General features: G+C 64.3%; 61 protein-coding genes, 2 tRNA genes, 1 other RNA gene and 1 pseudogene. 32 read left to right on the top strand and 33 right to left on the bottom strand.

The genetic code is table 11. The features are described 5' to 3' along the window. Positions 1 to 159: 159 nt before the first annotated feature. Together AX702_RS22640 and AX702_RS15375 are read right to left on the bottom strand one after the other, a co-directional pair. Entirely contained in the window at positions 160 to 441 is a 282-nt protein-coding gene (locus AX702_RS22640) for an IS3 family transposase (RefSeq protein WP_231731882.1), read from the bottom strand. Between the two features lie 283 nt (positions 442 to 724). Further along, positions 725 to 1,315, bottom strand: a pseudogene (locus AX702_RS15375) (integrase core domain-containing protein); the annotation flags it as partial. A gap of 139 nt (positions 1,316 to 1,454) precedes the next feature. On the opposite strand from AX702_RS15375, the gene AX702_RS15370 reads away from it, so the two are divergent. From AX702_RS15370 to AX702_RS22145, 4 genes are read left to right on the top strand one after another with little or no spacing between them, the layout of a single operon-like run. Next, positions 1,455 to 2,456, top strand: a complete 1,002-nt coding sequence (locus AX702_RS15370; protein ID WP_066781019.1) for an NAD-dependent epimerase/dehydratase family protein — start codon at positions 1,455 to 1,457, stop codon at positions 2,454 to 2,456. Between the two features lie 11 nt (positions 2,457 to 2,467). Further along, entirely contained in the window at positions 2,468 to 3,940 is a 1,473-nt protein-coding gene (locus AX702_RS15365; RefSeq protein WP_066781017.1) for a lipopolysaccharide biosynthesis protein, read from the top strand. Beyond that, on the top strand, positions 3,937 to 5,019 hold the full coding sequence (locus AX702_RS21720; protein ID WP_082746303.1) for a glycosyltransferase family 4 protein: 1,083 nt from the start codon (positions 3,937 to 3,939) through the stop codon (positions 5,017 to 5,019). Before AX702_RS15365 ends, AX702_RS21720 begins: the two co-directional genes overlap by 4 nt. Further along, the gene (locus AX702_RS22145) at positions 4,994 to 5,788 is read left to right on the top strand and encodes a hypothetical protein (RefSeq protein WP_156455523.1); all 795 of its coding nucleotides are present in this window, start codon (positions 4,994 to 4,996) and stop codon (positions 5,786 to 5,788) included. Before AX702_RS21720 ends, AX702_RS22145 begins: the two co-directional genes overlap by 26 nt. Here the strand turns inward: AX702_RS22145 and AX702_RS15350 are convergent. The 4 genes from AX702_RS15350 to AX702_RS15335 are packed head-to-tail and all read right to left on the bottom strand — an operon-like array spanning position 5,785 to position 9,933. Continuing rightward, a complete protein-coding gene (locus AX702_RS15350) occupies positions 5,785 to 6,876 on the bottom strand; it encodes a glycosyltransferase (RefSeq protein ID WP_066781013.1) in 1,092 nt (363 codons plus the stop codon). The genes AX702_RS22145 and AX702_RS15350 overlap by 4 nt on opposite strands. Then, entirely contained in the window at positions 6,873 to 8,003 is a 1,131-nt protein-coding gene (locus AX702_RS15345; protein ID WP_066781012.1) for a glycosyltransferase family 4 protein, read from the bottom strand. The genes AX702_RS15350 and AX702_RS15345 overlap by 4 nt, the downstream gene beginning before the upstream one ends. Positions 8,004 to 8,038: 35 nt before the next feature. Next, on the bottom strand, positions 8,039 to 8,554 hold the full coding sequence (locus AX702_RS23480) for an acyltransferase (RefSeq protein WP_156455522.1): 516 nt from the start codon (positions 8,552 to 8,554) through the stop codon (positions 8,039 to 8,041). After that, complete coding sequence (locus AX702_RS15335; protein WP_156455521.1) at positions 8,551 to 9,933, bottom strand: O-antigen ligase family protein; 1,383 nt, start codon at positions 9,931 to 9,933, stop codon at positions 8,551 to 8,553. Before AX702_RS15335 ends, AX702_RS23480 begins: the two co-directional genes overlap by 4 nt. Before the next feature lie 162 nt (positions 9,934 to 10,095). On the opposite strand from AX702_RS15335, the gene AX702_RS15330 reads away from it, so the two are divergent. Both AX702_RS15330 and AX702_RS15325 read left to right on the top strand, forming a co-directional pair. Then, entirely contained in the window at positions 10,096 to 11,220 is a 1,125-nt protein-coding gene (locus AX702_RS15330; RefSeq protein ID WP_066781010.1) for a glycosyltransferase family 4 protein, read from the top strand. A gap of 4 nt (positions 11,221 to 11,224) precedes the next feature. Then, positions 11,225 to 12,445, top strand: a complete 1,221-nt coding sequence (locus AX702_RS15325) for a glycosyltransferase family 4 protein (protein WP_082746302.1) — start codon at positions 11,225 to 11,227, stop codon at positions 12,443 to 12,445. Positions 12,446 to 12,770: 325 nt separating this feature from the next. Here the strand turns inward: AX702_RS15325 and AX702_RS15320 are convergent. The 3 genes from AX702_RS15320 to AX702_RS15310 all read right to left on the bottom strand — a co-directional run bounded on the left by AX702_RS15320 (position 12,771) and on the right by AX702_RS15310 (position 15,987). Further along, positions 12,771 to 12,845, bottom strand: a tRNA-Gln gene (locus AX702_RS15320). A gap of 452 nt (positions 12,846 to 13,297) precedes the next feature. After that, positions 13,298 to 14,308, bottom strand: coding sequence for a polysaccharide deacetylase family protein (locus AX702_RS15315; protein ID WP_066781002.1), 1,011 nt, complete (start codon positions 14,306 to 14,308; stop codon positions 13,298 to 13,300). A 2-nt stretch (positions 14,309 to 14,310) separates the two neighbouring features. Continuing rightward, the gene (locus tag AX702_RS15310) at positions 14,311 to 15,987 is read right to left on the bottom strand and encodes a sensor histidine kinase (protein ID WP_066781000.1); all 1,677 of its coding nucleotides are present in this window, start codon (positions 15,985 to 15,987) and stop codon (positions 14,311 to 14,313) included. A gap of 153 nt (positions 15,988 to 16,140) precedes the next feature. Between AX702_RS15310 and AX702_RS15305 the strand changes: the two genes are divergently transcribed. Then, on the top strand, positions 16,141 to 16,641 hold the full coding sequence (locus tag AX702_RS15305) for an Lrp/AsnC family transcriptional regulator (RefSeq protein WP_066780998.1): 501 nt from the start codon (positions 16,141 to 16,143) through the stop codon (positions 16,639 to 16,641). 218 nt (positions 16,642 to 16,859) lie between these two features. On the opposite strand, the gene AX702_RS15300 is transcribed toward AX702_RS15305, so the two are convergent. Then, complete coding sequence (locus AX702_RS15300; RefSeq protein ID WP_066780996.1) at positions 16,860 to 18,152, bottom strand: hypothetical protein; 1,293 nt, start codon at positions 18,150 to 18,152, stop codon at positions 16,860 to 16,862. Between the two features lie 124 nt (positions 18,153 to 18,276). On the opposite strand from AX702_RS15300, the gene AX702_RS15295 reads away from it, so the two are divergent. From AX702_RS15295 to AX702_RS15285, 3 genes are all read left to right on the top strand, one after another. Beyond that, entirely contained in the window at positions 18,277 to 18,933 is a 657-nt protein-coding gene (locus tag AX702_RS15295) for an SDR family NAD(P)-dependent oxidoreductase (RefSeq protein ID WP_066780994.1), read from the top strand. A gap of 113 nt (positions 18,934 to 19,046) precedes the next feature. After that, positions 19,047 to 21,833, top strand: coding sequence for a DNA gyrase subunit A (gene gyrA, locus AX702_RS15290; protein ID WP_066780992.1), 2,787 nt, complete (start codon positions 19,047 to 19,049; stop codon positions 21,831 to 21,833). Beyond that, on the top strand, positions 21,830 to 22,180 hold the full coding sequence (locus AX702_RS15285; protein ID WP_066780989.1) for a DUF952 domain-containing protein: 351 nt from the start codon (positions 21,830 to 21,832) through the stop codon (positions 22,178 to 22,180). Before gyrA ends, AX702_RS15285 begins: the two co-directional genes overlap by 4 nt. A gap of 51 nt (positions 22,181 to 22,231) precedes the next feature. On the opposite strand, the gene AX702_RS15280 is transcribed toward AX702_RS15285, so the two are convergent. The 5 genes from AX702_RS15280 to AX702_RS15260 form a co-directional block, all read right to left on the bottom strand. Then, on the bottom strand, positions 22,232 to 23,677 hold the full coding sequence (locus tag AX702_RS15280; RefSeq protein ID WP_066780987.1) for a DUF885 domain-containing protein: 1,446 nt from the start codon (positions 23,675 to 23,677) through the stop codon (positions 22,232 to 22,234). Between the two features lie 18 nt (positions 23,678 to 23,695). Further along, positions 23,696 to 24,040 (bottom strand): hypothetical protein, encoded by a 345-nt coding sequence (locus AX702_RS15275; protein WP_156455520.1) that lies wholly within the window; start codon positions 24,038 to 24,040, stop codon positions 23,696 to 23,698. Positions 24,041 to 24,133: 93 nt separating this feature from the next. Continuing rightward, the gene (locus tag AX702_RS15270) at positions 24,134 to 24,565 is read right to left on the bottom strand and encodes a DUF488 domain-containing protein (RefSeq protein WP_066780983.1); all 432 of its coding nucleotides are present in this window, start codon (positions 24,563 to 24,565) and stop codon (positions 24,134 to 24,136) included. A gap of 20 nt (positions 24,566 to 24,585) precedes the next feature. Beyond that, positions 24,586 to 25,005, bottom strand: coding sequence for a YybH family protein (locus AX702_RS15265; RefSeq protein ID WP_066780981.1), 420 nt, complete (start codon positions 25,003 to 25,005; stop codon positions 24,586 to 24,588). Further along, complete coding sequence (locus AX702_RS15260; protein ID WP_197420635.1) at positions 25,002 to 26,576, bottom strand: EAL domain-containing protein; 1,575 nt, start codon at positions 26,574 to 26,576, stop codon at positions 25,002 to 25,004. Before AX702_RS15260 ends, AX702_RS15265 begins: the two co-directional genes overlap by 4 nt. 95 nt (positions 26,577 to 26,671) lie before the next feature. Between AX702_RS15260 and moaA the strand changes: the two genes are divergently transcribed. Both moaA and AX702_RS15250 read left to right on the top strand, forming a co-directional pair. Further along, positions 26,672 to 27,679: a GTP 3',8-cyclase MoaA gene (moaA, locus tag AX702_RS15255; RefSeq protein WP_066780977.1), complete on the top strand. Its 1,008-nt coding sequence runs from the start codon at positions 26,672 to 26,674 to the stop codon at positions 27,677 to 27,679. Further along, positions 27,676 to 28,455, top strand: coding sequence for an NAD kinase (locus AX702_RS15250; RefSeq protein WP_066780975.1), 780 nt, complete (start codon positions 27,676 to 27,678; stop codon positions 28,453 to 28,455). The genes moaA and AX702_RS15250 overlap by 4 nt, the downstream gene beginning before the upstream one ends. A 154-nt stretch (positions 28,456 to 28,609) precedes the next feature. Here the strand turns inward: AX702_RS15250 and AX702_RS15245 are convergent. The 3 genes from AX702_RS15245 to pspF all read right to left on the bottom strand — a co-directional run bounded on the left by AX702_RS15245 (position 28,610) and on the right by pspF (position 30,619). Continuing rightward, positions 28,610 to 28,684, bottom strand: a tRNA-Asn gene (locus tag AX702_RS15245). Between the two features lie 111 nt (positions 28,685 to 28,795). After that, a complete protein-coding gene (locus AX702_RS15240) occupies positions 28,796 to 29,404 on the bottom strand; it encodes a superoxide dismutase (protein ID WP_066781089.1) in 609 nt (202 codons plus the stop codon). A gap of 144 nt (positions 29,405 to 29,548) precedes the next feature. Further along, on the bottom strand, positions 29,549 to 30,619 hold the full coding sequence (pspF, locus tag AX702_RS15235; protein ID WP_066780973.1) for a phage shock protein operon transcriptional activator: 1,071 nt from the start codon (positions 30,617 to 30,619) through the stop codon (positions 29,549 to 29,551). A 266-nt stretch (positions 30,620 to 30,885) separates the two neighbouring features. On the opposite strand from pspF, the gene AX702_RS23475 reads away from it, so the two are divergent. The 10 genes from AX702_RS23475 to AX702_RS15190 all read left to right on the top strand — a co-directional run bounded on the left by AX702_RS23475 (position 30,886) and on the right by AX702_RS15190 (position 34,424). Next, a complete protein-coding gene (locus AX702_RS23475) occupies positions 30,886 to 31,017 on the top strand; it encodes a hypothetical protein (protein WP_269450404.1) in 132 nt (43 codons plus the stop codon). Between the two features lie 79 nt (positions 31,018 to 31,096). Further along, a complete protein-coding gene (gene pspA / locus AX702_RS15230) occupies positions 31,097 to 31,765 on the top strand; it encodes a phage shock protein PspA (protein WP_066780971.1) in 669 nt (222 codons plus the stop codon). A gap of 1 nt (position 31,766) precedes the next feature. Beyond that, on the top strand, positions 31,767 to 32,054 hold the full coding sequence (gene pspB, locus AX702_RS15225; RefSeq protein WP_066780969.1) for an envelope stress response membrane protein PspB: 288 nt from the start codon (positions 31,767 to 31,769) through the stop codon (positions 32,052 to 32,054). Next, entirely contained in the window at positions 32,054 to 32,437 is a 384-nt protein-coding gene (pspC, locus tag AX702_RS15220) for an envelope stress response membrane protein PspC (protein WP_066780967.1), read from the top strand. The genes pspB and pspC overlap by 1 nt, the downstream gene beginning before the upstream one ends. A gap of 27 nt (positions 32,438 to 32,464) precedes the next feature. Continuing rightward, on the top strand, positions 32,465 to 32,761 hold the full coding sequence (locus AX702_RS15215; RefSeq protein WP_066780965.1) for a hypothetical protein: 297 nt from the start codon (positions 32,465 to 32,467) through the stop codon (positions 32,759 to 32,761). Positions 32,762 to 32,776: 15 nt separating this feature from the next. Then, entirely contained in the window at positions 32,777 to 33,103 is a 327-nt protein-coding gene (locus AX702_RS15210; protein WP_066780963.1) for a hypothetical protein, read from the top strand. A gap of 11 nt (positions 33,104 to 33,114) precedes the next feature. Next, entirely contained in the window at positions 33,115 to 33,402 is a 288-nt protein-coding gene (locus AX702_RS15205; protein WP_066780961.1) for a hypothetical protein, read from the top strand. Positions 33,403 to 33,433: 31 nt separating this feature from the next. Then, positions 33,434 to 33,682, top strand: coding sequence for a hypothetical protein (locus AX702_RS15200; protein ID WP_231731881.1), 249 nt, complete (start codon positions 33,434 to 33,436; stop codon positions 33,680 to 33,682). A gap of 24 nt (positions 33,683 to 33,706) precedes the next feature. Continuing rightward, positions 33,707 to 33,946 carry a hypothetical protein gene (locus tag AX702_RS15195; protein ID WP_066780959.1) on the top strand — a complete coding sequence of 80 codons (240 nt, stop codon included), beginning with the start codon at positions 33,707 to 33,709 and terminating at the stop codon, positions 33,944 to 33,946. A gap of 61 nt (positions 33,947 to 34,007) precedes the next feature. Further along, positions 34,008 to 34,424 carry a SufE family protein gene (locus AX702_RS15190; protein ID WP_066780957.1) on the top strand — a complete coding sequence of 139 codons (417 nt, stop codon included), beginning with the start codon at positions 34,008 to 34,010 and terminating at the stop codon, positions 34,422 to 34,424. Between the two features lie 166 nt (positions 34,425 to 34,590). Here AX702_RS15190 and bla read toward each other — a convergent pair whose 3' ends face one another. Continuing rightward, positions 34,591 to 35,469, bottom strand: coding sequence for a subclass B3 metallo-beta-lactamase (bla, locus tag AX702_RS15185; RefSeq protein WP_066781085.1), 879 nt, complete (start codon positions 35,467 to 35,469; stop codon positions 34,591 to 34,593). Between the two features lie 95 nt (positions 35,470 to 35,564). Between bla and AX702_RS15180 the strand changes: the two genes are divergently transcribed. Then, positions 35,565 to 36,434, top strand: coding sequence for a LysR family transcriptional regulator (locus AX702_RS15180; protein WP_066780955.1), 870 nt, complete (start codon positions 35,565 to 35,567; stop codon positions 36,432 to 36,434). Between the two features lie 24 nt (positions 36,435 to 36,458). Here AX702_RS15180 and AX702_RS15175 read toward each other — a convergent pair whose 3' ends face one another. The 3 genes from AX702_RS15175 to rnpB form a co-directional block, all read right to left on the bottom strand. Next, the gene (locus AX702_RS15175; protein ID WP_066780953.1) at positions 36,459 to 36,749 is read right to left on the bottom strand and encodes a hypothetical protein; all 291 of its coding nucleotides are present in this window, start codon (positions 36,747 to 36,749) and stop codon (positions 36,459 to 36,461) included. Continuing rightward, complete coding sequence (locus AX702_RS15170) at positions 36,746 to 37,282, bottom strand: J domain-containing protein (RefSeq protein WP_066780951.1); 537 nt, start codon at positions 37,280 to 37,282, stop codon at positions 36,746 to 36,748. The genes AX702_RS15175 and AX702_RS15170 overlap by 4 nt, the downstream gene beginning before the upstream one ends. A gap of 39 nt (positions 37,283 to 37,321) precedes the next feature. Then, an RNA gene (rnpB, locus tag AX702_RS15165) (RNase P RNA component class A) lies at positions 37,322 to 37,710 on the bottom strand. Between the two features lie 245 nt (positions 37,711 to 37,955). Between rnpB and AX702_RS15160 the strand changes: the two genes are divergently transcribed. Beyond that, positions 37,956 to 38,858, top strand: a complete 903-nt coding sequence (locus AX702_RS15160; RefSeq protein WP_066780950.1) for a hypothetical protein — start codon at positions 37,956 to 37,958, stop codon at positions 38,856 to 38,858. A 171-nt stretch (positions 38,859 to 39,029) separates the two neighbouring features. On the opposite strand, the gene AX702_RS22140 is transcribed toward AX702_RS15160, so the two are convergent. The 9 genes from AX702_RS22140 to AX702_RS15120 form a co-directional block, all read right to left on the bottom strand. Beyond that, positions 39,030 to 39,332 carry a hypothetical protein gene (locus AX702_RS22140; protein ID WP_156455518.1) on the bottom strand — a complete coding sequence of 101 codons (303 nt, stop codon included), beginning with the start codon at positions 39,330 to 39,332 and terminating at the stop codon, positions 39,030 to 39,032. Between the two features lie 213 nt (positions 39,333 to 39,545). Further along, positions 39,546 to 40,235, bottom strand: coding sequence for an N-acetylmuramoyl-L-alanine amidase (locus tag AX702_RS15155; RefSeq protein WP_066780949.1), 690 nt, complete (start codon positions 40,233 to 40,235; stop codon positions 39,546 to 39,548). Positions 40,236 to 40,301: 66 nt separating this feature from the next. Beyond that, entirely contained in the window at positions 40,302 to 41,087 is a 786-nt protein-coding gene (locus AX702_RS15150) for a CheR family methyltransferase (protein ID WP_066781084.1), read from the bottom strand. A gap of 68 nt (positions 41,088 to 41,155) precedes the next feature. Next, positions 41,156 to 42,217 carry a chemotaxis protein CheB gene (locus AX702_RS15145; RefSeq protein WP_066780948.1) on the bottom strand — a complete coding sequence of 354 codons (1,062 nt, stop codon included), beginning with the start codon at positions 42,215 to 42,217 and terminating at the stop codon, positions 41,156 to 41,158. Between the two features lie 5 nt (positions 42,218 to 42,222). Then, positions 42,223 to 42,588 (bottom strand): response regulator, encoded by a 366-nt coding sequence (locus AX702_RS15140; RefSeq protein WP_066780947.1) that lies wholly within the window; start codon positions 42,586 to 42,588, stop codon positions 42,223 to 42,225. 59 nt (positions 42,589 to 42,647) lie between these two features. Next, positions 42,648 to 43,079 carry a chemotaxis protein CheW gene (locus tag AX702_RS15135; protein WP_066781080.1) on the bottom strand — a complete coding sequence of 144 codons (432 nt, stop codon included), beginning with the start codon at positions 43,077 to 43,079 and terminating at the stop codon, positions 42,648 to 42,650. Further along, the gene (locus AX702_RS15130) at positions 43,076 to 45,355 is read right to left on the bottom strand and encodes a chemotaxis protein CheA (RefSeq protein ID WP_066780945.1); all 2,280 of its coding nucleotides are present in this window, start codon (positions 45,353 to 45,355) and stop codon (positions 43,076 to 43,078) included. The genes AX702_RS15135 and AX702_RS15130 overlap by 4 nt, the downstream gene beginning before the upstream one ends. A 39-nt stretch (positions 45,356 to 45,394) precedes the next feature. Beyond that, on the bottom strand, positions 45,395 to 46,039 hold the full coding sequence (locus AX702_RS15125) for a histidine phosphotransferase family protein (protein ID WP_066780943.1): 645 nt from the start codon (positions 46,037 to 46,039) through the stop codon (positions 45,395 to 45,397). 24 nt (positions 46,040 to 46,063) lie between these two features. Continuing rightward, positions 46,064 to 46,474 carry a M67 family metallopeptidase gene (locus AX702_RS15120; protein WP_331710414.1) on the bottom strand — a complete coding sequence of 137 codons (411 nt, stop codon included), beginning with the start codon at positions 46,472 to 46,474 and terminating at the stop codon, positions 46,064 to 46,066. Between the two features lie 12 nt (positions 46,475 to 46,486). Between AX702_RS15120 and AX702_RS15115 the strand changes: the two genes are divergently transcribed. The 8 genes from AX702_RS15115 (at position 46,487) to bfr (ending at position 52,605) form a co-directional block, all read left to right on the top strand. Continuing rightward, complete coding sequence (locus AX702_RS15115; RefSeq protein WP_066780941.1) at positions 46,487 to 47,434, top strand: RluA family pseudouridine synthase; 948 nt, start codon at positions 46,487 to 46,489, stop codon at positions 47,432 to 47,434. 60 nt (positions 47,435 to 47,494) lie between these two features. After that, positions 47,495 to 48,394 carry an RNA polymerase sigma factor RpoH gene (rpoH, locus tag AX702_RS15110; protein ID WP_066780939.1) on the top strand — a complete coding sequence of 300 codons (900 nt, stop codon included), beginning with the start codon at positions 47,495 to 47,497 and terminating at the stop codon, positions 48,392 to 48,394. 118 nt (positions 48,395 to 48,512) lie between these two features. Next, positions 48,513 to 49,283: a hypothetical protein gene (locus AX702_RS15105; RefSeq protein ID WP_066780937.1), complete on the top strand. Its 771-nt coding sequence runs from the start codon at positions 48,513 to 48,515 to the stop codon at positions 49,281 to 49,283. Positions 49,284 to 49,430: 147 nt separating this feature from the next. Next, complete coding sequence (locus tag AX702_RS15100; protein ID WP_197420634.1) at positions 49,431 to 50,231, top strand: sulfotransferase family 2 domain-containing protein; 801 nt, start codon at positions 49,431 to 49,433, stop codon at positions 50,229 to 50,231. Between the two features lie 74 nt (positions 50,232 to 50,305). Then, positions 50,306 to 50,479, top strand: a complete 174-nt coding sequence (locus tag AX702_RS22135) for a hypothetical protein (protein ID WP_156455517.1) — start codon at positions 50,306 to 50,308, stop codon at positions 50,477 to 50,479. A gap of 86 nt (positions 50,480 to 50,565) precedes the next feature. After that, a complete protein-coding gene (locus AX702_RS15095) occupies positions 50,566 to 51,762 on the top strand; it encodes a DUF418 domain-containing protein (RefSeq protein WP_156455516.1) in 1,197 nt (398 codons plus the stop codon). A gap of 88 nt (positions 51,763 to 51,850) precedes the next feature. After that, complete coding sequence (locus AX702_RS21715; RefSeq protein ID WP_082746307.1) at positions 51,851 to 52,021, top strand: (2Fe-2S)-binding protein; 171 nt, start codon at positions 51,851 to 51,853, stop codon at positions 52,019 to 52,021. A gap of 98 nt (positions 52,022 to 52,119) precedes the next feature. Next, entirely contained in the window at positions 52,120 to 52,605 is a 486-nt protein-coding gene (gene bfr, locus AX702_RS15090) for a bacterioferritin (protein ID WP_066780928.1), read from the top strand. Positions 52,606 to 52,678: 73 nt separating this feature from the next. Here the strand turns inward: bfr and AX702_RS15085 are convergent, their stop codons facing one another. Next, the gene (locus AX702_RS15085) at positions 52,679 to 53,113 is read right to left on the bottom strand and encodes an Hpt domain-containing protein (protein ID WP_066780927.1); all 435 of its coding nucleotides are present in this window, start codon (positions 53,111 to 53,113) and stop codon (positions 52,679 to 52,681) included. Between the two features lie 83 nt (positions 53,114 to 53,196). Continuing rightward, positions 53,197 to 54,217 (bottom strand): ribosome biogenesis GTPase Der (gene der, locus AX702_RS15080; RefSeq protein WP_066780925.1); only part of this gene is annotated, 1,021 nt, incomplete at its 5' end.

Here is a 54,217-nt window from a genome sequence, read left to right as displayed (position 1 = left end):
GTGGCGACGTACCCCATCGCGTCCCGGTCGCAGCAGTCGAGCGCAAAGGCGTCGCGCACCTTCTCGCCATTGTCGCAGCCGACTTTGAGCGCGTCGAAGAACCAGCGGGGTCTTGCGCCGGTCGACCGAAACGCGGCCATCATGGCGCCGCTCCTCACCCTAACCGCTGTGAGATTGGAGCAGCAGGCCATGAGCCTTCATTACGCGGTAGACGCGCTTGGGTTTGGTTGCTGCGCGCCCAGTCTGCTGAGCTTGGCGGCGCAGCAGGGCATGGATGCGCCGATAGCCATAGGTCGGCAGAGCGGCGCCGAGCACGTGGACGTCGGCGACCAGCTCGGCGTCGGGCAGTGGCGGTCGCCCCCGCTGCCTGGGCGGCGGTCGGTTGTGCATAGTCGACAGGTGCTGGCGACTGATGCCGAGGGCGTCGGCAATCGCGGTCACTGGCCGTCTCCTGACAACGAGGTCGAGCGCAACAGCAGCTTTTTGCGCCGCTTGGTACGTGATCCCGGTGCCGTCCCGGTCATCCCTGGCCGACGTAACCGCAAACGGATTATCAGATACGACAAGCAGCGGTACGCCGGCCGGCACCTCATCGAGAACGCCTTCTCCCGCCTCAAGAAATTCCGGCGCGTCGCCACCCGCTACAACAAGCGCCCCGCGAACTTCCTCTCAGGCGTTGCCCTCGCCACAGCCCTGGCGTTCTGGCTCTTGATGAGTCTGGGCCCTAGGTGTTCAGTCCCGGCATCTGGTGGATCGGGTCGACGATGAACCGGTCTGGCTCTGAAGTCCAGATCTTGGCCATGTATTCGTAGGGTGTGAGGCCGCTGAGCGTCTTGAGCCGGCGGGCAAAGTTGTAGGCGGCCATGAAGTCGGCGAGGTGCGTCCGGAGCTGGTCGTGGCTCTCGTAGTGGAAGCGTTTGACCGTCGCCTCCTTGATGGTGCGGTTCATCCGTTCGACCTGACCGTTCGTCCACGGGTGGTTCGGCTTGGTGAGCCGGTGTTCGATGTCGTTTGCCTCGCAGATCATGTCGAAGCGCATCTGGCGCGACCAGGCGGTGTTCCGGTTGCGCGGCTGCTCGGCGAACTGAATGCCATTATCGGTCAGGATCGTGTGTATCCGGTAGGGCACGGCTTTCAGCAGGTGTTCGAGGAACTCCCACGCTGTTCGCCGGTCCGCCTTGTCGACCAGCTGGGTGACCGCGAACTTGCTGGTGCGGTCTATGCCAACGAACAGATAGAGCTTGCCTTCGGCAGTCTGCACCTCGGCGATATCGATGTGGAAGAAACCAATCGGATAACGCTTGAAGCGCTGACGCTTGAAGATACCACATCGAACATGACTCCGCTGCTGCGCAGAAGATCGGTTGCCATTGCCTTGAAATCTTCTTACGCGGCTTCACCAATCGGGCAAGCGGCATGGAGGCGTAGCCGATAATGCTAAGTGGATTAATGACATGATTTTACTTGTGACCGGCGCTGCAGGCTTTATCGGGGCGCATGTCTGCCGCCGTCTGCTCGATCACGATCATACCGTCATTGGTCTAGATAATTATGAGCCCTATTATGACATCATGCTGAAACACGCACGCACTGCGTGGATCGGCGAGCACCCGAACGCTGCTGCTTTCTCAATGCTGAACCTCGACTTGTCTGACAATACGGCATTGGATGCGGCTCTTAAGACAATCGAGATCGACGGCATCGTCCATCTCGCTGCGCAGGCCGGCGTGCGCTACTCGCTGGAGAACCCACGGGCTTACATCCGCGCCAATGTGGCAGGCCACCTAAACATGCTTGAACTGGCACGCCATCGCTCTGTACGACATATGGTCTACGCCTCGTCTTCATCTGTTTACGGAGGCAACAGGACGGTGCCGTTCAAACTTGAGGATCGCACTGATCACCCTGTCTCGCTTTATGCCGCGACTAAGCGGTCTGACGAACTGATGAGCGAGACCTATTCCCACCTCTACCGCATTCCACAAACGGGACTGCGCTTCTTCACTGTCTACGGTCCATGGGGACGACCGGATATGGCGGTGTGGCTGTTCACGCAGGCCATCTTAAGTGGCAAGCCGATCCGCATCTTCAACCAGGGCGAGATGATGCGCGATTTCACCTATATCGATGATATCGTGACTGGCATCGTTGGTACGCTAGTCAATCCGCCGAAAGACGACGGGTTGATCAAACCTGGTGGCAGCATTTCCCCGCACAACCTCTACAACATCGGCAATAGCCGCGCGGAGAAACTAGAAACACTGATTCAGACGATCGAGCGGACCTGCGGGCGCGAGGCGGTGCGCGACTATCAGCCGATGCAGCCGGGCGACGTGGTGCGCACGTTCGCCGACGTGACTGACCTGCAACGCGACGTAGGGTTTGAGCCTTCTACTGCAATCGAAGCGGGCATCCCCGCCTTCGTGGAGTGGTATCGCGGCTACACCGGGCAGTAAGGCCGGAGGCAATGAGCAGCGCACGCATTAACAGCTATATCACTGCGGGTGGTCTGCTGCTGCAGCAGGTGCTAGGCTTTCTTAGCGGCATCTACGTCGCTAAGCTGTTAGGCCCGGAAGACTATGGGCAAGTCTCTGTCCTGCGCAACTTGCTGCAGCTCATTATGATTGTTACCCCGCTAGGGCTCGATCTTGCGATATTTAAAATTTTACCTGCATTTGATCACGATCCTTCGGTTAAGAAGATACATTTCCAGCGCTTCCGGCTAATAGCGCTTTTGACGGGGGTAGGAAGCACGTTGATCGGTAGCGGCATCATCGGCCCTCTACTTCACTCGAACGTTTATAGTTACCAAGGATTCGAGGCAGCCTTTGCGCTGACACTGGTGGCGGTGCCCTTTGCGACCGATCTAGTGCTATTGACTGCCTGGTATCGGGTGGAAGGGCGGATCGTGCCTATCATGCTCATCACCTATTATGTCCAACCCATCGTACGTACCGGGCTCAACATTCTGGCGGTCTGGCTGGGGTATGGCGTCATAGGCGTAGTGGTGGGCACGACGATTGCTTATGCGTTCGCTGCCCTCGTGGCGCTCAGCTATCGGGCGATTAGGGCGCGGCTAGCGACGACCCATGCGCCTGCGAGTACATCTGTGCCGAACTGGCGCGAAAGCTGGGGGCTGTTCCTAGGCGCGCCGGGGATGGCGCTCAACCTATTCGTCTACAACGTTATGCGATCGGCGGATTTGATCATCGTGGCGGCAATTGTACCCACGTGGGCAGTAGGCGAATATGCGGTTGTCTCTAACATTTCCCAGTTAGTGCCGGTGGCGGCGCTCTCCCTTAGCCAAACGCTGGGGCCCGCGATCGCTCGATACCATCAGGCGGGTGACACCATCGGTATCCAGCGCGACATGAATCATTATATCCGCTGGGCGAGCATTGTCAGCAGCTTTGTGTTTGGCGGAATTGCCGCGTTTGGGGCCCATTTGGACGTGCTGTTCGGCGAGGAGTACCAGCCGCGCGGTGCGATCCTAATCCTGCTCCCGCTTGGCTACCTGCTCAGCGCAACGCTAGCACCGACTGGCTATGCTCTTACCATGTGTGGCAAAGCACTGACGGAGTTGCGGATCCTGGCGATCTCCGCCGCAGTGTTGATTTTCATGTGTATCGGCCTAGCGCAAACATATAGCGTAGTGGGGGCGGGAGTGGCGGTGCTGCTGGTGTTCGCGGGTGGAAATGTCGCGCGGTTGATCGCAGTTAACCGATCGCTGGGTATCACACTGGGCCGATCGTTCGACCTAGTCCCCCCGGTGCTTGCACTCGCGCTGGGCAATGTCGCGAATTTAGCCGTCGTGCCTATAAAACCAAATTTTGGCCAGTTGCTGATCGGCTGCGTTGTTTATGCTGCTGCCTATAGCGGAATTATGACGACGCTGGTGAAAGGGCAGCGCTTCATCGCCCGACCGAGTACGTCGACGTGACGACCCAGCGCGTCGCAATCGTCGCTCCCCATTTCGCCGAATATAGCGAGCGACTGGCCGCCGGACTGGCGGCACACGTAGAAGTACTGCTGCTACTCAACAGTCATGATCGCGCGAAGCATATCGATCGTCTGATCGCAAGTGAAGCGCGCGTTAGAGCGCTGCCAATGGACCGGCGACACGAGCATTGGTTTGCAACGCCGCTGATCGCATACCAACTATTGGCGTTCCGCCCAGATGTGATTATTTTTCAGGAAGGGGTTCGCCCATTTTTGAAGCCGCTAATGTGGTTGGCGGGGCGGATCGCCCGCACCGTGCTAATCGTCCACGATCCTGAACCGCACAGTGGTGCAGACAGTGAGGCGTACCGACTGCACGGCCCCTTCCGTCGTTGGCTTCGGGAGCATGCCTCAGCGCTTGTAGTGCATGGCAATTCTTGCGTCGCCCGCATGGTGGCTCTTGGCTTTGATCGCGCACGTATTATTGCCATGCATCACGGCGTGCTGATGCTGCCTACAGCCGAACGGCGCCCGTCGCCCGAGCCTGGCCGCATTCTGATGTTCGGCCGAATGGAAGCATACAAAGGCGTCGAGGTGCTACTGGACGCGGCGGAGCAAATGGCGGCGCAAGGCGCGGGCTTTCGCCTGATCGTTGCCGGACGCGGGCCGGAGCAGGCAAGGCTGGCAGATCGCATCGCGGCGTTGCCAATGGTGGAGGCTATCGATCGTTATCTCGCGCCAGAAGAGTTGGAAGACCAGCTGGCTCGCGCTAGCTTCGTCGTCGCACCCTATGTAGACGCCACGCAGAGCGGGGTGCTAGCGTCCACCTTCGGTAATGGCCGTCCGGCGGTAGCGAGCGATGTAGGCGGGCTGGGCGACGTTGTGCGTCCGGAGCATAACGGCTTGCTGGTGCCGCCCGGCGACGCCACGGCACTGGCAGAGGCAATGCTGTCTCTGCTGCGCGATCCGGCACTGGTGGCGCGGCTAGCGACGGGCGCAAAAGCCGATGCCGCAACCGCGCTGGACTGGACGCATATCGCGAAAGGGCTGCTGGATGATCTGGACCGCTCCCAAGCTTAGCGCTGCTGCCGTCGCACTTGCGCTCCCGGCGCCCGCGCTATCAAACGATCCACCCGCTTTTCGCGCATCAATCTGCGGCGCAGTGGGCAAGAGCGGCACCAAGCCGCCATCCAGTCGCGACATGGCTGGCACGTCGGAGTTGATTCCTAACGGCGCTCTTCAGCGCAACGGCAAGCCCATGCGCTGGGCTTTGCACCCCCGCTTAGGTCGGGGAAACCATCCGCGTGCCGGCTGGACGGCCGTGATACCCTGGGGGCAGATATACGTGGGTCAAGGAGCGCCCCTCGTACGCAACATCCGCATCGCCATCCGCAACCTACGTCTATACGTTCGCCCTAAAGTGAACGGCAAATGGTGCCGAGTAAAGGCGACGGACGCGATCAAAGGTGCCTTCTTCTGGGAGGATTTTCGCGACGACACAAGCGTAAGGGGCGACCAGCGCGCCGAGCCGGGCGGCGGTCTATCGTTTGTGCCAATCTATGGTCGCAACTTTCATTTTTTCTGGGCTCAGCGCCAGCCGTTGCCGACCGGTGGCGTGGCGGGCGTTTACAGCGAGTTCGAGGCCCGAGTAGAGCGCGATAATCCCGCGGGTCAGGATAACCGAACAAAGGCGCTTTTTACCGGCAGCGCTGGCGTAGACTACTGGGCCAACATATCTGCGACGACGGGCCACGTCGGTACTAATAATGAGGATGCGGGCATCGGTCGCTTTAAGCAGCTTACCCCGCATTGGCGCCGTTTTACCATGTCTACAGCAGCGGCGCCTTAACCTCGGGGCGCGATTAAGCAATACAGATCCCGGTACCGGCCGACCATCGCCTCACGGCTGAATGACACGCGAATTGCCGTTTGACCTGCACGGCCCAGTGTGTCGCGTAAGCCGACGTCGTCAAGAAGGCGGGTTATCGCAACGGCTATTGCTTGCGGATCGGCGGGGGGCACGAGCACGCCGCAGCGATGATCGCCTACGAGCTCGCGATTGCCGCCATCGTCAGTGGCGATGACGGGTTTGCCGTAGGATAGAAATTCAGTAAGCGCGTTGGAAATTCCCTCGCCGTGGTCGCCCACCGCGGTCGCTAGCACGCCGAGGGTCAGGACGGAGATAATCGTTTCTACGTCGCTGCGCCGGCCCAGTACGCGGATGCGGGGATTGTGGGCGAAGCGCGCTTGCCAATCCAAAAGCGTCGGCCCATCGCCGACTGCAACGAACGTCACGTCGTCGCGCACCGCCAGCACGCGCTCCGCGGCAGCAAAGAAGGTAGGATGATCCTTGTGGCTGCCGAATCGCGCCACCATGCCCACAGCATGCAACGTCTCAATACCCAGCGATTTTCTGAAAGCGGCATCGCCCTGCCGCGCATTGCGAGAGGCATCAAAGCCGTTGTAGATCACATGCGCATTCGGACCCGTTGCACGATAGGCGATCAGCCCAGCTTTGGAGTTGGCGACGGTAGCGGCGGCGAAACGCTCAGCTATCTTTCCGTGCCAAAAGCGTTTGTCAAACGACGAGAGGCGCGAGGGCGCATCGCGGATATGGCCACATACCAATGGTAGCCGGCCAAAGTCCGAGGCGGGCACAGCATAAAGCGAGCACATAGTGCCCCAGCTGTGCAGCACATCCGGTCGCATCATTTTCACGAAATTGCGCGTGCGCAGGATCAAACCTACATCCCATCGTGAGCGACGGGGCAAGCGGTGCACGCGATCTGCGATGTCGGTCACATCATATTGGACGTCATTCGACAAGACAAGGACGTGCGCGTCCACCCCGGTCCGTAGACTTCCTCGCACTAGCTCTAGCAGCTGCCGCTCCTTACCGCCCGACTTCAGAGTCTCGACGATATGAAGAACATTCATGCGCGAACCAAACCTTCAGATGCAAGAAATTGAATGAAGAGTTCAGATAATATTCGGGGGTCGTGCGCGGTCAACACATGTCGATGACACGTTTCAGACAACGCGGCGTAGCGTTCCGCCGGCAAATCAACAATCCGGCGGATGGCAGAGACTAGCAGGGCGTTGTCGTCCGCCGCTTCGCCCAAACCGTGTGCCGCGATAAGCCCGTCGGGATCAACGCGCGCCGGAACAACTGTCGGCGTGCCGGCGCCCCATGCCTCTAGGAAGGTGTTTGAGAACCCCTCGTAATGAGATGTGCTGAGCAGCAGCAGCGCCTGCCCCAAAAAGTCCGGCACTTCTGTGCGGCGCAGGTATCCACGTAATGTGACATTGGGCAGCGTCTTCAGCCGATCTAGCGCTGACAGTGTCTCGGCGTCCCGCATCCTCTCCTCCGGCTTCCCGCCAATATGGAACGACACATCAGGCAGGGCTGCCGCGATCTCCGCCAACAGCGGCAGGTTCTTCTGCGGCTGAAATACGCCGAGCCATGCCACATAGCCCCGCGACGCCCGGGACGCGATCAAGTTGGTGCGCGGTTGAAAGGGGTTGTGCAGTACAAGCGCCGGCTTGTTTGGAAAACGCCTTTGTACGCCCGCCAGCTGTGTACCGTTTTGCGCCACGATAGCGTCGGCGCGTGACAGGCCAAGCCCGAAGAAAAAAGCTTGGCCCCGACCAAGACGGGTGCGCACCCGATCATCCAAATCGATATCGTTGGCGCAGCGATAAACAAAGGGGCGGCGTAGCAGGCGTGAGAGCAACCACATAAGCCCCGTGTTCACGCCAGCCACCGCCTGCACCAGCACGTCCGGGCGGAAGCGTGCTCCGGCGAGGAACATGCGCGGAAGAAACTTGAACAGATAAGTGCCACCCGGCAACGCCCCGCGCGGCGCGTAGACGCGTAGCAGCGTCGCCTCACCGCTCCTCTCGCTCGCAGCGGAAGCGGTCTCCGTCGTCAAGATTGCGGTCTGCACGCCGATCGCGCGAAAGCCAGCTAACCAAGCGCGCAACTCCACTGCCCAGCCACCAACCGGAAAATCAGCGTCGTCGAACAGGTGCTGGATGGTGAAATCGATAAACAGCAGCTTCAATGGGCGACTCCGTCGGCGAGGCAATTGGGTAGTGACTAGATCAAGGGCGAGTGCATATCCGGCTGAAGTGCCGCCATTACTTTCTGCCGGAACTTGGCGATCCCGGTCAATTCCGCTTCGGCCGGATAGCCGGTAAGCACTTTTTCGCGATAGTCGTTAAACCGACCAATTATGCGCGCGGGGTTACCCGCCACAATTGCTCCGTCTGGCACCGATCTAGTTACAACCGCTCCGGCGCCTACCACGCAGTTCCGGCCAATTGAAACGCCCGGCATAAGGATTGCGCGGGCACCAATAAAGGAGTCATCGCCCACCGTGACGCGACGATAGATGTAGCGGCGTCCTCGGTTATCGCGCACCAGCCAGGCAGCGCCGTCATGCGTCAGGAAGAGGACGTCGAGCGAAATCGTTACACGATCGCCTATTTCGACCAGAAAAGGTTCGCTGCCGAAGTTGGAGGAAAGGATGCGACAGCCGTCGCCGATCCTTACGCCGAGCCGCCGACCATAGCGCTCGTGGCCAAGCACGATGCGGATCAGGCGACCGATCATGCGTCGTGTATCCGCAGCGCTAGCTGTTCTCCCGGAGAACTAGTATCCGCCATCTCGTTCGGCTGAGGTGTCCAGCGGCGCGCCCTCTGGCGCAGAAAGATGGATGCGCTGGGCAAGCAGACAGTGCAGATAAGCGCCGCCCATGTGATGGCGCCCCAACCGCCAACAAGGCGGGTAGCGCTCACGTCGCCACCGGCCATCACCACTGATCCAAGCAGGATCATGAAGAGGCTGGCGGTCGCCCGTCGGTCGCGCGGAGTACTCGTCCAAGGTTGGATCGATGCGCGCCATAAGCACGCAACAAGCAAAAGCGCGAACAGCAGCAAGCCAATTATGCCCGTTTCCACCAATGCCTCAATATAGCCGCTGTGCGCATGGCGGGCAGCCACACCGTGCGTTCTAATTAGAAGCGGTTGAAGAATCTGGCTAGTACCTGCCACATAGCCGTGCCCCGTCAGCCACGCGCCTTGCCACAAATCAAGTGCGGTTCCCCAGATCGGGGTGCGGCCGTTTAACTTAGTATCCCGCCCCAAAAAGTCGAGCGCCGTTAGCACGACCGAGCTCGTCGCCATTACGGTGACGATCGCCGCCAGCGTTATCCAGGTTAGGGCTGCGCGAATGCGCGAAGGCGTACCCGCGAACAATATCGCTGCCACCCCCATCGCCATCAATCCAACCCAGGCGTTGGCGGATCGCGCTAGGACGAGGCAGGAGAGCGCAGCTGCAATTCCACCTGCCTTAATGATTGAGGGCATTGTCCACAGCGGCCAGGATCGAACCATCACCATAAGACCGATCGCGGCGGTGCCACCAAGGCCGTTCTTCTCCACGAACAGTCCCCGCCACGCGCCCGCCTGATCCTGCGACCAGCTGTCGTACGTGCTCATCACGCCGATCGACGGCATGCCAATCGCCAGCAGTGCTGAGGCAACGAGCGCTGCCGCCAGCACATTGAGCAGCACGTTGACGATACGGCTAGCAGACAATCCGTTACACAGCACGGCCAGAGACGTGCAGACGGCCGCCATGTCGATCGCCGCGCGTGCAGTGACCGCGCGATCCACGGTCCACAGCGTAGTGGCGACGAGATAGAGTACATAGACCAGCAATACCGCCGCACGGCCGGTGCGTGGTGGTCTCGCACCGAACAGCAGCGCTAACGCTAAGATGCTCGCCGTCACGAGCGAACGCACAGGATAAAGGAGGGCGGCTGCTGGCGTCTCCTGCCCTAGCCGGTCGCTGTAAAGGAAAGGGCCAAAGCCGATGAACCCGGCCAGCGGAACCTGTACGAAGAGCATCGTTTCTAGCAGCGTTGCTAGCTTTGGCCCACCCCGACCGTATCTCGGCTGCCTTACGGAAACCTGCACCTGTGCTGTCACAGCAAATCCTTGGCTGCTGACCGTCCGGTCCCAATTCGGGCTTGCGTATACCGCGCCTACACAATCGACAACTTCGTCGCCTGGCGATGCCCCTGATAATTCTCAGCCCTCCCTTTAAATGATGGATTGGCTCCTATAGAGACTCTGGCGGGGTGGAGTGTAATGGGTTCGATGGGCAAGCGACCGCTGGTTATGTTCTTGGGGCTGCGTGGGATCGGCGGGATCCAAGGCGGGGTGGAAACACACGTTTCCGAACTTATACGCCACTTGCCGTTCGATCGCGGGCAGATGGCGGTGATTGGCCGTGCGCCGTACCGGCGCAGCGGCAGGGCGCACGATGTCGGTCTGCCGCCCGTCCACTGGTTGCCGACACTACGTCACCCCGCGCTGGAGGCGCTGATCCATTCGGTCTTAGGAGTGTTGTACGCGGCGATCCGTCGGCCACGCCTGCTACATATTCACGGTATTGGCCCAAATGTGGTGACGCCGCTGGCCCGTCTTCTCGGTTTGACGGTTGTCTCCACCCATCATGGCGACGATTACGAGCGGGAGAAGTGGGGAACGATAGGGCGCTTCATACTTAAGCGTGGGGAGCGCGACGCGGTATGCCGGGCGCATGCCTGCATCTCCATCTCTCCGGTCGATGCCGATGCGTTGCGAGCCCGCTACGGTCGAGAGGTGGCCTTTATTCCCAACGGTGTAACAACCCTAGCTGCGGTCCCCGCCGGAGCAACGCTGGCTGGTTACGGCCTAGAGGCAGGCCGTTACGCGCTGAACGTGGCGCGGCAAGTACCCGAGAAGCGTCAGCTTGACCTGATAGACGCCTTTGAGAAAGCGGCGCTGCCGAACGTGAAGCTAGTGCTAGTGGGCGGCGCGGATCACGAGAACGCCTATGTTCGCACACTCCGCGCTCGCGTGGCAGCCAATCCCGCGATCGTGATGACCGGGCATCTGAACGGCCCGCCATTGGCCGAACTATTCGGTAATGCCGGCCTGTTTGTGTTGCCCTCGGCGCACGAGGGGCTGCCGATTGTACTGTTGGAGGCGATGGCCTTGCGTCGGCCGGTGCTGGTGAGCGATCTGCCAGTCTACCACGCAATGGGTTTGCCAAAAAACACCATTCTGCCTGTGGGCGACGTGGCGGCCCTCGCGAAGGGACTGACCCAGGCATTCGCCAACCCGCCGCTGCCAGTCGACTGGTCGGCGATGCTGGCGCGCTATCAGTGGGACGGTGTCGCGGCGGACACCGCAGCGCTATACTCACGCGTCCTGCGCGAGCGGCGTTGATCTGATGCCACGCCTGCTGAACGTTAATAATTACCATTACCGTCGTGGGGGAGCTGAAGCGGTGTACCTTGGTCATGGCGCAATGTTCGGCGCGCACGGCTGGGATATTGACTGGTTCAGCATGAAGCATCCGCTGAACCCGCCTGACACCGACGAGACACATTTCGCCGAGCTAATCGATCTAGAACATATGGAAGGCAAGTTAGCCAAGGCAAAGGCCGCCGCCGCGATTATTTATAATCGCGGCGCGCGTGACCGGATCAGCGGGTTGATTGATCTACGCCGGCCCGATGTTGCGCACCTGCATAACATCTATCACCATCTCTCGCCCTCCATACTAGTGGCACTGAAAGAACGTTCGGTGCCGACAGTACTCACTGCACACGACTTGAAGTTAACCTGCCCATCCTACAAGATGTTGAACAACGGATCGGTGTGCGAGCGGTGCAAAGGCGGGAAGGTATGGAACCTAGCGTTGCACCGCTGCCTTAAAGGCTCGTTGCCTCTCTCCGGCCTTATCACGCTCGAATCAACGGTGCACAAGGCGCTAGGCTATTACAGCCGCACGATTGACCGCATCATCACTCCCAGCCTATTTTATCGCGACAAGCTTACCGAGTGGGGGTGGGATCCGAACCGGATCGCTTACATCCCCAATTTTGTCGCTCGTAGGAAAGGCGAGCCGACGGCGGGTGGCGGCATGGGGCCGCTGCTCTACTTTGGTCGGTTGTCGGAGGAAAAAGGCATCGCCACGCTGATCCGCGCAGCTAAACTTTCGGGCGTATCCGTGCGTGTCGCGGGGACCGGACCCTCAGGCGACGAGCTGCGCGCGCTAGCGGCGGAGATCACCGCGCCGGTAGAGTTCGTGGGCTATCAGGCGGGCACCGCACTGGAGGCGCTGGTGCACGATGCGATGGCGGTTGTTCTGCCTTCCGAATGGTACGAGAATGCGCCGATGAGCGTTATGGAGGCATATCAAGCGGGCCGCCCGGTTGCGGGTGCGGCGATCGGCGGCATTCCCGAACTGATCCGCGAAGACGAGACCGGCTGGACCTTCCCATCAGGCGACGTCGAAGCACTTGCCGCGCTGATGCGTCGCATTGTAAACACGCCTTCAGCCGATCGCGACGAAATGGGTCACTTGGGCAGCGAAATGGTTCGCGAGGGTTTTGGCCCAGACCATTATCTCGAACGAGTATCCGCGCTTTACGCGAAAATTATCTGAGCGCTTGATTAGCGATCCGCAACCTTTGTGAATGCATTACAAACTTGGCATTTGGCTTGCGCTTTTTGCCTTGCTTACTGAAAGTACCAACCACTTGAAAATTGGATTTTATTCGCCCGTCTAGAACGTGAGTCACGTATTTAGCAGCCAGCAACTTGACGCTGTGTTAGCCTGGAAGATCGCTGGCACCGCGTTCGCGTCGCCGCCAGATCACGGATGCGCAGCAACAACGGCGCCTGGTCCAGTCGATGCGACACGTAGCGCGTCACAACCAGAAGCGATGCTTTTTCAACGCCACTGTCTGGCGAGGAGCTAAGCCGATAGATGGCTGGGGCGGCAGGATTCGAATCTGCGAATGCCGGTACCAAAAACCGGTGCCTTACCGCTTGGCGACGCCCCATCAGAGCGCGCGCTTATATGACTCGCCGCCGATAACTCAACCGTTGATAGCGTTTGTTCCGCTCCGCGCGCGCAGTCTCCGGATCAGGCGGGGTCTGCGCTAAGCTGCCCGACGAATGAAACCGATCAGGATGGCAGCGAGACAGGCGACGACGGACAATCTCAACGATCGTCTCCTGGAACGCATGCCTGAAGTTGGGACCGCCAAGGCTCTGCTGAGCGTCGGAGAATCAGTCTTCGATGCCGCAGGTTCGGCAATCAACCCATCGCCGAGCGATCCAGCAGCACTTGCTTACTTGTACCCCTGCCTGTACCCCTCACTGTGCAACACGCGGACAGACGGGTTGTACGGCGACGCAGAATCAACGACTTAGCGGGCGGTGTTAATAGGTCTGGAATCCTGTCTCCCCGACCTTTCGGCGCCGGTTCTGCCGCAACCGCTCGTCGCGGACCTCACCCTGCCGCCTGCAGCACCTCGGCCAGCGTCGCCGGCGCATAGCCCAGGCGATCGAGCTCCTCGAACATCACCTCCCACCATGTCCAAAACCGCGACAGGTCGTTCGCGTCTCGAACGTAGGGCGTGTGTCCGGGCACCAGGCTTGGCGAATGGAAGGATAAGGTGAGCAGGCGCAGATCGTCGCGCGCCGCCATGCGCACCGCGGCGCAGGCCTCCCCGATCGATACACCTTCGGGCGTAAGCGGCACGCGGGAGAGCAGCCGCGTCCTCGCCAGCAGGCCGGGGCCGCGCGGTACGTGGTCAGCAACCCGCTGCCAGCGGCGCCCGGCCGCGCGGAGCGCTCCCGTATAGACCGTGGTCAGCGGCAGTTCGATCAACGGCTTGCTCGTCGCGCAGCGGAACGCACCGGGGCCGATCGCGGAGAAGTCTGGCCCGCCTTGCGCGCTGTAATCATGATGGGATCGCACGGAGGTATCGAGCCGGAATCCCCTGCTCGCCAGCAATTCGAGCGTGTGTGGACCCAGGCCATAGCGCCCGGCGCGGAATGCCAGCGGCGCTTGGCCGAATGCCTCTACGATCGTGCGGGTTAGCACATCCAGCTTCGCGGACTCGAGTGCGGGTGGCAGATTGCCGGCAAAGGAGAGACGCGCGCTGATCTTCTCGTCATGCGGCGGGTTGACCCATGGGTGCAGCTGCGCACCAATGGCCGAACGGCCATCCGCGATCAGGGTTCGCAGGATCTCTGCCGCGCATGCATCCGCCGCGACAGGATGGTCGCACAGATAGCAGGGATAGACGCCGCGGCTGCCGAAGCGCCGGTGCATATCGGGCAAGGCGGCGATCGCCTGGACCGATCGCCCCTCGCGCGAGAAGGGAGCGCCCCAGTCAAATTCTTCTTCAGTATCGACAAAGACGATGAACCGCTTGCCGAACGTGGCCGGCCAGCGGATCTGCTGGTCAGGCGCGGGCGGCGGCATGCGCCAGCCCGCCGCGCCGCCCACCCGCATGGTCAGTTTGCGATCGCTTGCCCCATCGCCCCAATGGCGGCGGGAAGCGTGACGGTCACGTGATCGGGCGCCAGCGTCAGCCGGCCGCCCAGTTGCGAGGCAAGACTGAACGACAGGCGAAGCGCAAAGCCGGTGCCGAGCAGCGGTGCGCCGGGCATTTGGCTTTCGCCCTCCACGTCCAGGTTCAGCAGGCGATCCGCAGGAAGGCTGGCGAGCGCCTGTGGGTAGGTCATGCTGACCGATGCCTCCGCCAGTCCGTTCCACGAAACGGACACGGCGATCACTTCCCCGCCCTGCGCCGCCGACACCAGGGTGGCGATCAACCGGCCAAGCAGGCGCTCGGTCGCGCGCTCGTCGCAGGCGAGCGCAGGCGTTCCATCGATCGGCGCCAGATCCACCGTGCAGTCGCGCAAGGCCGCCAAGGCCTGAACGTCGGCGGTGATGCGCTGGAGCAGGCGGCCCAGATCCACCACGTCGGGCCGCAGCTCAAGCGCGTGGCCCTCGATCCGCGCGGCGAGGTCGAGATCCTCGATTGCCGCCACCAGATCCGCGGCGAGCACACGTATCGCCGCGGCCCGCTCGCGATACGGAGGCGCCACCGGCCCTAGCAGCTGCGTCTCGATCAGTTCGGAAAAGCCGGCGATCGCGTTGGTCGGCGTGCGCAGTTCGTGCACCAGCCGTCGCAGCCCCTCCGCGTTGCCGCGGTCGGCGACCGGTGCGGCGGTCTGATCGATACGCGGCCGGTGCGCCGCGCCCTGATAGCCGATGAACTGGCCACCCGCAGGGTCGAATAGCGGCACGCCGGAAATGCGCCATTCGCCGGCAATGCGCTCTCCCCCGTCCAGCACCAGCCGGGCATCGGTGAAGCCGGTGCGCCCTCGAAACGCGCCAAGCACGATGCCATCAACCTGGGCGCCTTCCCCGGCCTCGTTCGACACCAGCCGCAAGCCGATCAGCGCTCCTCGCGGCGCGCCATCGGTCCAGCGGATCGTCCCGTCCGCATCGGTCTGGAAACGAAAGTGGTTGGGCGCGGGCGCGGCAGTAACGGGCGCCGGCACGGCACGCTGCTGCTGGAAGTTCGCGATCCGGTCGACCAGCTCGGCAATGTCGAACCCGCCCGTGCCAGTGAGTTGCCGATCGGCCGCAGAGAGTTCCACCGGGTCCGCTGCGTCTTCCAGCCCCGGAGCCGCCGGCGCCGGATCGGCAGCATCCCGGGCCTCGTCCACTACCGGAATCGCCGAAGGCGCGGGCGTATAGGCCAAAGTGAAGTCGGTGGAGCCGAAGCTCGCCAGCGCGCGCTCCACGTCGGTGCCCAGATCCTCCCGCCGCCGAAGCGCGGCACGGCCGCTCGGCCCCAGTTGCGGGATCAGCGAAATCCATTGCGCCGATGACAAGCGCGCGGCGCGCAGCGCGGCAGACGCAACGCCCGGCTCGTCCTCGGCAAACAAAGCGATCAGCGCTTCGGGCGGCTGTCCCAGGGCAAGGCTGCGCGCCACGGCGGCGCGTACGTTCACCGGCACCTGATCGCGCAGCAGGCGCAATCGGCCAAGCGTTTCCTCATCCGCTGCCACGCGCCCGCGTGCGATCAGGTCCGCGAGCTGCCGAAAGGTCGCCTGCGCGCCAAAGGCAGTCGTCGCGTCCGCGGCCAGCACCGTCTTGAGGCTATCGTCGAACCGCACCTACTGCCCTATTCTCTGCTGCGATCAGACCGCTTGCCGGCATCGCTGGTAGCCGACCCATACACCCGGGAAAACAAATGAATCGTCACCAAGGTGGCATTCAGACAATTGCGTTGCCGCGCAACTATCCTATAGGTGCGGCCATGTTCGTGAATGAATTGCTGCGCGCAGCCGGGGTTTTCTGTGCTTGACCGGATCGATCGACAGATCCTCGCCCTCTTGCAGGAAGATGGCCGGATGACCAACGTCGATCTGGCGGAACGGGTCGGGCTGACAGCGCCGCCCTGTCTGCGCCGGGTCCGGTCGCTGGAACAGGCTGGCGTGATCCGCGGCTATCACGCGGATTGCGAGCCGGCGATGCTGGGCTTCCCCATCACCGTCTTCGCCATGGTCAGCCTGCGCAGCCAGGCCGAACACGATCTTGCCGCCTTCGAGCGCCACGTGGCGGAGATACCGGAGGTTCGGGAATGCCACATGCTGAACGGCGAGATCGACTTCATCCTGAAGATCGTGGCGTCCGATCTCGAATCATTCCAGCGCATTCTCACCACGCATCTGACCGCCGCACCGAATGTCGCCAGCGTGAAATCGTCGCTGACGATCCGCACTGCCAAATCCGCGCCCGGCGTGCCGATCGTCGTCGCCAACGACTAGGCGCTCACCTAACCAGCTTCCTACCGCCCCCCGGTTAGGGCGGTCATGACGCCACTGTCCTGGCTGGCGCGCATTCTCGTGGAGGCGCGCGCCAGACCGCGCGCCTCCGACGATCAACATCGTTGAACGGTAACTCGCGCTGGAAAGCCTGTTCCGGCCCGGCTCAAAGAAAAGGGGCAGCCGAAGCCGCCCCTCCCCTTTCACCATTGGCTGATCGCTCAGGCCGCCGGCGGATTGTCGAGATACAGCGTCCAGAAGGATGCGATCTCGGATCGCGGCGCGGCCTTCACCTCGGCAAAGGCGGTCTTTGCCGCTGCCTTGTCGCCCGACCGCGCCAGCGCGATGCCCAGGTGCGTGTTGACGATGTCGGCGTCCACGCCGCCCTTCTGCAGCGCCACGCGATACATCTCGATCGCCTTGGCCCAATTGCCCATGCCGAGATACGCATCGCCCGTGTTGAGCGCGATGCGGCCATTGGCGCCGGCCTTCGCCTTGGCTTCCACCGGGGCGAGCGAGCCTTCGCTGGCGATGCCCTGCGTGGCGAGGCGCATCAGGTCGTTGGCCGACTGGCTGCTGGCCGGGATCTTGCCGGCCGCCTTGCCCTCTTCCAGCACCGTCTTGGTCTCGTGCGGAAGGCCAAGGTCGTGGGTCCACTGCGCATAGGCTTCATAGTCGTACTGATCGGCCAGCGACTTGCTGGCGCGCATCAGGCGATACACGTCGACCTTCTGGCTCTTGTCCAGCGTCACGGCGCTCTGCTGCGTCATGCCATAGGTGACGAGGCCATCGCGCCAGTTCTGCGCCGTCGGATAAGCGACCAGCCACTTCTTGATCCAGTTGGCGGTCTGCGGGCCCATGCGCTTCTTGTTGGTCTGCGCGATGGCGTACTTGTACAGGTCTTCGCTCGGCTTCTGGCCGGCCGCGACCTGCGCGTCGATCGCCTTCTCCAGCTCGGCCGTGCCGCCAGCGACGTCGCCCGAGTCCATCTTCAGCTTGACCATCTGCAGCGGCAGGTTCGGATCGTTATAGCCAAGCTGCTGCGCGCGCTGGAAATAGTTGATCGCGCCGGCGCTGTCCTTGGCGTTCGCCGCCATCACGCCAAGCTGGTAATTATACTTCGCCACGTCGACCGCAGGGGTCTTGGGATTGGCGATCAGCGCTTCCAGCGGTGCCTTCAGGCCCTGGTCGCTGACCTGCTGGTTGGTCGCGCGCGCGTCCTGCAGCTTGGTTGCTTCCGCCTGCAGCTGAAGCGCGGCGACGATGTAGCGGTCGTCGTCGGTCTTGGCCGCTGCCTGCGCGGCGGTCAGCTGGGTGGAGGCGGTAGCGAAATCCTTCGCCGCAATCGCCTTCTGGGCGCCGGCGGCGGCATTCTGCACGTCCTTGCTGAGCTTCAGGGACGGCGCCTTCTGCTCTTCCTTGTTCTTCTGGGCCATCGCCGGCGGCGAAACGGCGATGCCTGCCGCGCCAGCCATCAACGCGGCCGCGAAGGCAACGCGGGAAATGCTCTTCATGGAAACTGCTCTCCTCTTCGGGCGTGAACACTTGAACTCGCGCTTAGTGCCCTCGCGCCGCTCCATCAAGGAAAGGCGCTGAACGGACATTGAACGTAACCATCTGCGCGCCTAGCCCGTTTTCATGAAAACGGTAATCATCGGCGCCTCGGGCGGAATTGGTGGCGCGCTGGCGGATGCGCTGGCGGAAGAGGGCTCGGCGGTGCAGCGCCTCGCGCGCCCTCAGCTCGACGTGACGGACGAATCCTCCATCGCGCGCGCGGCCGCAGCCGCCGGCACGCCCGATCTCGTCGTGGTGGCCACCGGCCTGCTGCATGATGGCGACCACGGACCGGAAAAGGCGCTGCGCGATCTCGATCCCGAATGGCTCGCGCGGCAATATGCGGTGAATGCCATCGGCCCCGCGCTCGTGGCGAAGCACTTCCTGCCGATCATGCCGCGCACTGGGCGCTCGATCTTCGCCGTGCTCTCCGCGCGCGTGGGCAGCATTTCCGACAACCGGCTTGGGGGCTGGTATGGCTATCGCGCGAGCAAGGCGGCGCTGAACCAGTTCGTCCGTACCCTGGCGGTGGAGGACAAGCGCCGCAACGAGCGCGGCATCGTCGTGGCGCTGCATCCCGGCACCGTCGATACGAAGCTGTCGCGGCCGTTCCAGCAACAGGGCCGCGATCTGTTCAAGCCGGATCGCGCAGCCGTTCAGTTGCTCGACGTTCTCGACGGACTTAAGCCGCAGGACAGTGGAAAGCTGTTCGGCTGGGACGGCCTGGAAATCGCGCCCTAGGCCGCTTGCCGAAGGCCATAATCCCTCACGCGCGCGCAAGCACGCGCGCGTGACATTTGGGTTGCAGCCTCCTAGAGCGGATCGATCACGAAACCCACAGTGAAAGTAGCGTTTTGACCGACGAGACCGTCCTCGCCGACCCATCGGACATTGCTCCGATCTCGATCGTCGAGGAAATGAAGACCAGCTATCTCGATTACGCGATGAGCGTGATCGTGGCACGCGCGCTCCCCGACGTTCGCGACGGGTTGAAGCCGGTGCACCGGCGCATCCTCTATTCGGCGAACGAAAGCGGTTTCACCTACAACCGGCCCTATCGCAAGTCGGCGCGCATCGTCGGTGACGTGATCGGTAAATATCACCCCCACGGCGATACCGCGATCTATGACGCCTTGGCGCGCATGACGCAGGATTGGTCGATGCGCGCGCCGCTGATCGACGGCCAGGGCAACTTCGGCTCGATGGATCCCGATCCGCCCGCCGCGATGCGTTACACCGAGGCGCGCCTCGCCCGCGTCGCCGATTACCTGCTCGACGATCTCGACAAGGACACGGTCGATTTCCAGCCGAACTATGACGGCTCGGAAAGCGAGCCCTCGGTTCTCCCGGCGCGCTTCCCCAACCTGCTCGTCAACGGCGCCGGCGGCATCGCGGTCGGCATGGCGACCAACATCCCGCCGCACAACCTTGGCGAGGTGATCGACGCCTGCCTCGCGTACCTCGACCGCGCGGTGAACGGCGGCGAGCCGCTCACCACCGAGGAGCTGATGGAGATCGTGCCGGGTCCGGACTTTCCGACCGGCGCCGTCATCCTCGGCCGTGCCGGCGCGCGCAGCGCCTACGAGACCGGCCGTGGCTCGATCATCGTCCGCTCGCGCTACAAGATCGAGGAAGGCCGCGGCGACCGTCGCTCGATCGTCCTCACGGAAATTCCGTACCAGCAGGGCAAGAATGCGCTGGTCGAGAAGATTGCCGAGGCCGCCAAGGACAAGCGGATCGAGGGCATCGGCGACGTCCGCGACGAATCGAACCGTGAAGGCGTGCGCGTCGTCATCGAGCTGAAGCGCGATGCGACGCCCGAAGTGGTGCTGAACCAGCTGTGGCGCCACACGCCCGCGCAGGGCAGCTTCCCCGCCAACATGCTGGCGATCCGCGGCGGCCGCCCGGAAATGCTGGGCCTGCGCGACATTATCGCCGCCTTTGTCCAGTTCCGCGAGCAGGTGATCACGCGCCGCTCGAAATTCGAGCTGGCGAAGGCGCGCGACCGGGCGCACATCTTGCTGGGCCTCGTCATTGCGGTCACCAACCTCGATGAGGTCGTCCGCATCATCCGCGGCTCCGCCTCGCCGGCCGAGGCGCGCGCCGCGCTCATGGCGCGCGAATGGCCGATCGCGGAGATCGCCGGCTACATTAAGCTGGTCGAGGCGGTCGAGACCGAGATCACCGGCGACACCTATCGCCTCACCGAAATCCAGGTCCGCGCGATCCTCGACCTGCGCCTCCACCGCCTCACCGCGCTGGGCCGCGACGAGATCGGCGATGAGCTGAAGACGCTGGCGGATTCGATTGCCGAGCTGCTCGCCATCCTCGCCGACCGGGTGAAGCTCTATGCGGTGATGCGGGAGGAATTCACCGAGATTCGCACCCTCTTCGCCACGCCGCGCCGGACCGAGATCGCCGCCGCCGCCGACGGGATCGACGACGAGGATCTGATCGAGCGCGAGGACATGGTCGTCACCGTGACCATGCAGGGCTATATCAAGCGCACGCCGCTGGAGGCGTTCCGCGCCCAGGCGCGCGGCGGCAAGGGCCGCAGCGGCATGGCGACCAAGGACGAGGATGCCGTCACCAGCCTGTTCGTCACCTCGACGCACACGCCCGTGCTGTTCTTCTCCACGTTGGGCCGCGTCTATCGCATGAAGGTGTGGCGCCTGCCCGAAGGCAGCGCGAACACCCGCGGGCGCCCGATGATCAACCTCCTCCCCCTCCAGCCGGGCGAGACGATCTCCACCGTCCTGCCGCTGCCGGAGGACGAGGCGGAATGGGGCAAGCTCCACGTCATGTTCGCAACCGCGCGCGGCAGCGTGCGTCGCAACGCGATGGATGCCTTCACCAACGTCCCCTCGAACGGCAAGATTGCCATGAAGTTCGAGGGCGACGATGCCGATGATCGCCTGATCGGCGTCGCGCTGCTCGAGGAGAATGACGACGTGCTGCTCGCCACCCGCCAGGGCAAGGCGATCCGCTTCCCGGGCGATGACGTGCGCGAGTTCCAGAGCCGCAACTCCACCGGCGTGCGCGGCATGCGTCTCGCGTCCGGCGACGAGGTGATCTCGCTCTCGATCCTGCACCGCACCGGCGCGACACAGGAGGAGCGCGAGGAATATCTCCGCTTCGCCCCCTGGAAGGCGACCGAGCGCGAAGGCGAACCGCAAATCCCGATGGATCGGTTCGAGCATCTGCGCGCGCGCGAACAGTTCATCCTCACCGTCTGCGCCAACGGCTATGGCAAATTGTCCTCGGCGTTCGAATATCGCCGCACCGGTCGCGGTGGGCAGGGAATCACCAACATCGACAACATCGGCCGCAACGGCCCGGTCGTCGCCAGCTTCCCCGCAAGCAAGAACGACCAGCTCATGCTCGTCACCGATCAGGCCAAGATGATCCGCATGCCTCTCGCGAGCCTGCGCGTTATCGGCCGCGGCTCGGCCGGCGTTCGCCTGTTCAACGTGGCGGATGACGAGCATGTCGTGGGCTGCGCGCGCATCGACGAAGAGCCCGAGCCCGAGAATGCCGCCGAGGAAGCGGTGGCCGCGGAACTCTCCGGCCCGGAAACCGCTCCCGATACCGGCGCAACAATCGGCGATGACGCCGCCGCCGGCCCGGAGGATGGACAATGAGCAAGCCGATGACTGCCTATAAGGTGCTGACTGGCGAACAGATGGCCGCGCTGGAACGCGACGGCACGTTCGCCGGCGCGCCGGTCGATGTGCAGGACGGCTATGTTCACCTGTCCACCGCCGCGCAGCTCACCGAGACGGTCGACAAGCATTTCGCCGGGCAGGATGATCTGCACGTCGCCGCGGTGGACCTCGAGGCGCTTGGCGAGAAGATCCGCTGGGAGGAGAGCCGTGGTGGCCAGCTCTTCCCGCATCTCTACGGTGCGCTCACTCTCGACACGTTGGTCGCCTACAGTCCGCTGGAGCGCGAGGACGACGGCACCGTCCGCCTCCCCGTCACTGGCTGACCGGCACGCACGCACACCACCGGCGGTATGCGTGCGGTCGCCCGGGGCCAGTCATCCCATCAGCCAGGCCCTCACCCGTCCCTCGAGCACCGCCATCGGCAGCGCGCCGCCGGAAATGACGAAATCGTTGAACGCGCGCAGGTCGAAGGCCGGCCGTCGCTGTGCCTCGTCGCGGAGGCGGGTGATCGTCGTATGCCCGATCATATAGCCGCAGGCCTGTCCCGGCATGACGATATACCGGTCCACCTCCCCCTGCGCCCCTGACCGCGACGCGAAGCTGTTCTCGTAAAGATAGTCGACCGCTCGGGCGCGATCCCAACCCCGCAGGTGAATGCCGGTATCCAGCACCAGGCGCGCCGCGCGCCACAGGTGACTGAGGAGGTAGCCGATCCGTCCTTCCGGATTGTCCCGGTACATGCCCAGTTCGTCCGCCATCTGTTCGGCATACAGGCCCCACCCCTCGGCAAACCCGCTGAAGAACCACCCTCGCCGATACAGCGGCAGTTCGCCCGATTCGAACTGGAGGCCGTTCTGAAACAGGTGCCCGGGCGCAGCCTCATGAAAGGCAAGCGTGGGCAGCGTATAGCGCGGCCAGTCCGCCGTATCGCGCAGGTTGATGTAGAAGACGCCGGGCCTGCTGCCATCCGGCGCGCCCGGTTGCGCGATGCCGAACGGCAAGCCCTCCTCCATCTCCGCGGCGAGCCGGCGAAATTCATAGCCGGTCTTTGGCATGCGATTGAACGCCTGTGGCAATCGCGTCTTCACCGCGTCCAGCTGATCGTTGAGGTAGGCGATCACCGCGGCGCGCCCGGCATCTGTGTTGGGGAAGGCTTGGCCGGGCGATGCGGCAAGCGCAGTGGCACGTTCCTTGATGGTGCCTCTCGACATGCCCTGCTTTCTGAACGCCTCCTCGATCTGCGCGCGGATGTTCGCCACCAGGTCCAGCCCCGTCCGGTGCACCTCGTCTGCCGACAGGGTCGACGTGGTCTGATAGCGCAGACAGGCGTCGTAATAGGCCCGCCCGTCAGGCAGCCTCCCGACGCCGGCCTGGTCGACCGCACGCGGAAGAACGGACTGAAGCATCGCAACCTGCCGCGCCAGCGCAGGACGGATCTGGCGGGTGAAGATCGCCTGCGCGCGTTCGGCATAGCCGCTCAACCCCTTGGCGACGGCGCGCGTGCCGATCGAGCGGACCAGGCCTTCGTCCGACGGATTCACGTCGCGCACCTTGCTCAGGATCGCAATGGTCTGCTCCACCACGAAGGTCGGCGCCACGATCCCTCTGGCCGCATTGCGCCGCACGTGGTCGGTTTCCGCGTCGAGCACGGCAGCAAGCTGCCCCATGCGGGAGATAAAGGCCTCCGCGTCGGCACGATCGTTCACAGGATGCACGTCGCGCAGGAATTGCGCCGTATCCATGTAATTGGTGCCCAGCGGCGTCGGGCCGTAGGGCCCCGGCACGCTGATCGAGTCACTGTGATAGGGAAAGGCGTTCACCGCGGCGCGTGATTCGATCTAGAAGATCGTCACTTCGCGCTCCAGCCGCTGCTCGGGGGACAGGCCCGCTTCCGCAATCGCCTTCAGCTCACGCAGCTGTCGCTGTTCCAGATGGTTGATTGCCTCAGCGCCGGACATGCTATGATCGTGCAGGCGCGCGCGCAGCGTTGCTCGTGAGCCAGTGTCGATACCCATGAAGGTCGCGAGTTCTGGACTGAGCGACAGGCTCTCTTCGAACTGCCGTGCAAGCAGCTCGGACAAGTCCAACCCGGCGCGAGGCTGCGCCATCGCCGGCATTCCCGCGATAAGCGCCCCCGCGCCCGCGCCGACGACCACGTCTCTGCGGCTGATGATCCTCGTCATGTTTCCCCCTCCCCCAAGTCAGGGAAACTGTGCCAAGTCGCTCGGCATGGGTCCATCGCGGCGCGCGCGCGCGTCTCCCACTACGGCACAGGGTCACGCGAACAGATCGATTACCTCGGCCCCCTCGCCCTCCGCCTGCAACAGCAACGTCCGGTGGCAATGGCACGGATCCCGCTCGTAACAGAGCAGCGCGGATGGCTTTTCCGCCGCCAGATCGCGCATCTGCGCCGCCGCCACCTGCGTCTCCGGCAGCGCAAGCTGCGCGTCGTACACCGCGCGCAGCGTCGCGACATCACCCTTCTTCGCCGCATCGCGCCCGCGCTTGGGGGTGCCGAGCGCCTTCAGGTGCACGTAATCGATCCCTGCGGCTTTCAGGGAGGCGGCGAGGATCGATTTGGAGAAACCCGGTCGCCGGGAAAGCGGCAGCGCCCTGACGTCGATCACCCGTTCGACGCCTGCGTGGCGCAGGGCGGCGATGAACGCGTCCATCGTCACGCCTTCATAACCGATGGTGAAGATCGCCACGCGCCCGCTCCGGCGACGGGTCAGGAGCTATGGTCGGCGATGATCCGCCAGCCTTCCTTGCGTCGCTCGAACAGCAGGGTCGTCAGCCCGCTCTGCGCATCGCCGCTCGTCGGGGTCAGCGACCAGCGCGCCACCAGCAGCATGTGGACGTTGCTGATCGTCCGCCAGGCGACGGGCTGGAATGCCAATCGCCCGCGGCTGTTCGATCCATCGGCGAAGCTCTTGGCATAGCGGCTGGCGATCGCCTCTTTCCCGCGCGCCAGCTCCTTGCCGGAGGAATAAACGGCGTCGTCGGCATAGACGGCCATGAAGCGTTCCAGCGAACCGCTGTTCCATCCGCCGGCACTGGCCGCCATCTCCGCCTCGATCGCTGCTTGCGGCGTCATGGCAGCGGCCGCCTTCGCCGCTATGGCGACCGGCGCCAGCAGTGCATGGATCATGCGCGATTCTCCTCCACCAGCGCCGCCAGGGCCCGCTCATCGAGCGGCCCCGCGCACAGGAAGCCCTGATAGAGCGTACACCCCTCCGCGGCGAGCAAATCACGCTCTGCGGCATTCTCCACGCCCTCCGCGATCGTCTGCAAGCCAAGCGCGCTGGCGATGGCCAGGATCCCGCGCACCACCGCGCGGGCGCGCGGCGCGCCCGTGATGTCCGTGGTCAGGCTGCGATCGACCTTCAGATAATCCAGCGGCAGTGCTTTCAGATAGGCAAGGCTGGAATAGCCAGTGCCGAAATCGTCGATGGCAACCCGAAGCCCCTTGGCGCGCAGCTGTTCCAACCGTTCGGCAGCGAGTGGCAGGTCCGTGACGAAGCCGCTTTCGGTCACTTCCGCCGTCACCCGGCCGGGGGCAATCCCGGCGCGCTCCACAAGGTCGAGGAAGTGGCACACGAAATCCGATCGCGCCAGATCCGCCGCGGTCACGTTCACGGCCACGCGCAGGCTGGCGAGCGGACCCTGCCACGCCGCCGCCCGCGTCAACGCCAGCGATTGGATATGCTCCGACAAGGCGAGCCCCAGCCCCGCGCGATCCGCGGCCGAAAAAAGGGTGTTGGCCCCCAGCACGCCGTGGATGGGATGCTCCCAGCGCGCCAGCGCCTCGACGCCGGTTATCCGGCCGCTATCCAGCGTGACCTGCGGCTGGAACAGGATGTCGATCTCGCGGCGATCGATGGCGCGGTGCAGGTCAGCCGCCAGGTCCAGCCCCGCCGCGGTTCGGCGGCACGGCGCGAAGCGGACATTGGCCCCGTCGCCCACCGCCGCCATCGTCAGCGCCTCACTGGCGCGTGCGACAAGCGATCGTGCTGATTCGCCAGTGTCCCGATGCGCAACGCCAATGCGCGCGCCGAGCCGGGCCTCTTCCCGGCCAAGCGTGAAGCCGCGGGCAAGCGCGCCTTCGATCGCGGCGACACGCGCGCGTGCTTCCTCACCGCTTTCCCGCACGGCGACGACGAAGCGGGCGCCCTGATCGCGTTCGATCACTGCGGCCGCGGGCAGGACAGCCGCCAGCCGCGCCGCCGCCTCGCGCAAGAGCTGATCACCGGCCTCGCGCCCGAAAGCGGCGTTTACCGTATCGAAGCGGGTAATCGCGACCACTGCCACGGTCGCAGGTGCGGCCGGATCGCCGGCGTCAAGGAACCGCGCCACCGCGCCCTCCGCCATCTCGCCCGCCCGCCGCATCCGTCCCGTGCCGCGCAGACGCCGCGCATATCGGCCGGCAAACCGCAGGGCGAGCGCCAGTGATCCGGTCGCCGCCTCGCTCAGCCAGACATGGGTGGCCCCCGCATCATAGGCCGCCGCGGCGCCGGTTTCGTCGGACACGATCGCCAGCAGCGCCTGCCGCGCGCTTGCCGCAACCGCCTCTGCCTCGGCGACCGGACGCGGATCGGCGCGCGCATCCACCAGCAGCACCTCGGCCCATTCGGCGCCGGTGCGCGTATTTGCCGTCGCCACCAGGGGAGCAAGCGCCTCGCTGCCCTCGGCCAATGCTATTTCCACGATCTCGCCCGTCATCATGCCCACACTTGGGACCGTATGAGCGGCCGGGTCAGGCAGCAACTACGGAGCTGCCCTTGCCGCTGGCCTCTTCAGCCCCTAGCTGTTCCGTTATGGGAGCTACGCCCGACGCCTCCGCCCTTGTTGACGGTTTTGGCCGGGCGATCCGCTATTTGCGGATCTCGGTCACCGACCGCTGCGATCTTCGCTGCCGTTACTGCATGGCGGAAAAGATGACTTTTCTGCCGCGCAGCAAGCTGCTGGCGCTGGAAGAAATTGCGATCATCGCAGAACGGTTCATCGATTTCGGGGTGCGCAAGATCCGTCTGTCGGGCGGCGAGCCGCTTGTCCGGCGCGATGTGGTGGAGCTGGTGCAGCGTCTGGGCAGCCATGTCGGGCACGGCCTGGACGAGCTGACCATGACTACCAACGCGACGCGCCTTGCCGATCATGCCGAGGCGCTGGCCGATGCTGGCATCCGCCGCCTGAACGTCAGCCTCGACAGCCGCGATCCTGCCTTGTTCCGCTACATCACCCGGCATGGCGACGTGGATCAGGTGCTTGGCGGCATCGCCGCCGCCAAGCGTGCCGGGTTGGCCGTCAAGATCAACATGGTCGCGTTGAAGGGGCTGAACGAGGACGAGATCGCCCCGATGCTCGATTGGTGCATCGGTGAGGGGCATGATCTGACGCTGATCGAAACCATGCCGCTTGGCGCCATCGATGAAGATCGTACCGACCGCTTCGTGCCGCTTACCGCCGTTTTCGATCGGTTGTCGGCAAGCCATCGACTTGAACGCGACGTGGTCGGCACCGGCGGCCCAGCGCGCTATTGGCGGGTGAATGGCAGCCGCACCCGGCTTGGCCTCATCTCGCCGCTTACGGCCAATTTCTGCGACGGCTGCAACCGCGTCCGCCTGACCACGGAGGGCCGGCTTTATTCGTGCCTCGGCCATGACGATCAGGTCGATTTGAAGGCGGCTTTGCGCGATGGCGGCGTGGCGGCGCTTGATGAGGCCATCCGTCTCGGCATCGCCAGCAAGCCGGCGCGGCATGATTTCCGCATTGAACGCGGCGCCACACCGGCGGTTTCCCGACACATGAGCGTGACGGGCGGATGAGCGGTTATCAGCGGCGGGCATTGGTCGCCTCGCCAACCGCCCAGGCCCAGGCCGCTCGCGCCAGCCTTGCCGATGCGTGGGACTGGTGCACCATCGAGGAGGCCGATGTCGTCATTGCGCTCGGCGGTGACGGCTTCATGCTGCAGACGCTGCACACGCTGCTGGACATGCGGCGCGCCAATGTGCCCGTGTTCGGCATGAACCTCGGCACCGTCGGCTTTCTGATGAACGAGTGGCGCCAGCATGATCTGGAAGAGCGTCTTTCCAACGCCCGCGCCTTCAAGGTGACGCCGCTGCTGATGACCGCGACGGGCATCGACGGCCGTGTCCATACGATCCCCGCGATCAACGAGGTCTCCCTGCTTCGCGAGACCCGGCAGACGGCGAAGCTGGAGGTTCGGGTCAACGACCGCATCGTGCTGGAGGAGCTCGCCTGCGACGGCATCCTCGTGGCGACTCCGGCGGGTTCGACGGCTTACAACCTGTCAGCCCACGGTCCGATCCTGCCGCTCGGCTCCGCGATGATCGCGCTGACCCCGATCAGCGCCTTTCGCCCGCGGCGCTGGCGCGGCGCCATCCTGCCCGACAAGGCGCGGGTCGCCCTGCGCGTGCTCGATCCCGGCAAGCGCCCGGTCTCGGCGGTCGCAGACCAGCGCGAGATCCGTGACGTGGCGCAGGTGGACATCTCGATTGATCGCGCGCGTGAACTCACGCTGCTGTTCGATCCCGAACATGCGCTGGACGATCGGATTACGATGGAACAGTTCGTCGCTTGATCGCAGGCCCGCGCGCCAGAGCCATGGGCGCGCGATCAGGCCATAACCGGCCCAGAACTTCCGGGATCGGCCCGATAGCGGCCGTACGCACGCCTCCCCTGCCCATCCGAAGCCCGGAAGGAATGGGAATAGCGCGTCCAGATTGGAAGGTCCCTGGCTCCCCGAGTTGGATTCGAACCAACGGCCGCTCGATTAACAGTCGAGAGCTCTACCGCTGAGCTATCGGGGAACGCTGCGGGAGGCGCGTCTTTAGCCGGTATTTTTGGCGGTGCAAGCCCCGAAAATGAAAAAGGGGACGGCCAGCGGCCATCCCCTTCTTTTTTCGCGCGCTGGCGCGGGTTCAGGCGGCGTCGAAGCGACGGCCGGCCTCTTCCCAGTTCACCAGATCCCACCACGCCTTCAGATAGCCGGGGCGGTCGTTCTTGTAGGTGAGGTAATATGCGTGCTCCCACACGTCATTGCCCAGGATCGGCGTGCCCTTGTCCTTGGCATCGTCCATCAGCGGATTGTCCTGGTTCGGGGTCGAGGTGACCTTCAGCGCGCCGGACGAATCCTTGATCACCCACGCCCAGCCCGAGCCGAACTGGCCCGCGCCCTTAGTGTTGAATTCTTCCTTGAGCTTATCGAGTCCGCCGAACGCGTCGATCGCGTCCTTCAGCGCGCCGGTCGGCTGGCCGCTCTTCGACGGGCTGGTCATGATCTTCCAGAAGAAGTCGTGGTTCCAGTAACCACCGCCATTGTTGCGCACCAGCGGCGGCAGCGACGAGATCTGGCCTAGGATCTCCTCGATCGACTTGCCTTCCAGCTTCGGATCGGCGGCAACGCCCTCGTTCAGCTTGGCGGTATAGGCTGCATGGTGCTTGTCATGGTGGAAGGTCATCGTCTCCTTGGAGATGACCGGCTCCAGCGCGTCATAGTCGTACGGCAGCGGCGGAAGTTCGAATGCCATGATGGGATCCTCCTTGTGGGGCTCGCGAAAGGAACGCGACGTCACCCAAATGGCTCCGGCACGCTCGTTACGCAACCGGTGCGATCGGAAGTACGTCCGCCCGCCTGCAAGGCGCGCGCGAACGAGCTCCCACCCCGGTCCGGGCTAACCCGCCGCCCCGATCAGATCGTGTCGCCGAAGCGCATGGCGCAGCTGGTCGTAGCTGAGCCCCAGCGCATCCGCTGTCGCCCGCTGATTGTAGCGGTTGTCCGCCAGGGCGCGCGTCAGCAGTTCCTTTTCGAACAGCGCCACGCGGCTCTTGAAGTCGGACGGGCCAACGTCGCACGCCGCCACCTCGTCCCCTTCGCTTGTGGCGGCGCGCTGCTCCGATGGCGCAGGAGCCAACGGCGCCGATGCCGCAACGGGAGCCGCCGCAGCCGGCGCACCGTTGCTGCCCGGTCGATATGGCGACTGGAAGGGATCGAACTCGATCGCCTCGATCGGCCCGTCGCGTTCCCAACGGTAGACTGCGCGCTCCACCACGTTGCGCAACTCGCGCACATTGCCCGGCCAGCGATAATCGCGCAGCGCGTCCTGCGCCGGTGGCGAAAAGCCGTGCCAGCGATCCCAGCCCATTTCCGCCGCCATCCGCCGGCCGAAATGGTCGGCCAGGATCAGGATATCGCTTTTTCGCGCGCGCAGCGGCGGCAGCGTCACCACCTCGAACGACAACCGGTCCAGAAGGTCGGCGCGAAACTCGTGCCGGTCCACCTTGTCGGGAAGATGCTCGTTGGTCGCCGCGACGATCCGCACGTCCACGCGGAGCGGTCGGGAGGCGCCGATCCGAGTCACCTCGCCATATTCCACCGCGCGCAACAAGCGCTCCTGCGCGCCCATGGAGAGCGTGCCGAGCTCGTCGAGGAACAATGTGCCCCCGTCGGCCTCCTCGAAGCGACCGGCCCGCGTCTTGGTGGCACCGGTGAAGGCGCCCGATTCATGGCCGAACAGTTCCGCCTCGATCAGCGTTTCGGGCAGCGCTGCACAATTCATCACGACCAGCGGCTGGTCCCATCGCGGGCTGAGCCGGTGAAGCCGCTCGGCCACCAGTTCCTTGCCGGTTCCGCGCTCCCCAATCACCAGCACCGGCCGATCCAGCGCTGCTGCACGGCTGGCACGCTCCAGCGCGTCGAGGAACGCGCCCGACTGGCCGATAACCTGACTTGTCCGCTCCGCCATCGCCTGTCGCCCCGTTCACCTAAGCTTTGGCGCATCTCGCCAATGCTTGGCAAGACGTGTCTGACCCTCACAAATCACGCCGACGACCTGGCCATGCCAGGCTGATTTGGCATTAAGCGCTTGTAGCATAACGACTTCTTTCGAACGCATCGGCGCACCCCAGCCATTCGCTTATGGTCGAAACAAAATTGGCACGCCCCATGCACAGCAGTCGGCATAACCGCCCAGAGCGGTGGAAATCACCAGGTTCAGCAAGGAGACCCGCCATGACCCAGTTCGCACAGCTCGGCCGCAACATCGCCGCCATCGCCTTCGCCGTCGTGTTCAGCACCACCATGGTGATCGGCGCCGTCGGCCCGGCGGGCGGGGCCGCCCCCATCGTTCACGCGGTGGCGTGAACGGCGCCGCCGGGGCGGGTCTTCCCTCGCTTCGCCCCGGCGGCAAGCCTATAAAAGGGCATCACCAGGAGTTTCGTTGATGGGCATCTTTTCCCGCACCCGCGACATTGTCGCCGCCAACATGGCGGAGCTGCTCGAAAAGGCAGAAGATCCGGCCAAGATGATCCGCATGATCATCCTGGAGATGGAGGAGACGCTGGTCGAGGTGCGCGCTTCCGCTGCACGGACGATCGCCGACATCAAGGAGATGCGGCGCCACATGACCAAGCTTTCGGAGATCGAGGCGAACTGGACGGAAAAGGCGGAACTCGCCCTGTCCAAGGATCGCGAGGATCTTGCCAAGGCGGCACTCATGGAGCGCCAGAAGGCGACCGACATGATCGAGCAGCTTCGGGCAGAGGTGGCGGTTCTCGATGATACGCTGCGCGGCTCGGAAGAGGACATCGCCAAGCTGCAGAACAAGCTGCGCGAGGCCCGCACCCGGCAGAACAACATCGCGACGCGGCTGGAGAGCGCCAACAACCGCTCCCGCCTGCGCGAGATGTGGAACGGCCCGCGGACGCACGACGCCTTCAGCCGCTTCGAGATGCTGGAACGCAAGGTGGACGAGGCGGAGGGGCGCGCCGATGCGCTTGGCCTGGGTGCCCTGCCCAAGAGCCTGGACGAGGAAATCGCCGAGCTGAAGGCCGCCGACAAGATCGATGCCGAGCTCGCCGCGCTGAAAGCGCGCCTGAAAAAGGATAATTGAGATGGAAGAGGTATTCGTACCTGTCCTGGTCGTCGGCATCCTCTTCATCGGGTTGCCGTGGCTGATCATGCACTATGTGACCAAGTGGAAGCAGGCGCCCGGGTCGATGACGACCGAGGATGAGGCTTTGCTCGATGAGCTCCACTCGCTCGCCCGCCGGCTGGAGGATCGGGTCAATACGGTGGAGCGCATCGTCGCCGCCGACAATCCCGATTTCCGCCCCGGCATCGCCGATTACCGTTCGGAACCCGATTACCGGCTTGAAGACCGGAACCTGAGGAGGAACTGATGGCCGATAACAGCCGCACCAAATTCTACCTCAACCGCCAGGATCGCAAGTGGAAGGGCGTCTGCGCCGGGATCGCCGACTATACCGGGATCGAGGTGCTCTGGGTTCGCATCGGCATGATCCTGCTGACCCTCGCCGGCGGCTTCCCCTGGACGCTCATCGCCTATCTGCTGATTGGCTGGATGGCGAGCGATCGCCCCGCGGATCTCTACGGATCGCCGGAAGACGCGAAATTCTGGCAGAATGTGCGCTCCAATCCGAAGCGCACCACGGCTGAAGTCCGCTCCAAGTTTCGCGAGCTCGATCGCCGCCTGGCGGATATCGAAACCCATTACACCAGCCGCAACACGCAGCTTGCCGACGAGATCGAGCGCCTGCGCTGATCGATAGCAGCCTTCGGGAGAGGCACCATGGATTTCCACGGACCGTTCTTCGTACTCGCCATCATCGCGATTTCATGCGGCGCCTGGCTGATCAACAACTGGATCCGCGCGAAGCATGGCTATTCGATCAGCGACGATTGGGGCCGCAACATCGGCAAGGAAACGCCGGAAGCCGCCCGCAAGGTCGAGTTGCTGACGAACGAGAATGAGCGGCTCACCGGCATGGTGAGCCGGCTGGAGGAGCGGATCGCAGTGCTCGAACGCATCGCCACCGATCCCGCCACCCGCACCGCGCACGAGATCGAACAGCTGCGCAACCGCTGAGAGGAAAGGATTGCCATGACCGCTGCCGAAAAGATTCAGTTCTTCTCCGCCCTTGCGCCGGTGATCGCCACAGTGGGCGTCGCGGGGATGTTCGGATGGGTCGCCACCACCTGGATGCGCATCAGGAACGGTTATCCGCTCGATGGCCAATGGGGTCAGGCATACCCGAAGCGGGATGACGAGACGATCGAGCGCGTGAAGCTGCTGACGCAGGAAAACGGTCAGCTTCGCGCCGAGCTGGGCGCGATCAAGGACCGGCTCCAGAACGTCGAGCGCATCGTCACCGACAGCGGCCACATGGTCGCGCAGGAAATCGAGCAACTGCGCACCCGCGCGAACTGAGGAGCAGGCACATGGGCAAATACGGCTTCGTCCTCATGTTCTTCATGATCGTTGTCGGCCTGCCAGTGATCTTCGGCGTCGCCTCCGACATGTTCCGCCGCTGGCTGAAGCACAAGGAGCGGATGGCGGAAGCGCTGAATGCGCAGACGGCAGAGAAAGCGGCGCAATATGCCGCGCATACCGAGCGGCTGGAGCAACGGGTGCGGGTGCTGGAGCGGATCGTCACCGACAAGGGGATCCATGTCGCGGACCAGATCGAGCAGCTGCGTGATCTTCCCCCGGCCAATCGCCCCAACTGACCCGAACTTTCGATAAGCAAGAGGATCTGAAATGCCCTGGTCTATCGTCTTCATGATCCTCGGGATCGTGCTGATCACCTCGCTGGCGCGGGTGTCCAAGGAGAAGTACCGCGCCATGGGCCGGGTCGGCGAAGGCGAGGCGCTGCCCCACGACGTGGTCGCCGCCCGTGACGAGATCCGGCAGCTGCGCGAGCGCGTGGCGGTGCTGGAACGGGTCATCACCGACAACCACGGCAGCGTCGATCTGAGCCGTCAGATCGAAGAACTGCGCGACCGCTAACGTCCGAACAAGGGAGCAGACATCATGTCCGACCCGAGCTTCTATCTCATCATGGCAACCGCGGCGCTCGCCGGCCTGGCGATGCTGATCTCTGCGGGGCTTGCCGGCTGGCGCGGCTGGCTCCGGCTGAAGGAGCAGGAACTGCGCCAGGATGCCGACGCGCGCACGCCGGTGCCGACCAGCGCCAGCGCCCGCATCGAGATCGCTGACCTGCGTGAACGGATCCGCAAGCTGGAGGCGATCGCCGCCGGGGTGGACCTCTGATCCACCCGCCAGGCCCGCATCTGGTTGCCGCCTCTCGGGCAAGCGGCTAGTCGCAAAGGCGATGCCAGAGACCTCGCCCGACCTCGCCGATATCCGCGACGAATATGAGTTCCTCGACGCCGACGATCGCTACCGCCTTCTCATCGATCTCGGCCGCGCGCTGGAGCCGATGCCAGCGGCGCTGAAGACCGATGCAACGCTGGTGCGCGGCTGCTCCGCTTCCGTCTGGGTCTATCCCACCCGCAGCGATGACGGCACGCTCCACTTCCTTGCCGACAGCAATGCCGCGATCACCAAGGGGATTATCGCCCTGGTCCTGAAAACGGTGCAGGACCGCGCGCCCGCCGACATCGCCGCCACCGACATCGCCGCCGCGCTCGCGCCCTTCGACCTCAAGAACCAGCTCAGCTCCAACCGGACTCAGGGCATTCCCAACATGATCGCGCTGATCCGCGAGACGGCGGCGCGTCACCTGTAAATGCCGTAAGAGCATGATCCTGCCAGTCTGATCCGCCTTCCCGACAAAGGTCGGGGCTCAGTTGTCGAACAGAGCTGGCCCGCGCAGCGGCTGTTACCAATTCTTTCCTCGCTGGCTCCCGGTCTTCGCCGTGGAGGTGTTTCCAGAAGCCTGCCGGAATCACACTCTAGCGCGCAGCTTCCGCGGTCAGCCGCCGGGCCAGCGCACGCTCTGACGCGGTACCATAGGCACGGCACGCGCCCGGCCGCGTAAGGAACCGCTCGGTCGCGCCATCCTGATCGGCATGGGCGCTGATCAGGATATCGCAGGGGATCGTCCGCATCACCTCATGGCTGCGCCGAAAGCCCGCCACGACCGTCTCACCCGCCGCTGAGGTGTAGCGATATCCATCGGCGGACACCGGGTTCAGGCTGGAGGCAAAGACCAGCGACTTGCAGTTCTTCCCCTCGCACGACTGCCAGCCCCAGCTCATGCTGCCAGCCGTATGCCCCGGCGTCGCGCGCGCGGTGATCGCCACATTGCCCAGCCTCAGCACCTCGCCGTCGCCCATCGCCCGCACCGTTGCGAGATCCGGTGTCACCGCCGGAAAGCGACTGTCATAGCCAAGTTGCGGATCATCCGCGGCCAGGCGCCCGGTTCGCAGCCCTTCTGCACCCCGCGCGCTCGCCACCACCGTGGCGTCGGTATCCCGCGCCAGCGCCGCAATGCCGCCGGCATGGTCGAAATGCGGCTCCGTGCTGAGAATATATTTGATGTCGCGCGGCCTGAAGCCGAGCCGGGAAACATTGGCGAGGATTGCCGGCGCCGCTTGCGGCAGCGCGCCGTCGATCAGGATCAGCCCCTTGCCCGTATCGATCAGCGCCACGCTGAGCCCGCCGAAGCCAACAAGATAGCTATTGCCGAACACCCTGATGGGGGGCCGCGGCGCCAGCCAGGTCGACTCCCGCGCGACAGCCAGCGGGCGCGTGAGCGGGTCGTCCTGCCCCTGCGCCGCCGCCGTGCACAGGAGGGCGGCCGACGCTGATATGACGCTGCGGATGAACATGATCGCATCTCCTTCGCCGCGACCATGAGCCGCGCTGGCCGGCGCCACAAACGGTCTTAGCTCGACAGAGGCTTGAGAAAATTCGATGACAGCGCATGGATCGCGCCCAATTGCCGCTCAACGCCCTGCGCGCCTTCGATGCGGCCGCGCGGCATCTGAACTTCACCCGCGCCGCAATCGAGCTGTGCGTCACGCCAAGCGCGGTCAGCCATCATGTGGCGCAGCTTGAGCAGCGGCTCTCGACCCGCCTGTTCAACCGGCTCCCTCGTGGCTTGGCGCTGACCGACGACGGCCATGCGCTGGTCCCGGTGGTCGCCGATGCATTCGACAAGGTGGCGGCAACGCTGGATCGCTATTCAGGCGGCCGTTTTCAGCAGGCGCTGAACATCGGCGTGGTCGGCACCTTTGCCACCGGCTGGCTGCTGGAGCGACTGGACGGCTTCACCGCATCGCATCCGCACATCGACCTTCGTATGTCGATCAACAACAATCGGGTCGACCTCGCCGGCGAGGCGCTGCACTTCGCCATCCGCTTCGGCGATGGCGCCTGGCACGGCACCTACGCCGAACCGCTGCTCGATGCGCCGCTCGCTCCATTGTGCACGCCGGCCTTGGCGCAGCGGCTGCATTCCGCATCGGATCTGACGCGGGAGACGCTTTTGCGCTCGTATCGCGCCAACGAATGGGCCGGCTGGTTCGCGGCTGCCGGTGTCGCAGCCCCGGCCCCGCGCGGCGCGATGTTCGACAGTTCGGCGGTCATGGTCGCCGCGGCGGCGTCCGGCCTGGGGGTCGCGCTCGCGCCGCCCGCGATGTTCACTCGCGATCTCGCATCCGAGCGGCTAGTGCAGCCCTTCGCCACCACGGTCGACGCCGGCCGCTACTGGCTGACCCACCTCTTGTCGCGAAAGCTCGACCCCGCCATGCAGGCGTTCCGCGAGTGGCTGCTCGCCGAGGCCGCGCGCTGACGTCACCAACCGCTTGGGCGCTGCCTAGCCCAGTCGTTCCGTCAACAGCGCCACGTCCGCCCCTGCCGGCACCACGAGCCATTCGTCGAGGCGCCGCGTGTCGATCACCACCACCGCATTCTTCGGGCAGATGCCGAGGCACTTCACCTCCGCCACTCCCATGTTCGCCTTGCGTCCCTTGCCGAAGCCGGGCTCGCGCCGCAGCGCCTTGGCCAGCCGCTCACGCCCCTTCGGGCCAAAGCCGCCATCCACCTTCTTCGAACATTTGGCGCAGACCAGCACCGCGCCGCGCCACTGCGCCCTCGCCTTCTTCAAGCCGGCTTCCAGGTCCGCCGCTCCTCGGCGGCACGCAGCACCTCATAGGCGGCCTGGATCGCCTGAAAGCGCTTGGCCGCGTCCTTGTCGCCCGGCCGCACATCGGGATGGTTGGTCTTCGCCAGCCGCCGCCAGGCAAGCCGCACATCCTCGAACGTGGCGTCCGTTTCCAGCTCCAGCACCTCCAGGGCGCGCATCTCGTCGCGCGAGCGGCTGCCGTCGCCTGACCCAGCCCAGCTCTGATAGCGCGACTGTTCATAGCCCGAGGCATCGCGCCGCTCGGCCTGCTCACGCGCCGCCGCCTCTTCGGCGTCCAGCCCTTCGAAGTAGTTCCAGCCGCGATTATATTCGGCCGCATGCGCCTGGCAGAAATACCAGCGCTCCGGGCTGTTGGGCGATTTGGGCGCCGGGCAATTCCCCGGCTCCTCGCAGCCATGCCGGTCGCACAGCCGCACCTTGGTCGCCTCGCGCGCCGCGCCATATTCGCGCCAGCGGGGAAAGCCCCAGTCATTGGATCGGGAAGAACGCGCCATTCCCCGCCATCTAGCGATTGTAGGCCCGCGGTTAAAGGTGACACCAGAGGGCCTGTAAGCCGGGTTCTGTCCACCCTTTCGGGATGGGCGACCATTCCTCTTGGCGCGCCGTTGCCGACGCGCTCCAGCAACCAACCCGGGCAGCAGGTGGGAACACACCCCGGAGCTTTCGCCCCATGCCGCCCCTATTCGGTCTTGCTCCCGGTGGGGTTTGCCATGCCGCCGCCGTTACCGGAAGCGCGGTGCGCTTTTACCGCACCCTTTCACCCTTGCCCGGCCGAAGCCTTCATCCGAAGATTGGGCGGTCTGCTCTCTGTGGCACTTTCCCTGGGGTCACCCCCGGCGGGCGTTACCCGCCACCGTTGTTCCATGGAGCCCGGACTTTCCTCGGCGTGGATGATCCACGACGCGGCCGCCCGGCCCTCTGGTGTGGGCAGGGGCTGTAGCGTGACGGCGGCGGAATGCAAACGGGCGGTTGGGCGACGGCGGATCTTTGAGTGGCAAGCGAACGCCCAGGTCTTGCGCCAACGTGAAGCGCCTCCCCGCCATCTCAGCCCTGCTTGCCGCCACGGCGCCGCCGACCGGCCGCAACCTCGATTGAGGTTGGGAAAGAGCATGCAGAGTCCAGCCATTCTTGTGATGTTCATCCCATACGGGTTAGGCGAGCCCCCAAATGGATTATCTGGGCAAGACGATGACAATGCGTTCGAACCTCGGCTGGAGCCTGCTCGGCGGAATGGCACTTGCCCTGTCCGGCTGCGCCACGCCGCCCGCTCCCGCGCCGCTGCCACCCATTATCCAGGCGCCCCCTCCGCCGCCGCCTACGATGCCGGCCGGTGGCTATATCGGCATGAAGAGCGCGACCAAGCGCGCCGACGGCAAGTATGTCACGCCCAATCTGGACAATACCGATCAGGCCGCCGTCTGGCACTTACGCAACGCGTTGAACGTCGCCGCGCTCGGCTGCGACCAGGCAGGTGGCGGGGTCCTCGAGCATTACAATGCGTGGCTCAGGACGCGCGCCGCCGTGATCGATCGCTACTACCAGGCCTATATTCGCGAATGGCAGGCGCCCGGTTGGTGGGACTGGCAGCGTGTCTATGACGACAATCAGACACGCATCTACAATTTCTATGCGCAGCCGGCGATGCGGGCGGCCTTTTGCGCCGTGGCACGCGAGGAGGTCGCGCAGGTCGGCCAGGTCGCCGATGATGATCTGCCGACCTTCGCCAGAGCGGCGCTGCTGCGCCTCGACCGCCCGTTTGTGGAATTCTATGCGGCTTATGACGCCTGGCGTGATTATTATCAGCCGGCCCCGCCACTGGTAGTCCCGCCACCGGTGGTGCAAGCCAGCGAAATCCCCGTCGTGGTACCGCCACCCGTGGCGCAAGCCAGCGAGATACCCGTCGTGGTACCGCCACCCGTGGTGCAAGCCAGCGAAATACCCGTTGCGGCGACCCCGCCGGCCGCGGCCGAGACGCTGAGCGAAAATGACCCGGTCGCGGCCGACAGCGAGACACCGCCGACTCTCGCACCCGCCGGCGCCCCGATCCCCGCGCCTCCCTCGCCCCTCTGATAGGCCGCCGATTTCGGCACGTCAGTGGGCAGAAGGAAGCGCGGATCCGTCGATCATAACGGCGCCCCGTGGGCCGGGTGCGTGCTCCCGATCTGCGCCCCCGCACCACATGCTTTCCTCAGGCTCCACCTGCCAGCTTTCGTGGCCGTTTCGGACGGCCAAAATGGGTGGTTAGCTGCCGTTCAGGCGGTTGAGCAGCCAGCGTCGCAGAGCAATGCCAGCGACAACAAAAAACAGCCCGCCGCCACTTAACAGCGATGTTATGGCCACCACTTCACCGCCTGTGGCGGGAATGCCAGTGTTTTCATTCTGGATTGGAACATCATAGACAAAATGGGCAACAGCCATCGCGCAGCCGAATAGTGCGACCAGCGTCCCGATGATTATCCACCAACGTGCGATCCGAAGGCCGGTGATAGGTTGACTAGCAAGTTCACGAAGAACTCCACGCGGGGTGGTTGGTGGCATTCTCATGTTTGTCAGCTTAACGGTAACAAGGAGTGTCCGAAAGTGGGCGGAAGCTGCCACCCGAACAATCGTCATCCCCGCGAAGGCGGAGATCCATAAACTTTGTCTTCGCGAGAGATCCACACGTCACGTTCACGGATTCCCGCCTTTGCGGGAATGACGGCACGCATCAGTTGCACCCGACCAGGCGCCCTCCAGAACTCGAAGCAGAAACTTGCCTCAATCATCCCCCTGCGGCTTCGGTAACAGCAGCGCGAGGAGGATCATCCGGCATTCCGCATCGATCTCGCCATCGATCAGTTCCGGGCGGAAGCGCCGCTGAAAGGCGATGATCGCCGCCATCTTGTCGCTCACGTCATAGCCAAAGCGCTCCAGCGCCAGCAGGAACGCGGCCTCTCCCCACATCGGGTCCATCAGGTTCTTCGTCGGCCGCGGCAGCGCCAGCCGCAGGCGCGCCAGTCTGCCCCAGGGGAACAGCTCGCCCGGATCGCGCTTCCTCGCCGGGGCGATGTCCGAATGCGCCACGATGTTGCCGCGCGTGATCTCGTACCGGTCCTTGATCTCGTGGACCAGGCGGATCACCGCATCGACCTGCGCGTCGGGAAAGGCACGATAGCCGAACTCATGCCCGGGATTGACGATCTCGATCCCGATCGAGGCGGAATTGACGTCCTCAATGTCGCGCCAGTGCGAGCGGCCGGCATGCCAGGCGCGCTTTTCCTCCGGCACTAGCCGCGTCACCGTGCCGTCCTCGTCGACCAGATAATGCGCTGAAACCTTCGCTTCGGGATCGCGCAGCCGGGCGAGCGCCGACGCCGCGTCCACCATGCCGGTGTAGTGAAGCACGATCATCGTGATCGGCAGCTTACGGTCGTCGAAATTCGGCGATGGCGCCTCGATTGGCGTCATGGTTACTCCTGCGGCCCCGCGATCGGTTGGCCGACCCTAGCACCGCAGGCTGCCGCCCGGCTATGGCTATGCCGATCCGCCCCCGTCGGTCAGTTCATAGAGGCCGCGAAACCTCTTGCTCGGCGCGAAGCGGCTTGACTGGCCGATCACCGTCTCACCCGCGCCAAGCATCAGCAGGCCGCCCGGCCGCAGGCTCCGCGCAATCGCGTCGAGCACGCGCGGGCGCAGATCCGGCGCGAGGTAGAACAGGACGTTGCGGCAGAAGATGCCGTCGAACCCGCCGGCGGGCGGTGGGTCCAGCACCAGGTTGCTGCGCCGCCAGATGATGCGGCGGACCAGTTCCTGCTGCGCCACCCAGTCCGAGCCATCCTGTTCGAACCAACGCAGCATCCGCCGGATCGGCAGCCCGCGCTGGATCTCGAACTGCGAATAGCGGCCGCTTCGGGCGCGGCTGATCGCCAGCGCCGACACATCGGTCGCGACCAGCTCGTGCACGACGTCGCGCTCCCGGAGCGCCATCGCCAGCGACAGCGGTTCCTGTCCGGTCGAACAGCCGGCGCACCAGATCCGCGGCGTGCCGGTCGCGACGGCGGTGATCGCCTCGGCCGCCGCCTCGATGGCACCAGCGTCGCGGAAGAAGGATGTTTCCTGGTTCAGCAGCGCATCGACGATCCGGTCGGCCAGCGCGGTATCGCTGCCATCGCGTACAACTGCCATCAGCTCGTCGATCGAGGCCGCGCCGCGTTCGGCGGCGATCGGCTTCAGCGCCGTATCGATCCGCCACGCGCGGTTGGCGGCGATCCGTTGCCCGGTGCGCGCTTCCAGCAGCGCGGCGAGCGCGGCGAGCGTGATGGCGCTTGCCTCGCCCTGCCCAGGGAGCGGCGCGGGAACCGGTGCGGGGCGGGCGCCACGGTTGCCGATCACAGCGCGGCGCTCTGCTGGCTGGCGATGAAGCGCCCGATCGCCTCCGGCGTCTGCACGGCATGGGCAAGACCCGCCGCCGCCACGGCGCCCGGCATGCCCCACACCACGGAGCTTGCCTGATCCTGCACGATCACCGTGCCACCCGCGGCGCGCACGCGCCTTGCCCCGGCAAGGCCATCGCGCCCCATGCCGCTGAGCACCACCGCCAGCAGGCGCGGCCCGAAGCAATCGGCGAAGGTTTCGAACATCGGATCGACGGATGGCATGTTGCCGTTCGCCACCACGGCGCGGCTCAGCCGGATCGCGGTTCGTCCGCCCGGCAACGGCGTCGCCGTGACATGCGCATTGCCTGGCGCGACCAGGATCGCGCCTTCGCCAAGCACCATGTCGTCCGCCGCCACGTCGCACCTGCGCCCGGTTGCAGCCGCCACCTGTCCGGCGAAATAAGGGATGAAGCCGGCCGGCAGATGCTGCGTAATCACGATTGGCTTGCGGAACCTGGTGGGAAGCGCTTGCAACAGGCTGTTCAGCGCATGGATGCCGCCTGTCGAGGCGCCGATCGCGACCACGTCGAAGTCATGCGGCGCGGCCGGCTGCGGCGTCGGGGCCCGCACCACCGGCTCCGACCGTTCGGCAAGGCGCACGAGCTTTTCCGCCAGCGCCGCCGCAAAGCCGCCGGAGGTGACGCTTCGTCCGGGCTTGACCAGCGTATCCGCCGCCCCCAGCGCCAGCGCCTCGATCGTCGCGGCCGCTCCTTCGCCTGCCGCCGATGATACCACCAGCACCTTGGCGCCCGCTCCCGCGGCGATGATGTCCGGAAGCCCGGCCAGGCCATGAACGCCTGGCATCTCGAGGTCCAGCAGGATGACGTCCACCGTCTCCGCCGCCAGGAACCGCAGGGCGCTGGCGATGTCCGCCACCGCAGCGGCAACCCGGCACGCGGCCGAGTCCTCCACCATCCGCGTCAGCACGGCGCGCGCGACCGCCGAATCGTCGACGATCAGCACGTGCGGGCGCGCGCTCGCCGGCGCCGCTGACAGGGCCTGGGGCCGTGACATGGCGTTCAGGCGACGCCGACGATCTGGAGCTTGCTCGCCAGTGTCTCGCGGTCGAACGGCTTCATGACATATTCGTCCGCCCCCGCCTCGATTGCGGCGCGGATATGGGCCATGCCGTTTTCCGTGGTGCAGAACACCACCTTGGGGCGCGGCGAAATGTCGGTTTCGCGAAGCGCGCGCAGGAAATCCATGCCGCTCATCACCGGCATGTTCCAGTCCAGCAGGATCACGTCGGGCGTGCTGGAGAAACAGGCGTCAAGCGCCTCCTGACCGTCACCCGCTTCGGACACGGAGAACTCCAGGCCCTCCAGGATGTGTCGCGCAACCTTTCGGATCACCTTCGAATCGTCAACGACGAGACACGACCTCATTTTTGAACCTCATCATTGCCTGTCCCATCCATTATGGCGGGAAAAGCGTAAGAACGGTGTTAACCGGCCGCGACAATCGTCCCGATGAGGCGGGCGATATCGATCACCAGTAGCGGCTCGCCCCCGCGCTCGGCCGATCCGGTCGTCACTTCCGCCCAGCGATGGCCAAGCGAGAGGCCCGGCGGCACTGCCTCCACCTCCAGCGGCGCCACGTCCTCCAACGTGTCGACCAGCACGGCATGGTGGTGGCCATCGACCACGGTGATGATCGCGCGGCGCGCATCGTCGGCCGGGGGCGGCAAGTCCAGCAGCCGCCAGGTATCGATCACCGTCACCACCCGGCTGCGCAGCGCGGTCAGCCCGCGTACCGCCGGATGCGCGCGCGGCGCGTCGATGATCACCGAGATATCCACCACCGAATCCACCGCATCGGCCGGAACGGCGATCGCGCGGCCGCCGACATGCGCCAGCAGGTGAAGCGTGTCGGTCATCGCGCCGCTCCTGCCTTCAGCGCACTGGCCAGCGCGGCCGAATCCAGCAGCGGCCATCCGGTGTTCGGATCCCGCGCCAGCCTCACCACCTGCCCGCTCGCCGGAACATCGTCGCCGATCCCCAGCGTCACCGTTGCGCGCTCACCCGGTGCCAGCTGGCGCGCCACGCGATAGCCCGCGGCTTCGATCAACGGGCTCAGCATCGCCTCCATCCACGCGCTGTCCGCCCCCTGCATGAGGCAGATCGGCGGCGATCCCGCGGTCGACGCCCGTGGCACGGCGATGTGCAGCGGATCCATGACTTCGATCGGCTCACCGTCGATCACCAGAATGCCGCTAACGCCCGGATCCGCCGATGGCAGGAGCTCCTCGGTGAAGGTGACGATGTCGAGCGCCCGCCGCACCAGATAGCCGGTCGCGGTGTCGGCACCCGGCAGCATCAGCACGGCGAGTTCCCCGTCCGTCGGCGGCTGGTCGGCATCCACGGACAGAGCCACCAGATCCTCGCGCGCGGTCGCCCACCATCGACCACCCGCGTGGCGGAGGGATGCCGCCTGCACCGCCTCGATACGCTCCACTGCTGCAAGCGGGATCATGCGCCGATGCCCGTCAAGCGCCTCGAACAACAATGCCGAGGTGCCTTCCGCCACCGGCTCCTCCGGCTCCGCCTCCACTTCCACGGCGCGCTCGAAGGAAACACCGGCAGCCGCCGCCACGCCTGCGCAATCCAGCAGCAGCAGCGGCACGCCCGTATCCGGCAGCATCTGCCCGGCATAAAGACCGGCCGCCATCACCGCCGGCGCAACCGGCTTCACCACCAGTTCCTGCGTGTCGTCCACGCTGTCCACGCCAAGCGCGAAGCTGCCGCTGGACAGGTTCACGATCATCAGCATGTCGCCCGGGCCGTCGCTTGTCCCCAGCACCTCGCCCAGCTGCACCACCGGCAGGCGGCGACCACGCACCGTTGCCAGCTGGGCGTCGCCCACCGTGTCGATCCGCACGGCTTCGGACTGAACCGCCAGAATTTCCTCTACCGCCTGTCGGGGCACGGCATAGCGGCTACCGCCTGCGCCGATGATGACCGCGGACAGGATGGCCAGCGTCAGCGGCACCTCGATCGTCGTCGTCAGACCACGGCCGGGGATGTTGTGCAGCCGGATGCTGCCGCCGATCTGTTCGACGTTGGTGCGCACCACGTCCATCCCGACGCCGCGTCCCGACGTCGCCGTCACGTCGTCACGCGTCGACAATCCGGGCTCGAAAATCAGGTCGAGGCGCGCCCGCTCGCTCAACGCGTTCAACTCTGCCGCGCGCGCCGGCTCCTGCTCGATGCGCTTTTTCACCAGCCGGGCGGTGTCGATGCCGCGCCCGTCGTCGCATATCTCGACAATGATCCGATTGCCCGACTGCCGGGCAACGATGGACAACCGCCCCGTTTCCGCCTTCCCGGCGCGCCGCCGTGCCTCGGGTGCCTCGATGCCATGGTCGATCGCGTTGCGCACGATATGCACCAGCGGATCACGCAGCAGCTCGATCATCTCGCGATCAAGCTCGACCTCCGCGCCATCGATGGACAGCGACACCTGCTTGCCCAGCGTGCCTGCCGTGTCGCGCACCAGCCGCGGCAAGGCGGAAAAGAGCGATTCGATCGCCTGCATCCGGGTCCGGGTGACGGTGTCACGCAGTTCCGATACGGTCAGCGACAGGCGGTCAATGGCGCTCTCGAGCGATGGATCGCTGCTTTCGCGCAGCCGGCGGGCAAGCTCGTTGCGCGCCAGAACCATTTCCGACACGCCGTTCATCATCCGGTCGAGCAGGTCGACCGACAGGCGTATGCTGCGCGTCGCAGCGCGTGGTGCGGTCACGTTTGCGGCATTAGCGGTCACCAGCTTCAGCGGCGCCGCGGCCGACTTTCCCTCGAGCGCCGCGAGCAGCAGTTCCTCGCCGCTGTCATCCAGCCCGGCACCCGCATCGATCGCCTCGACGATCTCCCCGATCCGATCGATGATCGCGAGTACCGCCGATACGAGCTGCGGATCGGGAGACCGCTCACCCGACCGCACCGTTTGAAGCACGTCCTCTGCCGCATGGCTAAGCCGTGCGAGCCTCGGCAGGTCCAGAAAGCCGCAGCTGCCCTTTACGGTGTGAACGAAACGGAAAATGGCGTCGAGCCGCGCCCGGTCGGACGGATCGGCCTCCCACGCGACGATCTCGCCCGACAGGGCGCCGAGCGTCTCGCGCGTTTCCGCGATGAATTCCTGCAGCAGATCGTCCATTGCCCGCCGGCCATGGACCGGAACGGGTAAATGCCTGGTTTACTGTGGACGCATCGTCGCGCCGAACAGCAGCACATTCTCCGCCGGGGCGCTGATCATCACGCGCCCGTCCGCCGCCTTCACCATTTCGTGCACCAGAAAGGCCGCCGCCGCGCGCGGCGTGATCGCGTCCGATGCCCGCCCCTCGACCAGCGTGGATCGCAGTTCTTCGTCCAGGGTGATGCGCGGACCTTCCACCTTCAGGACGATTTCGATCGCCGCGTCATTCGTCTCGCTACCGATGTCCAGCGTGCCGCCACGCACCAGCGAGTCGCCGGCGATCATCGCCAGGTTCAGCAGCACCTTGATCGCCGTCTTGGGCAGCATCGGCTCGTCCACCAGCCAATTGACCTGAAGCCGCTTGGTTTCGCCGAACAATCCCTCGATCGCCTGTTGCGCCTCGCGCGTATCAACCGCCTCGCCGAAGCCACCGGCCGCGCCAAAGGCCAGCCGGAAGAATTTCAGCTTGGCCGCAGACGTCCGCGCGCTTTCCGCCAGCAGTTCCATGCACCGCTCGCGCATCGCCGGATCGGTCTCGTCGGCGAGCAGCTCCAGCCCGTTGTTGAGCGCCCCGATCGGCGACAGCAGATCGTGGCACAAGCGCGAGCAGAGGAGGCTTGCGAACTCAACGGGATCGATCGTCATCACTGCTCCATGACTCACCCGAGTCTAGGGCGCAATGGCGAGCGCGACCGGATCAAAGCGGCCGTGCACCGCTCCGTCGCTTGATGCCCGCCACGCGGTCAGGTCCGATCCTGCCACGATCAGCCAAAAGGCACCATCGGCCGCCGCCTGGGCGGCATCGGTGGCCGATGGTGCGGCGATGCCGGACGGGTGGGAGTGGTAATGACCGATGACCTGCGGCCCGCCTGCCCGTGCCCGGCGCAGCGCGCGGAACAGGGCGGCAGGATCGATCTCAAAATGAGTAGCCGGTGTTGGATGGACGTTCGCGCATGGCTCAATGGCGTCCACGTCGTTATCATTGCCCAGGAGCAGCCCGCAGGCTTCGACCGGAAAACGCATCGTTTCCGCAATGATCCGGGCAGCCAGCGATCTTGAAATCCGGAGCGTCATATCCATCTACTACACCTAATGGACCGGGGGGTTTCCGTCATTCAAGCGATCATCGCTCCAGCCGCCGATGGCTGGCGGCTGGATCGCGCCCTTGCGGATGCCGTGCCTACCCTCTCGCGCGAGCGGCTCAAGGTTTTGATCAATGCGGGCCATGTCGAACGGGATGGCGTGCTGGTGCGTGATCCGGCGAAGCGCGCATGGGCCGGCGAGGTGTTCGCCGTCGCCGTGCCCGCGCCCGCGCCGGCGCACAACGAGGCGCAGGACATCCCGCTCGTCGTCGCCTTTGAGGACGATCATCTGATCGTGATCGACAAGCCCGCCGGGCTCGTCGTCCATCCCGCGGCCGGCAATCTCGATGGTACCCTGGTGAACGCGCTGCTGCATCATTGCGGCGGTTCGCTCTCGGGAATCGGGGGCGTGGCGCGGCCGGGGATCGTCCATCGGATCGACAAGGATACGTCCGGCCTGATGGTGGCCGCCAAGACCGACCGCGCGCACGAAGGGCTGGCGAAGCAGTTCGCGGCGCACTCGATCGACCGCCGCTACAAGGCAATCGTCGGCGGCTATCCCGTGCCGCCCGCCGGCACCGTGGATGCGCCCCTCGCCCGCTCGCCGCATAACCGCAAGAAGGTGGCGATCGTCGCGAACGGCAAGCGTGCCGTCACGCATTACCGCACCGAACATCGGCTGCGGGAGGCTGCGCTGGTCGAATGCCGGCTGGAGACCGGCCGCACCCATCAGGTGCGCGTCCACATGGCCTCGATCGGCCACGCCTTGCTGGGCGACCCGGTCTATGGTAGAACAAAACAAGCTCACAAGCGTCAACTTGATGAACTTTCCTTCCGCCGCCAGGCGCTTCATGCCGCCCGGCTCGGCTTCGTTCATCCGATCACAAGTGTCGCTTTGTCGTTCGAAAGCGTGATGCCTGCAGACATGCAGGAACTGTTCAGTCAACTCGACGTATAGGGTGAAAGCGCCTCGCTGTTGCGCGACAGGCGTTTCCCCGGAAAGGGAGATTGTAATACCATGGCAAGCGGCAACGTCCCTGCGACGATCCCCGCACTCGGCGGCGAGCAGAGCCTCAACCGCTATCTCGCCGAGATCAAGAAGTTCCCGATTCTGGCGCCCGAGCAGGAATATATGCTCGCTAAGCGTTTCCAGGAGCATGGCGATCCGGAGGCGGCGGCGCAGCTCGTCACCAGCCACCTGCGCCTCGTTGCCAAGATCGCGATGGGTTATCGCGGCTATGGCCTGCCGGTGTCCGAGCTGATCAGCGAGGGCAATATCGGCCTGATGCAGGGGGTGAAGAAGTTCGAGCCCGATCGTGGCTTCCGCCTCGCCACCTATGCAATGTGGTGGATCCGCGCGTCGATCCAGGAATTTATCCTGCGCTCGTGGAGCCTCGTGAAAATGGGCACCACCGCCGCGCAGAAGAAGCTCTTCTTCAACCTGCGCCGCATGAAGGCCCGGCTCGACGCGTTCGAGGACGGCGATCTCACGCCGGAGAACGTGCAGAAGATCGCCACCGATCTCGGCGTGACCGAGGCGGATGTGGTCAGCATGAATCGTCGCATGGCGATGGGCGGCGATACGTCGCTCAACGTCTCGATGCGCGAGGATGGCGAAGGTCAGTGGCAGGATTGGTTGCAGGATGATTCGCCCCTGCAGGATCAGGTGGTCGCCGAGGCACAGGAAGCCGACGTGCGCCACGACATGCTGGTTAGCGCGATGGACAACCTCAACGATCGCGAAAAGCACATCCTGACCGAACGGCGCCTGACCGACGATCCCAAGACGCTGGAGGAACTGAGCCAAGTCTATGGCGTCAGCCGCGAACGGGTTCGCCAGATCGAGGTGCGCGCCTTTGAGAAGTTGCAAAAGGCGATGATGAAGATCGCAGGCGAAAAGCGCCTTCTGACCGCCTGAGGATCGACAACCGTGCTTCGGATTGGCGAAGCACGGTGCGGTCCGGTGCGAACCATGATGCGGAGGGGCATCGATGCCGCACTCGCCGCATCTGTGATCCTGTCCTAAGACCCTTGTCATGTGGCGGGACATCAAGCAGCTTTATGCCGACAGCGCGGCGTTCGCGAAGGCATTGCCGATCCTCTTTTCCATCCCGCTGCTCATCGAATTCGCGCAGCACGTGGTGGAGATCGACATCGGCTTTTACCGGCACGGCCTCACCGCCGCCGCCGCCTTCGATCAGCGGCGCCTCGCATTGGGCTTTGCGAAGGTGCTGGCGCTTCTGCTCCCCGGTTATTGGTTCGTGCGCTTCATCGCTTCAAGTCGGGACGCGGGCTTTGCGAAGCGGATCGAGCGCCCTGCGGCCACTCTGTTCGCGGTGCAATTCGGCGTCCAGGCCATGTTTCAGTGGCTGGCGCTATTCGGCCCGCCACTCGGCATGACGTTGGGGCTCGGACCGCGACTGTCGACCTACGCGCAGCTGGCGGCCACGATCGGGGTCAGCGTCATCGGCGTTTATCTCAGCGCCTGGCTCGTCGCCTGGCCGCTCGGCAATCCCCGGATCGGCCCGTTGCGGTCGATCGCCATCATGGCGGGCAGCTTTTGGCGAACGGTCGGCTATATGGTGGCGGGTACAGTGCCGCTGATGTCGCTCCACTATCTGCTCGGCTACAGTGCGCTCGGCAGGCCTGAGCCGCTAGTCTGGGCGATGATGGCTGTTGACGCGCTGGTGGTCGGGGTGCTCGCGCTCACCACAAGTGGCGCGGTGTACCTTGGCGCTCGTCATGCGTCCGAACGCCGGAATGTCGACCTAACAGGGCGAGCAAAGGCCGCTGAGCTCGGACGTTGATCAGCGGCGGTGTTCTCGAAGATAATGATCGCCTTGTACGCCGCAGGGTGCGACCCGAAGGGTGACACGGCGTTGAGCACAGGCGCAATTGCTGCCATTCGCAGTGGTTCGGCGCGACAGGCGATGCGCTGAGGAAGAGGATTGATCGTGGCGTTCGGCGATATTGTTCAAGGCAGCCTGCAGGACTTTGTCAACGCCGACCGCTTCGACACGGAATTGTGCGTCTTCATCCATATTCCAAAAACCGCAGGCTCGTCGCTCTCCACGGAACTGGATCGCATGCGACCGCCCTATCACAACATCCATCGCAAATACTTCTACGGTGACACCGTCACCTTTTCGCGCATTGAGGATGAAATCGCAGCGGTGATCGACAGCGGTGCTCTTGCCGACGCACGATCCTGTTCGGGCCACTTTTCCTGGACGCTCGCCGCACCGATTCGCGCCGCACGACCTGATGCGCGTGCCTTTACCTTCCTGCGGGATCCAGTGAAGCGGGTGATATCGGACTATCGATATTCACGGACTCCGACCCACCCGACCTACAAGGAGACGATCGAGCGTTTCCCTACGATCGAGAGCTATATCGAAGCGCCCGAAACCCAGGACAAGATGGCCCGCTTCCTCATGCCCGGCGATGTTCGCACGCCTCATGACATCGATACCTTCATCAGCACCAATTATGCTTTCGTCGGTCTGCTCGAAATGTATCCGCTATCGTTTAACATCCTGTCCCTTCTGCTCGGACATGACCGGATGCCGTCCGAGCACAAGCGCAAGACGGAAAACACCGTCGACAATGCGGTGGATGAGACGCCTCGCCTTCGCGCGATGATTGCGGAATGCAATCAGCGGGATACAGCCTTGTACGACATTGTTCGCCGCAAGCTGCTCACGGTGCGGGATGATTGGCGCGCTATGCGGGAGCAGAGCCGCCCCGCGGCCTGATCCCTTTCCTATTCAGCCAGCGCTCTGTATCGCAAACCTGACGGGCCCAGCGGGGCGATGCCGGCGAGTTTATCATGGGTTTGATACGTTTCGATCCGTCGTCCGATTACGTGATCTTCTTCGCCAGCATGCTGGTTCTGCTGATCGTCACCACCATCGCGCTTGAGCGGGCCTCCCCCAGCCGTCGAAAGGCACGGCGCCGCGTTCGCCGTGGACATGGCGATCAGGCCGGCGAGCTCATCGACTGATCAGCGACCTTCCTGCCGCCCCGACGCAGTCCGCCGACATCTCCGCTCCGACCGCTCGCCTGGCACGGATCGAGACGATCGATGCCGTGCGTGGTGTTGCGGTGATGGGCATCCTCCTGCTCAACATCGTCAGCTTTGGCCTGCCGCGCTACGCTTATGTGGACCCGACCTTCTATGGCGGGGCCACCGGGGCGAACTGGTGGGCCTGGGCCGCGACCTTCGTGATCGCCGATGGTAAGATGCGCGGGCTCTTCACGATGTTGTTCGGTGCCTCGACCGTCATGATTGCGGAGCGCACGATGGCGCGGCGCCGTTCACCGGTGCGACGCCATTATGCGCGCATGATCAGCCTGTTCGCGATCGGCATGGTACACGCCTATCTGATCTGGTCGGGCGACATTCTGGTGCTCTACGCGCTGTGTGGAAGCATCGTGTTCGTCGCATGGAGGTGGGACACCTCACGTCTCCTCGCCATCGCTGCTCTGCTGATGGCGTGGCAACTGGCCAACGGCGCGCTGGATTTTGCCGCCGCCCGTTACTTTCAGGAGCGCGCAGCAGCTTCCGACGCACCGGCCTCCGTTCGCGCCGAATGGGCTAGGTATCGCAGCAGTCTGGATCAGCTGCGCGCGGATCGGTCCGCCGAGTTGCAGGCATTCCGTGGCGGCTGGGGTGACGTGCTGCCGATGCGGATCGCCATGACGGCAGAGGCGCAACGGACGGCGCTCCCCCGCACGATGCCTGAGACGATCGCCTTCATGCTGCTGGGCATGGTCCTTTTTCGCAGCGGCTTCTTCAGCGGCCTCTGGTCAAGCGCGGCGTACCGATCCGTTCTCCTGTTCGGATATGGTATCTGTCTGCCGTTATATCTGCCGCTCATTTGGTGGATCGATGGCACCGCGTTTGACCCCATCACATTGCTGCTTTCGGAGCCGCTCCACCTTGTTCTCCTGCGCCCCGGTGTCACGCTGGCCCACGCTGCCCTCATCATCCACTTCGCCCAGCTGAAATCTGGGCGCCGGATCGTCGCAGCGCTAGTCGCAGTGGGTCGCACCGCATTCAGCAACTATCTGGGCTCCAGCCTCATCGGCACATTTCTATTCTGCGGTTATGGGCTAGGCTGGTTCGGTGAGCTTGATCGCTGGCAGCTCTACCCGGTCGTTCTTGGCATTTGGGTATTGATGCTTCTCTGGTCGCCCTGGTGGCTTCGGCGATTTTCGTTCGGCCCCTTCGAGTGGCTCTGGAGGTCGATGTCGGAGGCCCGCTGGCAAGCAAATCGCAATTGATCGCACATCCTGTTGCGAATCACCCGCAAAAGCTCTTGCGAACTCCTCGCACTAGCGGTAGGTGATGAGGCGCAAGAAGGAGTGGTTCATGGTTGTCTGCGTTTGCAACGCCATTCGGGAATGCCAGGTTCGTGAAGCCGCCCGCGCTGGATCTACAACTGCCTGCCAGGCTTACCAATCACTCGGACGTCAGCCAAAATGCGGCCAATGCACGCCGTTTGCGCGAGCGATTATCGATGAAGAGCGTGCTGCTGCGTAACACTCGCAGCTTCTAAAATCGGCAGAAATCCGCCGTTTTTTTCATTGCTAAGCCACGGTTCGCCACGGTAAAGACGTGGCTAACACGGAGGCATTACAATGAAGGGCGACGCGCGCGTCATCGAGTTTCTGAACGAGACGCTGAAGAATGAACTGACGGCAATCAACCAATATTGGTTGCACTACCGCCTGCTTGAGCATTGGGGCATCAAGAAGCTCGCCGAATACGAGCGGCACGAATCCATCGACGAAATGAAGCACGCCGATTGGCTGGCGGAGCGCATCCTGTTTCTGGACGGTCTGCCGAACTTTCAGCTGCTCGGCCGGCTGCGCATCGGCGAAACGGTGGAGGAAGTGCTCAAGGCTGATCTCGCAATGGAGATCGAAGCCGTTGCACAACTCAAGGCCGCGATCACCTATTGCGAAGAGGTCAAGGACTTTGTCAGTCGCGACCTGTTCACGCGCATCCTCCTCAGCGAGGAAGAGCATGTCGATACGCTGGAACGGCAGTTCGAGATGATCGAGCGCATGGGCCTGCCCAATTACATTCAGCTCAACGCCGAGGCGGACAAGCCGCACGGCTGATATCGGATCTTCGCGCGGGCGTGAACGGCACGTCCGCGCGGAGCCGCAAATACGGCACGATAAGCGCTGCTCGTCAGCCGCGGCCGAACCCGCCAGGCACGGGTCGTCTTCCAAAACCGGTAACGGGCCGACGAACCGGCGTCGGATCTGCTTCGCGGTCCAGCGCCGCGAGCGTGCTTGTAAACAGCGGCCGCAACTCGATCACATCTTCCAGCACCGCCTCCGGCGTGTCGCGGCTCTCCACCAGGTCCCGGGCCATGAATTCGATCTTTTCGGCCAAATCGGCCAGCGGAAAGGCGCCGAACTGACGCGCCTCCCCTTTCAGTGTATGAGCCGGAATGACGAGCCCCGCCGCATTGCCAGCGCGCAGCGCGTCCTCGATGGCAGCCACTGACTTTGTGCCATCCTCGCGAAAGTAACCGAGTATCCGGGGCAGATCAGCGCCAAGCTCCCCCTTGGTCTTTGCGAACGATGGCCAGTCCACCAGAGTGCTACCTTCGAACGACACGATCTTGCCCCCACAGCAGGTCACGAAGCAGCCGGACGCTTCCCCTTCACCAGCCTAACAGGCCATTGGTAAACAATAGATAATCAAGAACCGCCAAATGGATTTTTCGGCGCGCGAAGCGTCAATCGGATTGGAACTGCACCGAAGCCCAGATCGCGACGTAGCGAATTGACCAGATAGCGCTCATAGCTGGCGGGCAATTGATCGACCCGCGTGCCGAATACTACGAAGCTCGGCGGCCGCGACTTAACTTGCGTCACATAGCGCATCTTGATTCGCTTGCCGCCCGGCGCTGGCGGAGGGTTCGCCTCGATGGCGCGCTCAAACCAGCGATTAAGCTCGCCGGTCGGCACCCGGCGCGACCATGCCTCCCGCGTCTCGAAAGCCGCGGACAGCAACTGATCGATGCCGCGTCCGGTCATGGCGGAGACAGTGATCAGGGGCACGCCCTTCACCTGGCTAAGCCCGTCGCCCAGTGCCGCCTTGACGCCGTTGAACAGCGAAGACGGGTCCTGCGCCACGTCCCACTTGTTCAGCGCGATGATCAGCGCCCGGCCTTCCTCCAGCACCCGATCGGCAATGCGCAGATCCTGCGATTCGAGACCCAGCGTGGCGTCAAGCAGCAGCACGACGACTTCCGCGAAGTCGACAGCGTGCAACGCGTCCGCGACCGACAGCTTCTCCAACTTGTCCTGAACCTTGGCCCGCTTGCGCATACCCGCGGTGTCGATCAGGCGCACCGGGCGACCCTGCCATTCCCAATCGATCGCGATCGAATCACGCGTGATCCCCGCCTCCGGGCCGGTGATCATGCGGTCCTCGCCAAGCATGCGATTGACCAGCGTCGACTTGCCGGCATTGGGACGCCCCACGATCGCAAGCTTCAGCGGCGCGGCGAGGTCGTCCTCGTCGCCGGCATCGAGCGCGCCTTCATCCTCGCGCTCGAGATAGGGCAGTAGCGCCTCGAACAGGTCGCCCATGCCCTCGCCATGCTCCGCAGAAAGCTGCACCGGATCGCCGAAGCCCAGTGCCATCGCCTCCAGAATACCTTGCTCGCCCGCGCGTCCCTCGGCCTTGTTGGCGACAAGAACGATTGGCGTGGTG

This window comes from Sphingomonas sp. CCH5-D11 (assembly GCF_001557395.1).
Classification (GTDB): Bacteria; Pseudomonadota; Alphaproteobacteria; order Sphingomonadales; family Sphingomonadaceae; genus Sphingomonas.
The sequence above is the reverse complement of the archived record's forward strand: the minus strand, read 5'-3'. Positions and strand labels throughout refer to the sequence as shown.

What these genes read in the sequence shown, in the direction of transcription:
- AX702_RS15370 (WP_066781019.1), top strand. Translation starts at nt 1,455, where the DNA reads ATGATTTTACTTGTGACCGGCGCTGCAGGCTTTATCGGGGCGCATGTC.
- AX702_RS15365 (WP_066781017.1), top strand. Translation starts at nt 2,468, where the DNA reads ATGAGCAGCGCACGCATTAACAGCTATATCACTGCGGGTGGTCTGCTG.
- AX702_RS22145 (WP_156455523.1), top strand. Translation starts at nt 4,994, where the DNA reads ATGATCTGGACCGCTCCCAAGCTTAGCGCTGCTGCCGTCGCACTTGCG.
- AX702_RS15350 (WP_066781013.1), bottom strand. Translation starts at nt 6,876, where the DNA reads ATGAATGTTCTTCATATCGTCGAGACTCTGAAGTCGGGCGGTAAGGAG.
- AX702_RS23480 (WP_156455522.1), bottom strand. Translation starts at nt 8,554, where the DNA reads ATGATCGGTCGCCTGATCCGCATCGTGCTTGGCCACGAGCGCTATGGT.
- AX702_RS15330 (WP_066781010.1), top strand. Translation starts at nt 10,096, where the DNA reads ATGGGTTCGATGGGCAAGCGACCGCTGGTTATGTTCTTGGGGCTGCGT.
- AX702_RS15325 (WP_082746302.1), top strand. Translation starts at nt 11,225, where the DNA reads ATGCCACGCCTGCTGAACGTTAATAATTACCATTACCGTCGTGGGGGA.
- AX702_RS15315 (WP_066781002.1), bottom strand. Translation starts at nt 14,308, where the DNA reads ATGCGGGTGGGCGGCGCGGCGGGCTGGCGCATGCCGCCGCCCGCGCCT.
- AX702_RS15305 (WP_066780998.1), top strand. Translation starts at nt 16,141, where the DNA reads ATGAATTGCTGCGCGCAGCCGGGGTTTTCTGTGCTTGACCGGATCGAT.
- AX702_RS15300 (WP_066780996.1), bottom strand. Translation starts at nt 18,152, where the DNA reads ATGAAGAGCATTTCCCGCGTTGCCTTCGCGGCCGCGTTGATGGCTGGC.
- AX702_RS15295 (WP_066780994.1), top strand. Translation starts at nt 18,277, where the DNA reads ATGAAAACGGTAATCATCGGCGCCTCGGGCGGAATTGGTGGCGCGCTG.
- AX702_RS15285 (WP_066780989.1), top strand. Translation starts at nt 21,830, where the DNA reads ATGAGCAAGCCGATGACTGCCTATAAGGTGCTGACTGGCGAACAGATG.
- AX702_RS15275 (WP_156455520.1), bottom strand. Translation starts at nt 24,040, where the DNA reads ATGACGAGGATCATCAGCCGCAGAGACGTGGTCGTCGGCGCGGGCGCG.
- AX702_RS15265 (WP_066780981.1), bottom strand. Translation starts at nt 25,005, where the DNA reads ATGATCCATGCACTGCTGGCGCCGGTCGCCATAGCGGCGAAGGCGGCC.
- AX702_RS15260 (WP_197420635.1), bottom strand. Translation starts at nt 26,576, where the DNA reads ATGACGGGCGAGATCGTGGAAATAGCATTGGCCGAGGGCAGCGAGGCG.
- moaA (WP_066780977.1), top strand. Translation starts at nt 26,672, where the DNA reads ATGGGAGCTACGCCCGACGCCTCCGCCCTTGTTGACGGTTTTGGCCGG.
- AX702_RS15250 (WP_066780975.1), top strand. Translation starts at nt 27,676, where the DNA reads ATGAGCGGTTATCAGCGGCGGGCATTGGTCGCCTCGCCAACCGCCCAG.
- AX702_RS15240 (WP_066781089.1), bottom strand. Translation starts at nt 29,404, where the DNA reads ATGGCATTCGAACTTCCGCCGCTGCCGTACGACTATGACGCGCTGGAG.
- pspF (WP_066780973.1), bottom strand. Translation starts at nt 30,619, where the DNA reads ATGGCGGAGCGGACAAGTCAGGTTATCGGCCAGTCGGGCGCGTTCCTC.
- AX702_RS23475 (WP_269450404.1), top strand. Translation starts at nt 30,886, where the DNA reads ATGACCCAGTTCGCACAGCTCGGCCGCAACATCGCCGCCATCGCCTTC.
- pspA (WP_066780971.1), top strand. Translation starts at nt 31,097, where the DNA reads ATGGGCATCTTTTCCCGCACCCGCGACATTGTCGCCGCCAACATGGCG.
- pspB (WP_066780969.1), top strand. Translation starts at nt 31,767, where the DNA reads ATGGAAGAGGTATTCGTACCTGTCCTGGTCGTCGGCATCCTCTTCATC.
- pspC (WP_066780967.1), top strand. Translation starts at nt 32,054, where the DNA reads ATGGCCGATAACAGCCGCACCAAATTCTACCTCAACCGCCAGGATCGC.
- AX702_RS15215 (WP_066780965.1), top strand. Translation starts at nt 32,465, where the DNA reads ATGGATTTCCACGGACCGTTCTTCGTACTCGCCATCATCGCGATTTCA.
- AX702_RS15210 (WP_066780963.1), top strand. Translation starts at nt 32,777, where the DNA reads ATGACCGCTGCCGAAAAGATTCAGTTCTTCTCCGCCCTTGCGCCGGTG.
- AX702_RS15205 (WP_066780961.1), top strand. Translation starts at nt 33,115, where the DNA reads ATGGGCAAATACGGCTTCGTCCTCATGTTCTTCATGATCGTTGTCGGC.
- AX702_RS15200 (WP_231731881.1), top strand. Translation starts at nt 33,434, where the DNA reads ATGCCCTGGTCTATCGTCTTCATGATCCTCGGGATCGTGCTGATCACC.
- AX702_RS15195 (WP_066780959.1), top strand. Translation starts at nt 33,707, where the DNA reads ATGTCCGACCCGAGCTTCTATCTCATCATGGCAACCGCGGCGCTCGCC.
- AX702_RS15190 (WP_066780957.1), top strand. Translation starts at nt 34,008, where the DNA reads ATGCCAGAGACCTCGCCCGACCTCGCCGATATCCGCGACGAATATGAG.
- bla (WP_066781085.1), bottom strand. Translation starts at nt 35,469, where the DNA reads ATGTTCATCCGCAGCGTCATATCAGCGTCGGCCGCCCTCCTGTGCACG.
- AX702_RS15180 (WP_066780955.1), top strand. Translation starts at nt 35,565, where the DNA reads ATGGATCGCGCCCAATTGCCGCTCAACGCCCTGCGCGCCTTCGATGCG.
- AX702_RS15170 (WP_066780951.1), bottom strand. Translation starts at nt 37,282, where the DNA reads ATGGCGCGTTCTTCCCGATCCAATGACTGGGGCTTTCCCCGCTGGCGC.
- AX702_RS15160 (WP_066780950.1), top strand. Translation starts at nt 37,956, where the DNA reads ATGGATTATCTGGGCAAGACGATGACAATGCGTTCGAACCTCGGCTGG.
- AX702_RS22140 (WP_156455518.1), bottom strand. Translation starts at nt 39,332, where the DNA reads ATGAGAATGCCACCAACCACCCCGCGTGGAGTTCTTCGTGAACTTGCT.
- AX702_RS15155 (WP_066780949.1), bottom strand. Translation starts at nt 40,235, where the DNA reads ATGACGCCAATCGAGGCGCCATCGCCGAATTTCGACGACCGTAAGCTG.
- AX702_RS15145 (WP_066780948.1), bottom strand. Translation starts at nt 42,217, where the DNA reads ATGTCACGGCCCCAGGCCCTGTCAGCGGCGCCGGCGAGCGCGCGCCCG.
- AX702_RS15140 (WP_066780947.1), bottom strand. Translation starts at nt 42,588, where the DNA reads ATGAGGTCGTGTCTCGTCGTTGACGATTCGAAGGTGATCCGAAAGGTT.
- AX702_RS15135 (WP_066781080.1), bottom strand. Translation starts at nt 43,079, where the DNA reads ATGACCGACACGCTTCACCTGCTGGCGCATGTCGGCGGCCGCGCGATC.
- AX702_RS15130 (WP_066780945.1), bottom strand. Translation starts at nt 45,355, where the DNA reads ATGGACGATCTGCTGCAGGAATTCATCGCGGAAACGCGCGAGACGCTC.
- AX702_RS15125 (WP_066780943.1), bottom strand. Translation starts at nt 46,039, where the DNA reads ATGACGATCGATCCCGTTGAGTTCGCAAGCCTCCTCTGCTCGCGCTTG.
- AX702_RS15120 (WP_331710414.1), bottom strand. Translation starts at nt 46,474, where the DNA reads ATGGATATGACGCTCCGGATTTCAAGATCGCTGGCTGCCCGGATCATT.
- AX702_RS15115 (WP_066780941.1), top strand. Translation starts at nt 46,487, where the DNA reads ATGGACCGGGGGGTTTCCGTCATTCAAGCGATCATCGCTCCAGCCGCC.
- rpoH (WP_066780939.1), top strand. Translation starts at nt 47,495, where the DNA reads ATGGCAAGCGGCAACGTCCCTGCGACGATCCCCGCACTCGGCGGCGAG.
- AX702_RS15105 (WP_066780937.1), top strand. Translation starts at nt 48,513, where the DNA reads ATGTGGCGGGACATCAAGCAGCTTTATGCCGACAGCGCGGCGTTCGCG.
- AX702_RS22135 (WP_156455517.1), top strand. Translation starts at nt 50,306, where the DNA reads ATGGGTTTGATACGTTTCGATCCGTCGTCCGATTACGTGATCTTCTTC.
- AX702_RS21715 (WP_082746307.1), top strand. Translation starts at nt 51,851, where the DNA reads ATGGTTGTCTGCGTTTGCAACGCCATTCGGGAATGCCAGGTTCGTGAA.
- bfr (WP_066780928.1), top strand. Translation starts at nt 52,120, where the DNA reads ATGAAGGGCGACGCGCGCGTCATCGAGTTTCTGAACGAGACGCTGAAG.